The 57125-nt window shown below is 64.9% G+C and carries 50 protein-coding genes (2 of these 50 cut by a window edge); 20 read left to right on the forward strand and 30 right to left on the reverse strand.

Annotated elements, in window-relative coordinates; translation table 11 throughout:
- Nucleotides 1-716, forward strand: partial view of a hybrid sensor histidine kinase/response regulator gene (locus G8O24_RS15595; RefSeq protein ID WP_188100681.1) — the 3' portion only. The gene continues 2656 nt to the left of window position 1, outside the view; only the last 716 of its 3372 coding nucleotides appear in the window; its start codon lies beyond the left edge, outside the window; its stop codon occupies nt 714-716.
- On the forward strand, nt 700-1626 hold the full coding sequence (locus G8O24_RS15600) for a response regulator (RefSeq protein WP_376708069.1): 927 nt from the start codon (nt 700-702) through the stop codon (nt 1624-1626). Before G8O24_RS15595 ends, G8O24_RS15600 begins: the two co-directional genes overlap by 17 nt.
- A 178-nt stretch (nt 1627-1804) precedes the next feature.
- Here the strand turns inward: G8O24_RS15600 and G8O24_RS15605 are convergent, their stop codons facing one another.
- Nucleotides 1805-3307 (reverse strand): flavin-containing monooxygenase, encoded by a 1503-nt coding sequence (locus tag G8O24_RS15605; RefSeq protein ID WP_188100682.1) that lies wholly within the window; start codon nt 3305-3307, stop codon nt 1805-1807.
- 127 nt (nt 3308-3434) lie between these two features.
- Nucleotides 3435-4193, reverse strand: a complete 759-nt coding sequence (locus tag G8O24_RS15610) for a S1 family peptidase (protein ID WP_188100684.1) — start codon at nt 4191-4193, stop codon at nt 3435-3437.
- A gap of 86 nt (nt 4194-4279) precedes the next feature.
- Here G8O24_RS15610 and G8O24_RS15615 point away from each other — a divergent pair, with 86 nt between their 5' ends.
- Nucleotides 4280-4915 (forward strand): HAD-IA family hydrolase, encoded by a 636-nt coding sequence (locus tag G8O24_RS15615; protein ID WP_188100685.1) that lies wholly within the window; start codon nt 4280-4282, stop codon nt 4913-4915.
- Between the two features lie 110 nt (nt 4916-5025).
- Here G8O24_RS15615 and mtnA read toward each other — a convergent pair whose 3' ends face one another.
- The 3 genes from mtnA to G8O24_RS15630 all read right to left on the reverse strand — a co-directional run bounded on the left by mtnA (nt 5026) and on the right by G8O24_RS15630 (nt 7571).
- Nucleotides 5026-6135 (reverse strand): S-methyl-5-thioribose-1-phosphate isomerase, encoded by a 1110-nt coding sequence (mtnA, locus tag G8O24_RS15620; protein ID WP_188100687.1) that lies wholly within the window; start codon nt 6133-6135, stop codon nt 5026-5028.
- Nucleotides 6136-6165: 30 nt separating this feature from the next.
- Complete coding sequence (locus G8O24_RS15625) at nt 6166-7041, reverse strand: S-methyl-5'-thioadenosine phosphorylase (RefSeq protein WP_188100688.1); 876 nt, start codon at nt 7039-7041, stop codon at nt 6166-6168.
- Nucleotides 7042-7298: 257 nt separating this feature from the next.
- The gene (locus G8O24_RS15630; RefSeq protein ID WP_188100689.1) at nt 7299-7571 is read right to left on the reverse strand and encodes a phosphopantetheine-binding protein; all 273 of its coding nucleotides are present in this window, start codon (nt 7569-7571) and stop codon (nt 7299-7301) included.
- Between the two features lie 358 nt (nt 7572-7929).
- Here G8O24_RS15630 and G8O24_RS15635 point away from each other — a divergent pair, with 358 nt between their 5' ends.
- The 4 genes from G8O24_RS15635 (at nt 7930) to G8O24_RS15650 (ending at nt 14138) form a co-directional block, all read left to right on the forward strand.
- Complete coding sequence (locus tag G8O24_RS15635) at nt 7930-9147, forward strand: acyl-CoA dehydrogenase family protein (RefSeq protein ID WP_188100690.1); 1218 nt, start codon at nt 7930-7932, stop codon at nt 9145-9147.
- 55 nt (nt 9148-9202) lie between these two features.
- Nucleotides 9203-10183, forward strand: coding sequence for an amino acid--[acyl-carrier-protein] ligase (locus tag G8O24_RS15640; RefSeq protein WP_188100692.1), 981 nt, complete (start codon nt 9203-9205; stop codon nt 10181-10183).
- A gap of 36 nt (nt 10184-10219) precedes the next feature.
- Nucleotides 10220-11095 carry a GNAT family N-acetyltransferase gene (locus G8O24_RS15645; RefSeq protein ID WP_188100693.1) on the forward strand — a complete coding sequence of 292 codons (876 nt, stop codon included), beginning with the start codon at nt 10220-10222 and terminating at the stop codon, nt 11093-11095.
- A 178-nt stretch (nt 11096-11273) separates the two neighbouring features.
- On the forward strand, nt 11274-14138 hold the full coding sequence (locus G8O24_RS15650; RefSeq protein WP_244645868.1) for a PAS-domain containing protein: 2865 nt from the start codon (nt 11274-11276) through the stop codon (nt 14136-14138).
- 181 nt (nt 14139-14319) lie between these two features.
- On the opposite strand, the gene G8O24_RS15655 is transcribed toward G8O24_RS15650, so the two are convergent.
- Entirely contained in the window at nt 14320-16014 is a 1695-nt protein-coding gene (locus G8O24_RS15655; protein ID WP_188100696.1) for a bifunctional diguanylate cyclase/phosphodiesterase, read from the reverse strand.
- 219 nt (nt 16015-16233) lie between these two features.
- Here G8O24_RS15655 and G8O24_RS15660 point away from each other — a divergent pair, with 219 nt between their 5' ends.
- On the forward strand, nt 16234-16494 hold the full coding sequence (locus G8O24_RS15660) for a hypothetical protein (RefSeq protein WP_188100793.1): 261 nt from the start codon (nt 16234-16236) through the stop codon (nt 16492-16494).
- A 205-nt stretch (nt 16495-16699) separates the two neighbouring features.
- Here the strand turns inward: G8O24_RS15660 and G8O24_RS15665 are convergent, their stop codons facing one another.
- The 3 genes from G8O24_RS15665 to mtgA all read right to left on the reverse strand — a co-directional run bounded on the left by G8O24_RS15665 (nt 16700) and on the right by mtgA (nt 18514).
- On the reverse strand, nt 16700-17341 hold the full coding sequence (locus tag G8O24_RS15665; RefSeq protein ID WP_188100698.1) for a hypothetical protein: 642 nt from the start codon (nt 17339-17341) through the stop codon (nt 16700-16702).
- Between the two features lie 143 nt (nt 17342-17484).
- Entirely contained in the window at nt 17485-17667 is a 183-nt protein-coding gene (gene rpmF, locus G8O24_RS15670; RefSeq protein WP_007598106.1) for a 50S ribosomal protein L32, read from the reverse strand.
- 172 nt (nt 17668-17839) lie between these two features.
- A complete protein-coding gene (mtgA, locus tag G8O24_RS15675; protein ID WP_188100700.1) occupies nt 17840-18514 on the reverse strand; it encodes a monofunctional biosynthetic peptidoglycan transglycosylase in 675 nt (224 codons plus the stop codon).
- Between the two features lie 160 nt (nt 18515-18674).
- Between mtgA and G8O24_RS15680 the strand changes: the two genes are divergently transcribed.
- Together G8O24_RS15680 and G8O24_RS15685 are read left to right on the forward strand one after the other, a co-directional pair.
- The gene (locus tag G8O24_RS15680; protein ID WP_188100701.1) at nt 18675-19598 is read left to right on the forward strand and encodes a polyprenyl synthetase family protein; all 924 of its coding nucleotides are present in this window, start codon (nt 18675-18677) and stop codon (nt 19596-19598) included.
- Between the two features lie 172 nt (nt 19599-19770).
- Nucleotides 19771-20448, forward strand: coding sequence for a DUF1345 domain-containing protein (locus G8O24_RS15685; RefSeq protein WP_188100703.1), 678 nt, complete (start codon nt 19771-19773; stop codon nt 20446-20448).
- Between the two features lie 19 nt (nt 20449-20467).
- Here G8O24_RS15685 and G8O24_RS15690 read toward each other — a convergent pair whose 3' ends face one another.
- Both G8O24_RS15690 and G8O24_RS15695 read right to left on the reverse strand, forming a co-directional pair.
- Nucleotides 20468-22297 (reverse strand): caspase family protein, encoded by a 1830-nt coding sequence (locus tag G8O24_RS15690; RefSeq protein WP_188100705.1) that lies wholly within the window; start codon nt 22295-22297, stop codon nt 20468-20470.
- A gap of 182 nt (nt 22298-22479) precedes the next feature.
- Complete coding sequence (locus G8O24_RS15695; protein ID WP_188100706.1) at nt 22480-22908, reverse strand: GFA family protein; 429 nt, start codon at nt 22906-22908, stop codon at nt 22480-22482.
- A 96-nt stretch (nt 22909-23004) separates the two neighbouring features.
- On the opposite strand from G8O24_RS15695, the gene G8O24_RS15700 reads away from it, so the two are divergent.
- The 3 genes from G8O24_RS15700 (at nt 23005) to G8O24_RS15710 (ending at nt 26083) form a co-directional block, all read left to right on the forward strand.
- The gene (locus tag G8O24_RS15700; protein WP_188100708.1) at nt 23005-23379 is read left to right on the forward strand and encodes a nuclear transport factor 2 family protein; all 375 of its coding nucleotides are present in this window, start codon (nt 23005-23007) and stop codon (nt 23377-23379) included.
- A 190-nt stretch (nt 23380-23569) separates the two neighbouring features.
- A complete protein-coding gene (gene bla, locus G8O24_RS15705; RefSeq protein ID WP_188100709.1) occupies nt 23570-24427 on the forward strand; it encodes a class A beta-lactamase in 858 nt (285 codons plus the stop codon).
- 45 nt (nt 24428-24472) lie between these two features.
- Nucleotides 24473-26083, forward strand: coding sequence for a Na+/H+ antiporter (locus G8O24_RS15710; protein WP_191093211.1), 1611 nt, complete (start codon nt 24473-24475; stop codon nt 26081-26083).
- 22 nt (nt 26084-26105) lie between these two features.
- On the opposite strand, the gene G8O24_RS15715 is transcribed toward G8O24_RS15710, so the two are convergent.
- The 6 genes from G8O24_RS15715 to G8O24_RS15740 form a co-directional block, all read right to left on the reverse strand.
- Nucleotides 26106-26915: an N-acetylmuramoyl-L-alanine amidase gene (locus G8O24_RS15715; protein WP_376708070.1), complete on the reverse strand. Its 810-nt coding sequence runs from the start codon at nt 26913-26915 to the stop codon at nt 26106-26108.
- 3 nt (nt 26916-26918) lie between these two features.
- The gene (locus tag G8O24_RS15720) at nt 26919-28256 is read right to left on the reverse strand and encodes a Rieske 2Fe-2S domain-containing protein (RefSeq protein ID WP_188100711.1); all 1338 of its coding nucleotides are present in this window, start codon (nt 28254-28256) and stop codon (nt 26919-26921) included.
- A gap of 71 nt (nt 28257-28327) precedes the next feature.
- A complete protein-coding gene (locus G8O24_RS15725) occupies nt 28328-29224 on the reverse strand; it encodes a TauD/TfdA dioxygenase family protein (protein WP_188100713.1) in 897 nt (298 codons plus the stop codon).
- A 149-nt stretch (nt 29225-29373) separates the two neighbouring features.
- Nucleotides 29374-30657 carry a flavodoxin-dependent (E)-4-hydroxy-3-methylbut-2-enyl-diphosphate synthase gene (gene ispG / locus G8O24_RS15730; protein ID WP_188100715.1) on the reverse strand — a complete coding sequence of 428 codons (1284 nt, stop codon included), beginning with the start codon at nt 30655-30657 and terminating at the stop codon, nt 29374-29376.
- Nucleotides 30658-30669: 12 nt separating this feature from the next.
- Nucleotides 30670-31623 (reverse strand): DMT family transporter, encoded by a 954-nt coding sequence (locus tag G8O24_RS15735; RefSeq protein WP_188100798.1) that lies wholly within the window; start codon nt 31621-31623, stop codon nt 30670-30672.
- Nucleotides 31624-31658: 35 nt separating this feature from the next.
- Nucleotides 31659-32153: a Fur family transcriptional regulator gene (locus G8O24_RS15740; protein WP_188100717.1), complete on the reverse strand. Its 495-nt coding sequence runs from the start codon at nt 32151-32153 to the stop codon at nt 31659-31661.
- A gap of 157 nt (nt 32154-32310) precedes the next feature.
- On the opposite strand from G8O24_RS15740, the gene G8O24_RS15745 reads away from it, so the two are divergent.
- The 3 genes from G8O24_RS15745 to G8O24_RS15755 are packed head-to-tail and all read left to right on the forward strand — an operon-like array spanning nt 32311 to nt 35525.
- Nucleotides 32311-32796 (forward strand): MarR family winged helix-turn-helix transcriptional regulator, encoded by a 486-nt coding sequence (locus tag G8O24_RS15745; RefSeq protein ID WP_188100719.1) that lies wholly within the window; start codon nt 32311-32313, stop codon nt 32794-32796.
- Entirely contained in the window at nt 32789-33964 is a 1176-nt protein-coding gene (locus tag G8O24_RS15750) for an HlyD family secretion protein (RefSeq protein ID WP_188100721.1), read from the forward strand. The genes G8O24_RS15745 and G8O24_RS15750 overlap by 8 nt, the downstream gene beginning before the upstream one ends.
- Before the next feature lie 4 nt (nt 33965-33968).
- Complete coding sequence (locus tag G8O24_RS15755) at nt 33969-35525, forward strand: MDR family MFS transporter (protein WP_188100722.1); 1557 nt, start codon at nt 33969-33971, stop codon at nt 35523-35525.
- A 98-nt stretch (nt 35526-35623) separates the two neighbouring features.
- Here G8O24_RS15755 and G8O24_RS15760 read toward each other — a convergent pair whose 3' ends face one another.
- The 6 genes from G8O24_RS15760 to pcaF form a co-directional block, all read right to left on the reverse strand.
- Nucleotides 35624-36685 (reverse strand): phosphotransferase family protein, encoded by a 1062-nt coding sequence (locus tag G8O24_RS15760; protein WP_188100724.1) that lies wholly within the window; start codon nt 36683-36685, stop codon nt 35624-35626.
- A gap of 82 nt (nt 36686-36767) precedes the next feature.
- Nucleotides 36768-38765: a methyl-accepting chemotaxis protein gene (locus G8O24_RS15765; RefSeq protein ID WP_188100726.1), complete on the reverse strand. Its 1998-nt coding sequence runs from the start codon at nt 38763-38765 to the stop codon at nt 36768-36770.
- 210 nt (nt 38766-38975) lie between these two features.
- Entirely contained in the window at nt 38976-39578 is a 603-nt protein-coding gene (gene pcaG, locus G8O24_RS15770) for a protocatechuate 3,4-dioxygenase subunit alpha (protein ID WP_188100728.1), read from the reverse strand.
- Nucleotide 39579: 1 nt separating this feature from the next.
- Nucleotides 39580-40281 carry a protocatechuate 3,4-dioxygenase subunit beta gene (pcaH, locus tag G8O24_RS15775; RefSeq protein WP_188100730.1) on the reverse strand — a complete coding sequence of 234 codons (702 nt, stop codon included), beginning with the start codon at nt 40279-40281 and terminating at the stop codon, nt 39580-39582.
- A 123-nt stretch (nt 40282-40404) separates the two neighbouring features.
- Nucleotides 40405-41298, reverse strand: a complete 894-nt coding sequence (locus tag G8O24_RS15780) for a dioxygenase family protein (protein ID WP_188100732.1) — start codon at nt 41296-41298, stop codon at nt 40405-40407.
- Between the two features lie 130 nt (nt 41299-41428).
- Nucleotides 41429-42637, reverse strand: coding sequence for a 3-oxoadipyl-CoA thiolase (pcaF, locus tag G8O24_RS15785; protein ID WP_188100734.1), 1209 nt, complete (start codon nt 42635-42637; stop codon nt 41429-41431).
- Between the two features lie 215 nt (nt 42638-42852).
- On the opposite strand from pcaF, the gene mutS reads away from it, so the two are divergent.
- Nucleotides 42853-45591 carry a DNA mismatch repair protein MutS gene (mutS, locus tag G8O24_RS15790; RefSeq protein ID WP_188100735.1) on the forward strand — a complete coding sequence of 913 codons (2739 nt, stop codon included), beginning with the start codon at nt 42853-42855 and terminating at the stop codon, nt 45589-45591.
- A 121-nt stretch (nt 45592-45712) separates the two neighbouring features.
- Here the strand turns inward: mutS and G8O24_RS15795 are convergent, their stop codons facing one another.
- The 6 genes from G8O24_RS15795 to G8O24_RS15820 all read right to left on the reverse strand — a co-directional run bounded on the left by G8O24_RS15795 (nt 45713) and on the right by G8O24_RS15820 (nt 52187).
- A complete protein-coding gene (locus tag G8O24_RS15795) occupies nt 45713-47389 on the reverse strand; it encodes a methyl-accepting chemotaxis protein (RefSeq protein ID WP_188100737.1) in 1677 nt (558 codons plus the stop codon).
- 381 nt (nt 47390-47770) lie between these two features.
- Entirely contained in the window at nt 47771-48580 is an 810-nt protein-coding gene (locus tag G8O24_RS15800; protein ID WP_188100740.1) for a hypothetical protein, read from the reverse strand.
- A gap of 171 nt (nt 48581-48751) precedes the next feature.
- Complete coding sequence (locus G8O24_RS15805; protein ID WP_188100742.1) at nt 48752-49261, reverse strand: OsmC family protein; 510 nt, start codon at nt 49259-49261, stop codon at nt 48752-48754.
- A 54-nt stretch (nt 49262-49315) separates the two neighbouring features.
- A complete protein-coding gene (locus tag G8O24_RS15810; RefSeq protein ID WP_188100744.1) occupies nt 49316-50101 on the reverse strand; it encodes an ABC transporter ATP-binding protein in 786 nt (261 codons plus the stop codon).
- Between the two features lie 17 nt (nt 50102-50118).
- Complete coding sequence (locus tag G8O24_RS15815; protein WP_188100746.1) at nt 50119-50964, reverse strand: ABC transporter permease; 846 nt, start codon at nt 50962-50964, stop codon at nt 50119-50121.
- A gap of 251 nt (nt 50965-51215) precedes the next feature.
- On the reverse strand, nt 51216-52187 hold the full coding sequence (locus tag G8O24_RS15820) for an aliphatic sulfonate ABC transporter substrate-binding protein (protein ID WP_188100748.1): 972 nt from the start codon (nt 52185-52187) through the stop codon (nt 51216-51218).
- Between the two features lie 187 nt (nt 52188-52374).
- Here G8O24_RS15820 and G8O24_RS15825 point away from each other — a divergent pair, with 187 nt between their 5' ends.
- Nucleotides 52375-55164, forward strand: a complete 2790-nt coding sequence (locus G8O24_RS15825; protein ID WP_188100750.1) for a [protein-PII] uridylyltransferase — start codon at nt 52375-52377, stop codon at nt 55162-55164.
- 4 nt (nt 55165-55168) lie between these two features.
- Here G8O24_RS15825 and G8O24_RS15830 read toward each other — a convergent pair whose 3' ends face one another.
- Nucleotides 55169-55699 (reverse strand): methylated-DNA--[protein]-cysteine S-methyltransferase, encoded by a 531-nt coding sequence (locus G8O24_RS15830; protein WP_188100752.1) that lies wholly within the window; start codon nt 55697-55699, stop codon nt 55169-55171.
- A 97-nt stretch (nt 55700-55796) separates the two neighbouring features.
- Between G8O24_RS15830 and G8O24_RS15835 the strand changes: the two genes are divergently transcribed.
- Together G8O24_RS15835 and G8O24_RS15840 are read left to right on the forward strand one after the other, a co-directional pair.
- On the forward strand, nt 55797-56153 hold the full coding sequence (locus tag G8O24_RS15835) for a DUF1304 domain-containing protein (RefSeq protein WP_188100800.1): 357 nt from the start codon (nt 55797-55799) through the stop codon (nt 56151-56153).
- Nucleotides 56154-56295: 142 nt separating this feature from the next.
- Nucleotides 56296-57125, forward strand: partial view of an ABC transporter substrate-binding protein gene (locus G8O24_RS15840; RefSeq protein WP_188100754.1) — the 5' portion only. The gene runs 397 nt beyond the window's last position; the window shows 830 of its 1227 coding nt (coding positions 1-830); the start codon lies at nt 56296-56298; its stop codon lies beyond the right edge, outside the window.

Below are 57125 nucleotides of genomic sequence, written 5' to 3' on the forward strand. Positions count from 1 at the left end.
GCACGTTCAAGGTGAAGATGCTGCTGTCGGAGGTGACCAATCCAAGGCGCATCGCGCCGGTGGAGGCCCCGATCTCCGGCTACCACGGCGCACGCAAGACCATCCTCGTCACCGACGACGACCCTGTTCATCGCGACCTCCTGCGCGAGGTGCTGACGCCGCTCGGTTTCATCCTGCTCAGCGCCCCCGACGGTCCGGGCTGCCTGGCGCTGGCGCAGCATTGCCAGCCCGATCTGTTCCTGCTCGACATCTCGATGCCGGGCATGGACGGCTGGGCCGTGGCGGAACAGCTGCGCGCCGATGGCCATCACCAGGCCCGCATCCTGATGGTGTCGGCGAGCGCGCTTGAGGCGCATGGCGCACCGCTGGCGCAGCCTTTCCATGATGGCTATCTGATGAAGCCGATCGATATTCCGCGGCTGCTTGAGACCATCAGGCAGCTGCTCAAGATCGAATGGCAATACGGCTCCGAGGAGACGGTCGTGCCGCTGTGGCGGCCGGAGAGCGGCTCGCGGCCCCCGGTCAGGCACATCGAGGCGCTGATCGGGCTCGGCCAGATCGGCTACGTCAAAGCCATCCAGCTCAAGCTGGACGAGATCGGCAGCGAGCATCCGGAGCATGCCGACTTCGTCGCCGAAATGCGATCACTGGTCGATCGCTTCGATCTCGACCAATACATGACAACATTGAAAACACTGCATGCTTATGAGCATTGAGCCGAAAAAGCGCGACGTCGCGCTCGTGGTCGACGACTCGCCGGAGACGCTGAGGCTGCTGACCGACGCGCTCGACGGCGCCGGGATGACGGTGATGGTGGCGCTGGACGGCGCGGCCGCGATGCGCATCGTCGACCAGATCACGCCCGATATCGTGCTGCTCGACGCGGTGATGCCGGGCATGGACGGGTTCGAGACCTGCCGGCGGCTCAAGCGCGACGCGGGCCTTGCCAATATCCCCGTCATCTTCATGACGGGCCTTGCCGAAACCGAGCACATCGTCCGCGGGCTGGAAGCCGGCGGCGTCGACTACGTGACCAAGCCGATCGTGATCGAGGAGATGCTGGCGCGCATCCGCGTCCATCTCGGCAATGCCAGGCTGACCCAGAGCGCGCGCACCGCGCTCGACGTCTCCGGCCGTTTTCTGTTCGCGGTCAACCGCCAGGGCCATATCCTCTGGGCGACGCCGCAGGCGCAAAAGCTGCTGACCGATCATCATGGCGCGCAGGCCGACGATTTCGTCCTGCCGCCGTCTCTGCTGCAATGGCTGGAGCAGGTGAAGAGCAAGGGCAGCGCCAAGTCGCAAGCCGTCTCCCTGCCCGACAATCCGCAATTGCGGCTCTATTACATGGGCGAGACCGCGCCGAACGAATTCCTTTTACGCCTTTCCAAGGAAGCCGGCACGGCGCTGCCGCCAGAATTCACCAGCGAGCTCGGCCTCACCACCCGCGAAGGCGAGGTGCTGGCGTGGCTCAGCAAAGGCAAGACCAACCGCGACATCGCCCAGATCCTCGGCCTCAGCCCGCGCACCGTCGACAAGCATCTGGAGCAGATTTACGCCAAGCTCGGCGTGGAGAACCGCACCGCGGCGGCCGCGATCGCGACGAACGCGACGCGGAGGAATTCGTAAGCGCTGTTAGGCATGAGTTGAACGCTGACGCCTGAACAACCGGTGTCGTCCCGGCGAAGGCCGGGCCCCATACCGCGTGATGTCTCGTTTTTAGCGATAGCAGTACCGGGCTACGTATCTTCGCCAAACTCGCGGTGGAGTGTGGAGCGAACGCTATCCCTCCACACATCCCGCCCCCTCACCCATACACGAACGCCTTGTCATCCAGATCCGTCTTCGGGATCTCGTCCTTTTCGGTCCAATAGTCCTGGCTGTGCTGCCATTCGGGCTTGTCGCCGCGCTTGGGCAGCAAATTCATGTTGCGCATGATATAGCCGGGGTTGAAGTTCTCCGGATCGATCCAGGGCAGGATCGGCATGTTGTGGTCTTCGGGCCGCAGCTTGACCTCGACCTTCTTCGCGCCCTTCGTCTTCATGTGGCCGAGCAGGCGGCAGACGAAATCGGCGACGAGATCGACGCGCAGCGTCCAGCTGGCCCGGAAATAGCCGAATACCCAGACCATGTTCGGTACGCCCGTGAACATCATGCCGCGATAAGTGACGGTATCGCCGAAGGCGAGCGGCTTGCCGTCGATCTCGAAGGCGATGTCCCCGAGCGCCGAGAGGTTGAAGCCGGTCGCGGTAACGATGACGTCAGCTTCGAGCAGACTGCCTGACTTGAGCTGGATGCCGTTCTCGACGAAGCACTCGATCTCGTCGGTCACGACCGATGCCTTGCCGCTGGCGATGCCCTTGAACAGATCGGCATCGGGCACGAAGGCGATGCGCTGCCGCCACGGGCGATAGCTCGGCGTGAAATGCTTCTCGACATCGTAGTCCGGACCGAGCACGGCGCTGATCTGGCCGATCAGCTCCTTCTTCACCTGCTCGGGCTTGGCCAGGCAGAGCTTCGTGAACGCGTCCTGTTCGAACAGGATTTTCCGCCGAACGATCTCGTGGATCCAGGCCTCGTCAACCTGGAGCCGACGCAATTCCTCCGCGATCTCGATGGCATTGCGCCCGAGGCGGAAATAGGTCGGCGAGCGCTGCAGCATGGTGACATGCGCGCAGTCGTCCGCGATATTGGGCACCAGCGTCGCAGCAGTCGCGCCCGAGCCGATTACCACGACCTTCTTGTCCTTGAGGTCGATGTCGTCGGGCCACGTCTGCGGATGGACGATGCGCCCCTTGAAGCGGTCCATGCCCTTCCATTCCGGCGTGTAGCCTTCGGAATGACGATAGTAACCCTGGCACATCCAGAGGAAGTTTGCGGTGAAGGTCCTGGCCTCGCCGGTATCGGTCGTCACCGCCTCGATGGTCCAGAGATTCTGCTCGCTCGACCAGCTCGCCGACACGATCTTGTGCCCATAGCGAATGTGGCGGGCGATATCGTTGTCGTCGATCACCTCTTTCATGTAGGCGAGGATCTCATCGGCGGTCGCGATCGGCGGCCCGACCCAGGGCTTGAAGCTGTAGCCGAAGGTGTGGAGATCGCTGTCCGAACGGATGCCGGGATAGCGATGCGTACTCCAGGTGCCGCCGAACGTCGCCTGTGTTTCCAGGATGACGTAACTCGTCCCCGGCAGCTGCTTTTCGATGTGATAGGCGCTGCCGATGCCGGAAATACCGGCGCCGACGATCAACACGTCAAAATGCTCCGAAGCCTGCTTGGCGGTGGCGTGAGTGCGAACAGCGACATTCATTGTTGCTTCTATGCCTTGCTTGTTTTTGTGGCCGTCCTTGACCGGACGGCGCGTTTCCTCCGCGAGAGGCATATGGTCACCCATCGCGCTTCCGCTTTAAAATGACATAGATCAATTCGCGATCAAACTACAACGCTGCGCCCCAGCTCCGCGCGGTCTGCAGGATCCAGTCGCGATAGAGCGTCAGCGGCGTGACCCCGGTCAACCCGCCGCAGCCGGCCGCGCCATTTGGCCCCGTCGACCAGCTGATGACGCCGACAAGCACGGCGCCACCAGGCTTGTCCTCGAATACGGGACCGCCGGAATCGCCGGTGCAGGCGCCGATTCCATCGCGAACGCCGTTGGTTACGGGATCGACAAGCCGGATCTGGAACGTGCCGGGCTGGCCCGTGGCAACGAGGCCGGCCACCCGCGTCGCGCCGCCGCTCTTGCCGTCGCCGCGCACGGTGACGCCGATACCGGCGATGGTGAAGCGGCTGCCGACCTGAATCGGGATGTTCGGCATACCAACCGGCACCGTCGATTTTCCCTTGAGTGGAATTTCCAGTTGGAGCAGGGCCACGTCGGCCGTGGCGCGATGCGCCTGCATCGCCTGCATGTTGAAACCCGGATGGACCGCCACGGTGCGCACGTTCAGCAATTGCGGCTGACCATCAGCACCGCGATCGACGATCTTGTAGTCGGCGCCGGGCTGCACGCAGTGAGCGACCGTCAGTACGACCTGCGGGGCGATCAGACTGCCGGTGCAGAAATTGCCGCGCGAGCCGACGATGGTGACGACCGCGCGCGCGACGCCCTCCGTCTGCGGCGTGCCACCGCCGACGATGGCATGAGCGGGTGTCGTGAGCAGCAGCGCAGCGACAGTGAGAGTGGCAAGCTTCATCATGGAACACGCTTCCATCGTCGGCAGGACTGGTCCTTGCCGATAGCGCATGCTAGCCGTCTTGGAAAGCAATTGACGAGGGCAGGACATTGGCGATCGAGGCTGTGATCTTTGATTTTGGCGGCGTGCTGACGAGCTCGCCGTTCGAGGCCTTCGCACGGTTCGAGACAGAGCGCGGCCTGCCCGCCGACATCATCCGGCGCACCAACGCCGCAAATCATCTCGAAAATGCCTGGGCCAAGTTCGAGCGTGCCGAGGTCGACATCGAGACATTCGATCATTTGTTCGCCGAGGAATCACGTGCGCTCGGCGCCGAGGTGCGCGGCCGCGAGGTGCTGCCGCTGCTGCAGGGCGATCTGCGCCCCGAGATGGTCGAAGCTCTGAAGCGCATCAAGGCGCAATTCAAGACCGGCTGCATCACCAACAATCTACCCGCCAATGCCATCGGCAGCCTGACCGGGCGTTCGCTCTATATTGCGGAGGTCATGGTGCTGTTCGACCATGTCATCGAATCCGCCAAGATCGGACTGCGCAAGCCAGATCCGCGCATCTACCAGATGATGGTCGAGACGCTGAAGGTCGATCCGAACAGATGCGTTTATCTCGACGACCTCGGCGTCAATCTGAAACCCGCGCGCGAGATGGGCATGACCACGATCAAGGTCACGAGCGGCGCGCAGGCGATCGCGGAGCTGGAGGCGGCAACAGGGCTGAAGCTGGGGTAGGCAGTTCGTCGTTGCGAGGCGCGAAACCGTAGGGTGGGCAAAGCGAAAGCGTGCCCACCACAAGCAGATGGTGGGCACGGCGCTTCCGCGCCTTTGCCCACCCTACGGAGCTACTCCGCCGCAGCGGCGATCCGCTCCGGAAACGCCGCTGCCAGCGCGGCTCGATCCGGCTTCAGCACGCCGCGTTCAGTGATGAGACCCGTGACCAGACGCGCTGGCGTCACGTCGAAGGCATAGTTCGCAACCGGCGAACCCTCAGGCACGATGCGCACGGTCTCCAAGCGGCCATCCGCCGTACGGCCGGTCATCTCGGTCACCTCCGTGCCGCTGCGCTGCTCGATCGGAATATCCCGGATGCCGTCATCGACCGCGAAATCGATCGTCGGCGACGGCAGCGCGACGTAGAACGGCACGCCGTTGTCATGCGCGGCGAGCGCCTTCAGATAGGTGCCGATCTTGTTGCAAACGTCGCCATTAGCGGCGACGCGGTCGGTACCGACAATGGCGAGGTCGACCATGCCGTGCTGCATCAGATGCCCGCCGGTGTTGTCGGGGATCACGGTGTGCGGCACGCCGTGATGGCCGAGCTCCCAGGCGGTGAGCGAAGCGCCCTGATTTCGCGGGCGGGTTTCGTCGACCCAGACATGGATCTTGATGCCGCGCTCATGCGCGAGATAGATCGGCGCGGTCGCCGTGCCCCAATCGACGGTCGCGAGCCAGCCGGCATTGCAGTGAGTCAATATGTTGATGGTCTCGCCCGGCTTCTTCTTGGCCATGATCGCCTCGATCAAGGCAAAACCATTCGCAGCAATGCCGCGATTGATCTCGACGTCCTGCTCGACGATCTCATCGGCGCGGGCGTAAGCCGCTTCCGCTCGCTCCACCGGATCAATTGGCGCGAGAGCTGCACGCATCTCGTCCAGCGCCCATTTCAGATTGATCGCGGTCGGCCGCGCCACGACAAGCCGATCGTAAGCGCGCTTCAGGCCGGCGTCCGAAGGGTCCTCGCGCATCGCAAGCGCCATGCCGTAAGCTGCCGTCGCGCCGATCAGCGGCGCGCCGCGCACCAGCATGTCTCGGATCGCCACCACGGCGTCCTCGCACGAGACCAGCTTCGCGACGACGAATTCATGCGGCAGCCGGCGCTGGTCGATCGCGCCGACCGTCCAGCCGTCGCGCTCGCGCCAGATGCTGCGGAAATGCTTGCCGTCGACCTTCATGCCGTTCTGCCTTTTCGTTCTTCCCGCGTTTCACCCGCGCAGGATGCGCCCGGCCACCGCGTCAAGCTTCTTCAGAAGCTCGGGATCGCGCGCTTCCGGCGCGGTGATCAACGCGGTATCGAGCGCGCGGTCCGAACCGATCGGACACGGCTCATGTTCACGCGGAAACTCCTGCGCCAGCCGCGCCACCAGCGCTTTCGCCTTGTCGGCGTTTGACGTCAGGACGCGGATGATGTCCTGTACGGTGACGGCGTCGTGATCAGGATGCCAGCAATCGAAATCCGTCACCATCGCGACGGTCGCGTAGCAGATTTCGGCCTCGCGAGCGAGTTTGGCCTCGGGCATGTTGGTCATGCCGATCACCGAATAGCCCAGCGCCTTGTAGGTCATGCTCTCCGCATAAGTGGAGAATTGCGGCCCTTCCATGCATACATAGGTGCCACCGCGCGCGACCGCGATGCCCTCGGCTTCGGCTGCCGCTGCCAGGTGAATCCGCAGCCGCGGCGAGACTGGATGCGCCATCGAGACATGCGCGACGCAGCCTTTGCCGAAGAAGGAGCTCTCGCGCTCGTGGGTGCGGTCGACAAACTGATCGACGAGAACGAAGGTGCCGGGCGGCATCTCCTCCTTGAAGGAACCGCAGGCCGAGAGCGAGATCAGATCAGTGACGCCGGCGCGCTTCAGGACGTCGATATTGGCGCGATAGTTGATGTCGGAAGGCGACAGCCGGTGGCCCTTGTCGTGCCGCGGCAGAAACACGATCGGCAGGCCCGCGATGGCGCCGCGCCGCACCGGCGCCGACGGCTCGCCCCAGGGGCTCTTGATCACCTCTTCGTGCGCGCCCTCAAGGCCCGGCAGGTCGTAGATGCCGGAGCCACCGATGATGCCCAATACCGCCCGCGTCATGCCTGCTCCACCCTGTCCGCTACGTACGACATGGTTAAGCTATGCCAGTTTTGCGGCGGATTTGGAACGGGGGTGGATGGGCCGGAGCTGTGAGGGGCGCAGAAGCGCTGCGTACCCTCAATGTCGTCCCGGCGAAGGCCGGGACCCATAAACACAGGGAGTCGTTTGGCGCCGACTGGTCGTTCGGTATTGCTACCATCCACGATCGATGGATCACGCGGTATGGGTCCCGGCCTACGCCGGGACGACAGCGGAGATTAAGCCGCGGCCGCCAGCTTCAGCTGGGTCGCGACCATGCGTTCCAGCGTCTCGACGGACTGGAAATTCTCCGGCGTGATCTCGGACTGCGGAATCGTGAAATCGAACTCGGCTTCGACGCCCAGCATCAGATTGACCATGTCCATCGAGGTCAAGCCGGCGTCAACAAGCTTCGTCGACGGCGTGATATCGGCGGTGAGCGAGTTCTGCTCGAGGATGCCCTTCACCAGCTTGATGATGCGGTTAAGCACGTCAGTGTCGAAGGCCTGCATGGTTAAATTCCCATATGTCTCTAGAAGGTCGGACCAGTCGCCCGGTACGATGGTCGCGACGGGCCGATCTCACAATGGGCGTCACCATTACTTCGCGTTTCTTAGTAAACGATGACTCAGATTGTCTGGAATCCGCCCTTCTACCAGATCCCTAACGTGATCGCCGAAATTCCGGCGGTGCAAAAAACCGGACCTTAACTGTCCATTCGGAATTGGGCTTCGTTTACCCTCTATTTCATCGACGAATTTGAATTAAATCCGTAGCCTCGTCTCACAAGCAAAGATGGTCGGAGGATTGCTGATGCGGCGTCGCGAATGATGCCGGCGATCCTGAACGACAAAATGGAGGCGGACGAGTATGAACGTGCGTGAAGCAGTCCTCACTGTCGACGAAACTCAGACCAGCCTGCTCGAGCAGGGCCCCTCCCTCGTCGAGCGCGCCGCCCGGACCGCAGCCGTGGCCGCAACCGATGCCGACGGCGTCGATCGCGACGCCCGCTTTCCTCACAAGGCTTTCGATACCGCGCGGGAGCAGAAGCTGCTCGGCGTCATGATCCCGGTCGAGTTCGGCGGCTTCGGCGCCTCGATCTACGATGTCACCGATATCTGCTACACGCTGGGGCGCGCTTGCGCCTCGACTGCGATGATCTACGCGATGCACCAGACCAAGGTCGCCTGCGTCGTCAGGCACGGCCACGGCATTCCCTGGATGGAAACCATGATGCGCCGGGTCGCCCGCGACCAGTGGCTGCTCGCCTCCTCCACCACAGAAGGTCAGAACGGCGGCAACATCCGCGCCAGCGCGGCCGCGGTCGACCATGCCGGCGACACCATCTCGCTGGTGCGCGACGCCACCGTGATCTCCTACGGCGCCGAGGCCGACGGTCTCGTCACCATCGCCCGCCGCGCCACCGATGCAGCCGCATCGGACCAGGTGCTGCTGGCGCTCGCCAAGGACGATTATTCGCTGAAGCAGACGCAGGGCTGGGAAACGCTCGGCATGCGCGGCACCTGCTCGACCGGCTTCGAGCTGAAGGTCGATTGTCCCGCCGACCGCGTCTTCCCGGAAGCCTATGACAAGATCCACGCTCAGACCATGACTCCGTTCGCGCATCTGTGCTGGTCTTCGGCCTGGGCTGGCATTGCCGCCGCCGCTGTGACACGTGCGCAAGCCTTCGTCCGCAAGGCGGCTCGCGCCTCCGGCGGCCAGATGCCGCCGGCCGCCGCGCACTTCACTGCCGCGAAAATGTCGCTCGCAAAACTTCGCGCGCTGATAGCGGCCAATACCGAGGCTTTCGCTCGCGCCGAGCATGACGAGCGCGCGCTCGGCTCGCTCGACTTCCAGTCTTCGATCACACTCTTGAAGGTGCAGGCCTCCGAGCTTGCGGTCGAGACCGTGATGCATGCGATGCGTACCGCGGGCCTTTCCGGCTACCGCAACGACGGCGAGTTCACCATGGGTCGGCATCTGCGCGATGTGCTGTCGTCGCCGATCATGATCAACAACGATCGCATCCTCGCTAACGCCGCCACCTCGACGCTGATGAGCGGTGTGCCGGCAAGCCTTCGCGACTGACGGCTCGGCGACTGAACCAACAAGAACAATTTCTCAGATAGCAGGACATCGAACCATGAACATTGCCGTCCTCCCCGACTCGCCCGAGACTGCGCCTGGCATCGTCGACCCGCTCGATCATCTTGCCGACAAGCTGTTCCACCGCATGGGCGCCGATGGCGTCTATGCCCGCACCGCGCTCTATGAGGGCGTCGTCGAGAAGCTCGCCGCGTTGATCACCGGCCACCGCGAGGCCGGCACCGAGGTGATGCGCTTCCCGCCGGTGATGAGCCGCGCCCAGCTGGAGAAGTCCGGCTATCTCAAGAGCTTTCCGAACCTGCTCGGCTGCGTCTGCGGCCTGCATGGCACCGAGCGCGAGATCAACGCCGCGGTGAGCCGTTTCGATGCCGGCGGCGACTGGACCACCTCACTCTCGCCGGCCGACCTCGTGCTGTCGCCCGCCGCCTGCTACCCCGTGTATCCGATCGCGGCGAGCCGCGGAGCTTTACCGAAGGGCGGCCTGCGCTTCGACGTCGCGGCCGACTGCTTCCGTCGCGAGCCGTCAAAGCATCTCGATCGGCTGCAATCGTTCCGGATGCGCGAATATGTCTGCATCGGCACACCCGATGACGTCGCCGATTTCCGCGAGCGCTGGATGGTGCGCGCGCAGAAGATCGCGACCGATCTCGGCCTGACCTTCCGCGTCGACTATGCGAGCGATCCCTTCTTCGGTCGCGTCGGCCAGATGAAGGCGGTGAGCCAGAAACAGCAGCAACTCAAGTTCGAGCTCCTGATCCCGCTGCGTTCGGAAGAGCAGCCGACCGCCTGCATGAGCTTCAATTACCATCGCGAACATTTTGGCACGACCTGGGGCATCCAGGACGCCAATGGCGAGCCCGCGCACACCGGCTGCGTCGCTTTCGGCATGGACCGCCTGGCGGTCGCAATGTTCCACACCCACGGCACCGATCTCTCGGCCTGGCCCGCCAAGGTGCGGGAGATCATGGGCATGCAGTCGCAAGTCGCGGCGGACGCCCACGGTGAAGGCTGGCGCTGAGATAAGAGGCCGACCATTTCCACGGGCAAGACGAGCGTGATCCACACCAAGGTCCGATGCCGCGAGATCACCGAGTCCGATGTCGAAGCCATCGCGGACTTGCTGACGCGCGGCTTCGTCGGCCGCTCGCGCAACTATTGGATCCAGGGCCTGCGCCGGCAGGCGTTCCGGCCGGTGCCGGAGGGCTATCCGCGCTTTGGCTACATGCTCGACAACGATGGCGAGCCCGTCGGCGTGCTGCTGCTGATCTACACCACGCGCAAGGACGGCGAGGAGACGGCCATCCAGTGCAATCTGTCGAGCTGGTATGTCGAGCCGGCCTACCGCAACTACGCACCGCTGCTGACCAAGATAGCGCAGCGGCACAAGCACGTGACCTATCTCAACATCAGCCCGGCGGTGTGGACCTGGCCGATCATCGAGACGCAGGGCTTTCGCGCCTATTGCCGCGGCCTGTTCTTCTCGGTGCCGGCATTGTCGCGCGCCCCGCGCTGGAGCAAGATCGAGGTCATCCCTCCGCACGCCAAGCAGATCGACGGCCTCTCGGAGGCCGAGACCGAGCTGCTGACGCGGCATGCGCGCTATAACTGCCTCAGCCTGGTCTGCCGCACGCCGAAGGGCGTCTTTCCCTTCATCCTGCAGCCGGTGCGGATCCGCCGCGGCTTCATCGCACCGCCGGCGATGCAGCTGATCTACTGCCGCAGCGCCACCGAATACACCGCCTGTGCCGGCCGCATCGGCCGGCTGCTGTTGCGGCTCGGCAAGATCTCGGTGATCATCGATTCCAACGAGCCGATCCCCGGCCTTGTCGGTATTTATACTGAGCGGCGCGGCCGCAAATATTTCAAGGGCCCGCATCGCCCGCGGCTGGCCGATCTCACCGACACGGAACTCGTGCTGTATGGGCCGTAGCAGCGGCGCTCGCGCGAGCGATCGATCATTGCGTGTTCGAAGGCCCGTATTCTCTGCGTCGGTAGTCACCCTCCGTAAACTACGGCGCTTAAGGGAATTTTCCCGCCTCTTCGCTACCCTCGCCGGCTGAAATACGCTGCGTCAGGTCTATTGCCGCCGAGATCCCGCTGATCCCATGATGTCGAACCGCGACAACGAGCTCGGTGCACGCCGCGAGCAAGGCCAGCAGGCCCTGCTGTCGCTGAGCCAGCTCGCGCTCGACCGCATGGAGCAGGGCGTTTGCGTCTACGACGCCGATAACCGGATCGTGCTGGTCAACACGCGCTATCTGACGCTGTTCAATTTATCGAGCGACATCGTCAGGCTCGGAACGCGCTATCGTGACGTGCTCGCCCATAGCGTGGAACGCGGAAACATCCCGGCGAGCGAGCTCGACGCGCTCTATGCTTCGCGGATCGCCTTGATTACGGCCGGCAAGCCGTTCCAGACCCGGCAGACGCTCGCGAGCGGCCTCGTCATCACGCTCGAACTGAAACCGCTTCCCGACGGCGGCTGGATGACGATCTGCGACGACGTCAGCCGCCTCGCCCGCCTCGAGGCCGAGCTGCAATTGCAGACCGAGCGCAGCCAGCACGCGGTTGCACACATGTCGCACGGCCTCATCATGTATGACGCCACCAGCCATATCGTCGTCTGCAACGAGCGCTTCTTGCAACTCTACGATCTCGACCCCGACGTCGTGAAGCCGGGTATCACCCACGACGCGACCATCGATCACTGGCTGTCGCGCGGCAACCGGGCGGAGATGTCCGCAGGCGAGTTCCGCGATATCAGGATGAACGACGTCCGGACGAGAAGCCCGAAGACCGTTCTCGTGACCTGCCATGACGGCCGAAAGGTCCTGGCCATATCCCGGTTCATGCCCGACGGCGGCTGGGTCACCGTGCACGAGGACGTCACCGACCGGCTGCAGCACGAGGAAGCGCTGAAGCAGAAGAACCTCATGCTCGACGCTGCGCTCGAGAACATGGCGCATGGCCTCGCCTTCTACGACAGCGACATGCGCCTGCGCATCTGCAATTCCACCTATCAGAAGATCTACCGGCTGTCGCCGGAGGAGAGCAAACCGGGCACGCATCTGTTCGAGCTGATCGAGCGGTCGATGGCGAACGGCGCCTTCTCCTCCGAATACAGCCCGCAGCAGATCCTGGAGGCCGCCCGCGCCCGGATCGCCAACCGCGACTCCTCGCCGATGCGGCGGAGCATGACCAACAACACGGTGATCTCCGTGCGCTATTGCGCGCTGACGGATGGCGGCTTCGTCGCCACCTACGAAGACATCACCGAGCGTGAACGCGCGGTCGAGGAGCTGAGCGAGCAGTACCGCCGCTTCGACGCGGCGCTGAACAACATGAGCCAGGGCCTGTGCATGCTCGATGCGAGCCTGCGCGTGATCGTCTGCAACCGCCGCTACATCGAGATGTACGGCCTGTCGCCCGAGATCGTGAAGCCCGGCGTCTCGATGCGCGAGATCATGGAGCACAGCTGCGATCTCGGCATTCATCCGAACACGACCGCCGCAAAGCTCTATGCCGACTATGTCGAGCGGCTGCGCGAGGGCGAGCACACGCTGCATCGCCATTTGAGCGACGGCCGCATCATCAAGCTCAACCACAAGCGGATGGAGCATGGCGGCTGGGTCGTCACCTATGAAGACGTCACCGAGCGTCACAAGGCCCAGGCGCGCGTCGCGCACATGGCCCAGCACGACTCCCTTACGGATCTGCCCAACCGCACGCTGTTCCGCGAGAAGATGGGCGAAGGGTTGAACCAGGTCGCGATCGCCGGCGGCGACATGGCCGTGCTGTGCTTCGACCTCGACAATTTCAAGACCGTCAACGACAGGCTCGGACACGCCGCCGGCGACCGGCTGCTGCGGTGGGTCGCGGCGCGGCTGAAGGAGAATGTCGGCGAGCACGATACCGTCGCACGCCTCGGCGGCGACGAGTTCGCGGTGCTCCAGCGGGGACCGCAACCGCAATCGGCGGAAAGGCTGGCGCGGCGCCTGGTCGAGATCATCGGCCATCCGCCGCCGCTGGAGAGCCAGTCGATCCATGTCGGCGTCTCGGTCGGCATCGCGATCGCGCCCGATCACGGCCTCGATGCCGACGAGCTGATGAAATGCGCCGACCTCGCGCTGTACCAGGCCAAGGCCAAGGGGCGCGGCGCCTATCAGCTGTTCGAGCCCGAGATGGAAGCAGCGGCGCGCAGCCGGCACGCGCTCGAGCACGATCTGCGCGGCGCGCTGGAGGCGAGCCAGTTCCATCTGGTGTTCCAGCCGCAGGTGCGGCTCGACACCACCGAGCTGACCGGCTTCGAGGCGCTGCTGCGCTGGAAGCATCCCTCGCGCGGCTTCGTCTCGCCGGCCGAATTCATTCCCATCGCCGAGGAGAACGGGCTGATCGTTCCGATCGGCGAATGGGTGCTGCGCAGGGCCTGCGCCACGGCGGCCTCGTGGCCCGATGTCACGGTCGCGGTGAACCTGTCGCCGGTGCAGTTCCGCTCGCGCGGACTGGTGGCGATGGTGACGAGCGCGCTGGCGGAAGCCGGCCTGCCGCCGCAGCGGCTCGAACTCGAGGTGACCGAGACGGCGCTGCTCGACGACAGCGAGGCCACGATCGGGATCCTGCATCAGCTCCGCGCCCTCGGCGTGCGCGTCAGTCTCGATGATTTCGGCGTCGGTTACTCGTCGCTGAGCTATTTGCGCAAATTTCCGTTCGACCGCATCAAGATCGACCGCTCTTTCGTCGGCACGCTGGGCGAAAGCCCGGAGAGCGTCGCCATCGTCCGCACCATTGCCAGCCTCGGCTCCGTGCTCGGTGTCGAGACCACGGCGGAAGGCGTCGAGACGGCGGAGCAACTCGACTTCGTGCGCGAATGCGGCTGCACCGCCGTGCAGGGATATTATTTCGGCAAGCCGTGTCCGGCGGCCGAGGTCGGACGCACGATCGAGACGCTGAACGCGGTCCGCCGCGTGGCGTGAGCCTGGTCTCGTCTCATCGCGTTCGAAAACAACCCCATGCACAGTAGAACGGGGCGTTGATTTCACAGGAAAAATTTGTCGCAAGTAGGGTGGATTAGCCGAAGGCGTAATCCACCACTTCTCTCTCTACACGGATAGCAGGTGGTGGGTTACGCCTTCGGCTAACCCACCCTACGGCAGCTCAGCTTGCCGCGGGCAGCGCGCTGTCCGGCGGCGCGCCCCACGGGCGGTCGGCTGAGGCGAGGCCGATCAGGCGGCCCTGGATGTAGTCGCAGCCCCAATCGCGCAGCATGGTGGCGGCCTCCTCGTCCTGCACCCATTCGGCCACCGTCTTGATGTCGAGGCGGCGGGCGAGGTCGATCAGCGTCTGCACGAAGGCGCGGTCGTCGGCGGACCGGGTGATGTTCTGCACGAAGGCGCCATCGATCTTGACGATATCCACGCCGAGCTTGCGCAAATTGCGGAACGAGGTGTAGCCGGCGCCGAAATCGTCGATGGCGATGTGGCTGCCGAAATTCTTGAGGCGGCTGACGAAGGCGCGAACGTCGTCGATGTCCTGGATCGCGACGGTCTCGGTGATCTCCACGATCAGCCGCTCGGCGACCCCGGGATGGGCGCGCATCAGCGATTCGATTCCGGCCCACCAGTCCGGATCCATCGTCGTGTCCGGCGAGATGTTGAGGCTGAGCCGAACGTCGGGCGCCGCCGCAAGCTCGGCAACCACCAGCTCGAGCACGCGATGATCGACCAGCCTGATCAGGCCGAGCCGTTCGGCGACCGGCACGATGTCGGGCGCAAGCAGCACCTGGCCGTCGCCCTGGTCCATCCGCACCAGGCATTCGTGGAACGCGCCCTCGCGGGTGGCGGACGAAACCACCGGCTCGTAGGCGAGCTTAATCCGGCGCTCGTTCAGTGCGGTGACGATCTCGTCGGTGACACGGATGTTGACGCGGCGCTGGGCGTCGCGCTCGGCGTTCGGACGCCAGGCGGCGAACGCGCCGGCGCGGCGGCGCTTGGCGGCATCCAGCGTCTCGTGGGCGCGGTTGATCGCCTCGTCCGTGCTGCGGGCATAGCGCGGCAGGCTGACCGCGCCGATCGAGATGGTGACGGACACCGGCCCCGACTTGGTCGGCACCACCTCATCGCGGACGCCGGCAAGGAAGCGCTCGGCGGCGACGTTCATGTCGTCGACGGTGCAGTTCTTCAGGATCAGGCCGAATTTGTTGCCCGAAAAGCGTCCGAGCACGTCGCCGCCCCGCAACCGGGCGCGAATGCGCTTGGCGACGTCGAGGATCACGGCATCGGCAACGTCGAAGCCGAAGGCGTCGTTGACGCGCGCGAGATGGTCGATGCCGACCAGCATGAAGGCCGCCGTCGAGCGGAAGCGGCTGGTCTCCTCGATCGCCTCGGCCAGCGCCGCGATCAGATGGGAGCGATTGAGTTCGCCGGTGAGCGGGTCGAGCCGGGCAAGCCTGGTCAGCTCCTCGTCGCGGGCGTGCCGCTCATTGTTGATGCGGACGGAGCCGATCGCGCGCACGGGCCGACCGTCGGCGCCGGCGAACCAGCGGCCGGTCTCCTCGATCCAGATCACCGGATCGGACGCGCTCATGCGCACGCCATATTCGACCCGGTACGGCGTGCCGTCGGCGCCGTGCACGGCCGACGTCTGCGCCAGCGCGGCACTGCGCAAGCCTTGCGCGGGCTCGATCAGCTTGGCGAACTCGGCGCCGGTCGCCAGCCGCTCGGCGGGGATACCGGGGAAGACTGCGCCGGCCTGGTCACCCCAGACGATGGCGTCGCTGGCGAGATCCCAGACGAACACGGCCTGGCCGAGGGCGGCCAGGATTTCGGAGGCTTGCGGCAATGTTGAAGTCAAAAGCGCCTCGTTTCGGGACAGCAGGGAGTCCTGAGCCGGCACAGGATACGGCCAGATTCGCCTCCGACCCTAGGCAAAGTTCATAAACAATTTGGAAACCACGTTCGCGAGGGCTGCGGAACGGAATAGGCTCGGCCGGCATGGGCCTTGCGAGACCATCGCATGGACCGGCGCCAGCGTCCCAAAACGCGCCAGGTCAATCGGGTCAGCGGTGTTGTGATGGTCAATGTGGATCAGATGGACGAGTCGATGCGGGAAGCCGGGACCGCGCTGGTCCCGCTCACGCCGGTCTTGCAGTTGGTTCGCAAGGTGCCGGTGACGCGCCCCGATCCGAGCTTCGTCACCCAGCTGATCGCCAATGCCGAGCATCTGCCGCAGACAAGCCGGCTGCGCCGCGGCTCGTCCGAGGACGCCCACATCGCCTATGGCAGCAAGCGCCCGCTGCCCAGCGTCAGCTCACGCACGCGGCAGGTGGCGTAGCGCCGCTTTCAGGGCAATTGTCGCCTCGCGCTCGCTCCGCCTCTCCCGCTTGCGGGAGAGGCCGACACGCTCGCAGAGCGTGGCGGGTGAGGGTTCTTTCCTCTTGGGGATTGTCCCATTGCGGTGACACCCTCTCCCCAACCCTCTCCCGCAAGCGGGAGAGGGAGCACACCGTCAATGCGGCGACAGGAATGGCGTATCTCGTTCACCGCGGCTCTTCAGGCGAGGACGGCGTGCCGTTGCCCGGCTGCAAATGCGGCGAGGGAATTTCCGGCGACGGCAGGGTGCCCTGCACAGGCTTCGGCGCGGGGTGATCCATCAGCACCGATTCGGCAACCGATTGCGCCGAGGGCGGGGGCGGCTCGGGCTGCGGTGCGGGCTCCGGATATTTCGGCTCGAACGTGGTCGCGGGCGGCGCCGTCTCGGCCTGGCGTTTCGCCTTGCGCGGCACCGCCACCGTCTCCGCGGCGACATAGGCAATGCGGCGGCGCGCGCGTTGGGCGATGCCGCCGAGGAAATCAGCCATCGCGAGCAGCACCAGCAGGAAGTAAGTGGAGTTGCCGAATTTGGGCCACATGACGAATTCGGCCGCGGCCGCGCCGAAGATGATCAGCGACAGCAGATGATCCATCAGGAACTTCGCGCCGGGCCGCGCGCCCTTGACCACCTCCAGCAGCAGCAGCACGACGCCAAGCGCCAGCAAGAGATCCGAGAGCGTGACCGGCCAGGGCTCGCCCGTGATCATCGGCACCCTGAACAGCACGTCCGAGAACGACACCGTCGGCATCAGGAAGGCGATGATGTTGTACACCGCGAGCGGAATCAGAAGCAGCGGGAAACCGACCATCGGCAAAGCGCCTTCTCGATCAAGATGTCCGGGCAGGACAAGGCGGCGGCGAAGCATTGGCTCCGCCGCCGTCACTGTCATATCTCATGGGTTGGCCGAAATCAGGCGGGCGCCATCAACCCGCCCAAAGAAAAGTCCCGAGCTCAGGACTCTTTCTTCTTCAGGACCTGACGGCCCTTGTACATGCCGGTCTTGAGGTCGAGATGATGCGGACGGCGGAGCTCGCCGGAGTCCTTGTCTTCCACATAGGTCGGCTTCTTGATGGCGTCTGCCGAGCGGCGCATGCCACGGCGCGACGGCGAGGTTTTTCTTCTCGGAACGGCCATTTCAGTATCCTCTAGGGATTGGTGTTCATCCGGGCAACGTCCGCAACGGGACGGCTCAGCACCCGCAATACGGGGCGAGCTGAATGCCGATCAAGGCCGGGCTTATAGAGGAAGGCTGGCCGTAAAGCTAGGGTTCTGGGACGGAAAATGCGCCCGAAAAAGGGCCCGAAAATCAGCGATTTTCCCGCCAGCAGGTCAAAAGCGAGGTGGCCTGGCCCCGCGCCACATAGGTCCCGGCCAGCCGACGGACGCCCGGCCCCGGGGTCCTGGCGCTGCGTTTGACCGGATTCGGCAGGACCGAGGCCAGAAGGGCCGCTTCCCGGGGAGAGAGATCGGCCGCCGACTTGCCGAAGGCGTAGGCACTGCCCGCCTCGACGCCAAACTGGCCCTGCGGGCCGAACTCGGCGATGTTGAGGTAAATCTCCAGAATCCGCGGCTTGGGCAGAACGAGATCGATCCACAGCGCCAGCGGGAATTCCAGCGCCTTGCGGACGAAATCGCGCCCCTGCCAGAGGAACAGGTTCTTTGCCACCTGCTGGGTGATGGTGGAGGCACCGCGGAACGACGTGCCGTCCTCCTGGGCGTCGTTGATGGCCTCGCGCAAGGCGCCCCAGTCGATGCCGTGATGCTTGCAGAAATGGGCGTCCTCGGCCGCCACCACCGAGCGCGGCAAATAGGGCGACATCTCGGCCAGATCGATCCATTGGCGATGCATCGGCGCGCCCGTCAGCGAACGCCAGGCCATCAATGTCGAAACCGGATGGCCGGTGCGGTAGAACGGCGCGACCACATAGGGCGAGAGAGCCACGACCGCGAGCACGACAAGCAGGATTTTGACGATGCGCAAATCGACCTTTCCGGCACGAAATGAACGTGGCCGCTCATCCCGCCATTAAGTCTGTGATAATTCGGGCCTTTTCCAGCACTTTTTAGGCCTTTCAAACGATTGACTGGGGCAGGCGCATAAAGGATTGTCCCGCCGAATTTTAGTTCTGGAGCCTTTCTTGATGACCGGCACGTCCCCGTCCGATTTCGCCAAGCGTCTGGACAAGACCGCTGATGACACCGAGGCCTTGCTCGCTCGCCTGCTGTCGGACGACATCCTGCACGACGAGATCGCCCGCCCCAAGCGGCTGATGGACGCAATGCGCTATTCGAGCCTGAACGGCGGCAAGCGCCTGCGGCCGTTCCTGGTGGTCGAGAGTGCGGCCGTGTTCGGCGTTCCCCGCGACGCTGCGCTGCTCGTCGGCGCCGCGCTCGAATGCATCCACTGCTATTCACTGATCCATGACGATCTGCCGGCGATGGACAATTCGGACCTGCGCCGTGGCCGTCCCACGCTGCACAAGCAGACCGATGACGCCACCGCGATCCTCGCCGGCGACGGCCTCTTGACGATCGCCTTCGACATCATCACCCGCGACGAGGTCCATCGCGACGCCAATGTGCGCCTCCTGCTGACGCGCGCGCTGGCGCGCTGCGCCGGCATCGGCGGCATGGTCGGCGGCCAGATCCTCGATCTCGCCGGCGAAGGCCGCTTCGGTGGTAACGAGCCGATCGACGTCGCCCGTATTCAGCAGATGAAGACCGGCGCGCTGCTGCGCTTCGGCTGCATCGCCGGCGCGCTGCTCGGCCAAGCCTCGCAAAAGGAATATCAGGCGCTCGACGATTACGGCCGCGCACTCGGCGAAGCTTTCCAGATCGCCGACGACCTGCTCGACGTCGAAGGCGATGCGGCCGCCCTCGGCAAGCCGGCAGGCGCCGATGCCGTGCTCGGCAAGACCACCTTCGTCACCCAGCTCGGCATCGAAGGCGCCAAGCAGCGCGTGCGCGACCTGCTCGCACGCGCCGACAGCGCCGTGTCGATCTTCGGCGACCGCGCCGCCGTGCTGCAAGCCGCCGCGCGCTTCGTGGCCGAGCGGAAGAATTGAGGTTGGGTTTTCACCTCTCCCGCTTGCGGGAGAGGTCGCGCCGAAGGCGCGGGTGAGGGCTTTCTCCTCTTGGGGGTTCTCGCTTGTGGAGATACCCTCTCCCCAACCCTCCCCCGCAAGCGGGGGAGGGAGCGCACCTGTGATGCCGCTCGGACCTCTCCGGAAAATCTGCATGGAAAAAGAAGATCCCGTCCTCGCCCGCTTCCGCCAGAGGTCGCGGCCGATGCGGCTGATCTATGCGCGGCCGCGGACCTTCATCTCGCTCGCCGTCGGCATCCTTGTCTGCCTGCTGATCCCCGGTTCGTTCCGGCTGGTGACGCGGCTGTTGTTCGGCTGGGATGCGCTGATCGCGGTCTATCTCGTGCTGGTCTACAGCATGATGCTCAACAACGACCACCAGCACATCCGCCGCAGCGCCGCGATGCAGGACGACGGCCGCTTCGTGATCCTGCTGGTGACCGCGACCGGCGCCTTCGCCAGCATCGCGGCGATCGTCTCGGAACTCGGCGCCCATCGCGGTGCCGCGGAGTTGACCATTGCGATTACCACGATCGCGCTGTCCTGGGCCGCCGTGCACACGACCTTCGCTCTGCACTACGCTCATGATTATTACCGCCCCCCGGCCGGCGGATTGCAGTTTCCTCAGGGCAACGAGGAAGACCACGCCGACTATTGGGACTTCGTCTATTTCTCGTTCGTGATCGGCATGACCGCGCAGGTCTCCGACGTCGGCATCACCGACAAGACCATCCGCCGCACCGCCACCGCGCACGGCATCGTGTCGTTCATCTACAACACGGCGCTGCTGGCGCTGACCGTGAACATCGCAGCGAGCGCGATCGCGACTTAAGTCCCTCTCCGGTGTCGTCCTAGTAACAGACCTCGGCGTTGGCATCGTTGCCGGGGCCGCCACCGCCGCGATATTCCAGATGGCAGCCGCGGTTCACCGGGCGGCAGCCGCTGCTGTTGCAGAACATCTGCCCACTACCCGAGGCGCGGCCGGCGCCGGCTGCGATACCGGCTGCAGCACCGCCGATGCCCGCAACACCCGCCGCGCCGATCTGCGGACGCTGCCGGGCCGGACGGCTTTCGCTGTCGTCGCGCCGCGAGGTCGCGGGCTTCGAGGGCGCAGGCTTTGCGGCGCGCTTCTTCTCGCATTCATTGTCGTCGTTGAGCACAAAGCCGTCGCCGCAGACGATCCTGGTGCACTTGTCGCCGTCGGCCTTGAAGCCGTGGTCGCAGACCAGCGGACAGACGCGCGACTGCTTCGACTTGACGGCGTCGAGCGCATCCGTGCTCGCCACCTTCACGTCGAGCTTGGTGCCGGCATAGCGGTTGAACTGCGACAGCGACCGTTGCGAGGACGTGTTCCAGACGCCGTCAGGCTGGCCGGCGAAACAGCCGACGCGGCCGAGTTCGGTCTGCACCGAGCGGCTGAGATCGGCCGGCGTCGTCGTGGGCGTCAACGAGGCGACATTGGTGCCGGCGGGGCCGGCGGTGCTGGCGGGCGCGGCGGCCGGCGTCGCAGCGGCGAGATTGACGCGCTGCTGCTCGGCAGCGGCGGCCTGCTGTTGCGCCTGCTCCTTGGCTTTCTGCGCGGCAAGCTGGGCCTGCTCGGCCGCCTTTGCATCGGCCGCGGCCTTGGCCTGCGCGTCTCTCTGGGCGCCAAGCGCGGCAAGACGATCGCGTTCGGCCTCGGCCTGCTTCGCCTTCTCGATCGCCGCCGCATGAACCTGCTCGGCCTGGATCTTGTCGAGCTGCAGCTTGGCAAGGTTCGCATAGAAGCCATCGGGATGCTGGGCCAGGAAGGCTTCCCATGCCGGCTTGTTGCCGACCTGAAGCGCGAGCTCATAGTCGCGGCGCATGTCGGCCTGCGGATTGATCGCAGGCGCGGGCGCCATCGCGGCGGTCGCGGGGGCAGCCTTGACCGGCACCAGCGGCACGTCCTCGCCGCCGAGCGAGCCGTAGACGAAGGGCTCCTGCTTGTTCCCGGTCGACCTCAGCACCTCGTCGCGGATGAAGCCGAAGGCGCGGCGGACGTCGAGCCCCGGCGTCGTCAGATGCTTCGAGAGCGCGATGGTGAACGGGCTGTTGGCACCGTCGCCGTCCTGCGCCGTGAAGCCGGCCTTGGCCGAATAGGCGATCAGCGTGTTGGTGCTGGTCGGCTCGACCTGGGCCAGGCCGCGGCCGATGCCGCGCGAGGCAAGCGTGCGCTTCATGGTCCTGCCGAACGGATTGTCGCGGCAGGCATCGAGGATCACCAGGCGAAGCTGCTTGGCCGGTTCGACCGCGACCAGCACGCGGTCGAGCGAGAGCGCCTCGTCATAGACGTCGGTGTCGCGCTCCAGCCTGGCATCGACAGGAATCAGATAATTGGAGCCTTCGACCTCGATACCGTGGCCGGCATAGTAGACCACGGCAATGTCGGCGTCGCGGGTCGCGTCGGCGAAATCGCGCAGCACGCGTCGCGTATCGAGCGCGGTCAGGTCATGGCGGGAATCGACCACATCGAAGCCGGCATCCTTCAGCGTCTTCGCCATCACCGCGCCGTCGTTGACGGGATTGGCGAGCGAGGGCGCGTGCTGATAGGCCGAATTGGCGAGCACCAGCGCAACACGCTTTCCGGCGAAGGCAGGCTCGGCGCCCGACATCAGCGCGAGGGCGAGAAGCAATGGGTAAAGTCTGAAAAAATTGCGCATGACAAGACTTCCAGGAGTTTGGGGGCAGTTCACACCCTCGGGGCCAGCCTTAGCAAGATCCGCCGCCAGCGCTTGTGATGGAGGTCACGAAGAACGCGGCGGCGACCGGCCGAGGAACCCCTTTTGTTAGTCGCGCCAGTGCGTTGGCGGTTCGCCGCCAAACGCGCGCCAGTGGGTTTTCCCTAGCCATCTCCGACATGCCCCCGATATTGCGGCAGATCGTCCGTGATCTCGTGCCACGGCGCCTTGGAGCCGACGAAAATATGGGCCGTCGGGCGGATCGAGGGGGCGTCGACCAGGGTTCCCATGGCGACATGGGCCCATTTTCCGTCGCGGACCCGGGAATAGAGCAGCGAGCCGCAGCGGGCGCAGTGCGCGTCATGGGTGGTGTCGTCCCCGTAGATCATCCCCAGCTCCGCGCCCCTGACGAGATGCAGCTTGCTGTATTCGATGCCGGCGAACGGCTTGAACGCGGAACCGGTGGTGCGGCGGCAGTTCGAGCAATGGCAGTTCAGCGCGTAAGAGAAGGCGTCCGCCACCTCGTAGCCAACGGCGCGGCAACAGCATTCGCCGGCAAGGATGCGAGTCTTCTGATGTTGCGAACCCGTCATGATGGCGTCCCCGCGCAAATGGCAGAAGACACCCATAGCGCAATTCGATGTGTACGACTAAATTCGCGTCCAGCCATCATTCAAAGGGATGACCCCATGAGCCAGAACCGGTCGAGCGTCGAAGCCGTCGTGCAAACCTATTTTGACGGCCTTTACGAGGGCGACGCCGACAAGCTCGGCGAGGTCTTCCACCCCTCGGCCGATCTGCGTTCGGTCGAAAAGGGCGAGCTGAAGATCCTGACCGTGCCGGACTGGCTCGCCTGGGTGCGCAAGCGTCCCTCCGCCAAGGCGGAAGGCAAGCCGCGCGAGGATTTCATCGTCACCATCGACCGTTCGGACGACAAGACCGCCTTCATCAAGGTCAGATGCCAACTGCCACCGCGTTTCTTCACTGATTATCTGGTGGCGATGAAGCTCGCCGACGGCTGGCAGATCGTGTCGAAATCGTACAGGTACGACCTGAGGGAGTGAGGCTGCCTGAAATCAGGCGCAGTTGCCGCTCACCGGTCGTCATTGCGAGCCCAACTCTCGCCACACGTCATTGCGAGGAGCTCTTGCGACGAAGCAATCCCGCCTGCCCCTGTGGAGGGATTCTGGATTGCTTCGCTTCGCTCGCAATGACGGCGCGGATAGCGCATCCTCTTCTCCCCAAAGGTCCCCCATGCTGCTCGATCGCCGTTCCCTGCTCGCCTCGCTCGCCTGGATGGCCGCTGCTCCCGCGCTCGCGGCGGAGGCTCCGGCCGAACTCGAATCCTACGAGCGCGAGAGCGGCGGAAAGATCGGGGTCTATGCGGAGAATCTGGCGACCGGCAAGACACTCGCCTGGCGCTCCGACGAGCGCTTTGTGATGTGCTCGACCTTCAAGGCCTCGCTCGCGGCGTGCGTGCTGGCGCGGGTCGATCGCGGCGAGGAGAAGCTGGCGGCGATGATCGCCTACGGCAAGGCCGATCTGCTCGACTACGCACCGGTGGCGAAACAGAACCTGTCGGCCGGCGCGATGTCGGTCGCGGACATGTGCAAGGCGATCGTCGAGCTCAGCGACAACACCTGCGCCAATCTTCTGCTGGCGCGGGTCGGTGGCCCAGCCGCCCTCACGGCGTTCTGGCGCTCGATCGGCGACACCATTTCGCGGCTCGACCACAACGAGCCCGAACTCAACCGCTCGCCGCCCGGCGATGTCAGGGACACCACGACGCCAACGGCGATGGCCGGCAATCTGAAGCGCCTGGTCACGGGCGAGGTGCTGTCGCCGGCCTCGAAGGCCCAGCTCACCGAATGGATGGTCGGCTGCAAGACCGGTGCGAACCGGCTGCGCGGCGGCCTGCCGGCGAGCTGGACAATCGGCGACAAGACCGGCAATAACGGCAAGGACGCATCGGGCGATATCGCGGTCGCCTGGCCCAAACCCGATGCGCCGATCCTGATCGCGGCCTATGCCCAGGGCGGCTCGCCGAATCCGGCGCAGCTCGAGGCGGTGTTCGCGCGGATCGGGCGGATGGTGGCCGAGCGACTGGCCTAAAGCGCCCGCATTGACCTCTTGGCCGCTTCCGGGCCAAGAGAGGTCATGATCGCCGCGAAATTTCAGACCTTTCTCATCCTGCTGGCCGTGCTGGCGGGCACGGCCCTGGCCGCACGCCGCTTCAACATCGCCCCGGCCATCCTGCTGATGCTCTCAGGCGTCGGCCTCGCTTTCGTGCCGGGCATGCCGCCGGTGGAACTGCCGCCGGAACTGGTGCTGCTGATGGTGCTGCCGCCGCTGATCTACTCGGCGAGCGTCGCGATGAGCTGGCGCGAGTTCAGGAACAATTTGCGCCCGATCGTGCTGCTCGCCGTCGGCGCGGTGATCTTCACCGCGGCGATGGTCGCGACCGCGACCCATTACGTGATCGGCCTGCCCTGGAGCATCGGCTTCCTGTTGGGCGCGATCGTCGCGCCGCCCGACGTGGTCGCGCCGCTCGCGATCGCGCGGCGGCTGAACATGCCGCGACGGCTCGTCGTCATCCTCGAGGGCGAGGGTCTCGCCAACGATGCCACCGCGCTGATCCTCTACCGCTTCGCGCTCGCCGCGATCGTGGTCGGGCACTTCTCGCTGCCGCTGGCGGCCGGCGAATTTTCCCTCATCGTCGCCGGCGAGATTGCCTTCGGCATCGGCGTCGGCTGGCTGTCGCTGCGCTTCCGCAAATGGTCCAGGGATCCGCAGGTCGAGCTGACGCTGTCGCTGATCACGCCCTACGTGTCCTATTGGCTGCCGGAGCATGTCGGCGGCTCCGGCGTGATCGCCACCGTCGCCTGCGGCCTCTATGTGAGCTGGAACGGGCCGCTGCTGATTTCGGCGTCGACCCGCCTGCAGGGCATCTTCTTCTGGGATCTCATCATCTACCTGATCGAGGGCCTGCTGTTCCTGCTCACCGGCTTCCAGATGCGCGCGCTCTATGAGAAGTCGAAAGCGTTTCCGCTCGACGACATCATGATCGCGACCGCGGTGGTCATGGCCGTCATCGTGCTGGCGCGCTTTGCCTGGCTCTATCCCGCCACCTATCTGCCGCGGATGCTGAGCAAGTCGCTGCGCGCGCGCGATCCGTCGCCGCCCTGGCAATGGCCGTTCGCGCTCGCCTTTACCGGCGTGCGCGGCGCGGTGTCGCTGGCGGCCGCGCTGGCGCTGCCGTTCGCGCTGCCCGATGGCGAGGCCTTCCCGTATCGCGACCTGATCCTGTTCGTCGCCTTCGGCGTCATCTTCATCACCCTGATCGGCGTCGGCCTGACGCTGCCGGCGGTGGTGCGCTGGCTCGGCATCGCGCAGGCCGGACGCAGCGAGCACGTCGCCGAGCACGAGGCCGAGATCGCGGCCCGGCGCCAGGCGCTCGACGCCGCACTGAAATCGCTGGATGCGTTCTCCGAGGAGAAAGAGGTGTCGGACGAGGTGATGCGGCTGCTCCGCGCCCGTCACGAGATCCGCGTCAACCAGCTTCCTGACTCGCTCGATCCCGCCCACCACGACGTCTCCGCCGCCGGCACCGCGCTGACACGGGAGCTGATCGAGGCCGAGCGCAAATTCATCCATGACCTGCTGCGCGACGGCCAGATCACCGACGAGACGCGGCGGCGGATCGAACGCGATCTCGATCTCGAGGAAGCAAGTCTGGCGAACCGCGAGTATCGCGGAGTGCCGCTATAGCGTCGCGGCGCCGGCAGCAGCGCTATCGCTTCTCGCAATAGGTCCGCATCGCCGTCGATACGGCACCGGCAATCAGCTCCTGCCGCTCCGGCGAGTTCATGGCCATCTCCTCATCGCGATTGATGATGGATCCGGCCTCCAGCAGGACCGCGGCGCTGTTCGTCCGCGACAGCACGACGAGGCTGTCATAGCGATAGACGCCGACGTCCTTGTCCAGCAACTGGTGCCGGTAGCGGCCCATCAGCGGCAGGGTGTACTGGCTGGCATAGTGCAGACCGCCGGCTTTCAGCTCCTTGCCCAGCAGCCGGGCAAAAGACAGGCTGGCGGCGAAGTGCGGATTGCGCTCCGACACGAACAGCGAATGGCCGCTGAAGCGATCGCTGAACCAGCTCTTCGCGCCATCGAATTCCCATTGCTCGAGCAGCTGGTCCGGGACCGAATCATGGTGGATCGACAGGAAGAGATCCGCACGCGCGCCATTGGCGGTGGCGACGCGTTTGAGCAGGCTCGCTTTCGCCTTGCCGTCGGTCACGAGCACGCGGGTCGCGGCAAATCCTGACGCTTTCAGCCGCTCGCCGACGAGCTTGGCCAAATGCAGGTTGAAGCCGAATTCCGGATCGTTGCGCGCGCTGGTCGCGCCGAGCGCCTCGGAGGTGTGCCCGACATCGACGATGATGCGGAACTTGCCCGGCTCGCATCTTTCCGCGGCCGATGGCTTGACGCTCGCCTTCGCTGCCTTCGCCATGACGGCGTGGCGCGCTTCAAGACGCGGCGGCGATAGCACCGCCAGCGCTGCGGCGACGATCGCGACGATGCGCCAGGGCCGCGGCAAGGGCTACTCCGCAGCCGCGACTTTGGGACGGCCGACAAAGCCCGCGACGTCGCCAAAGCGCTCCAGCATCACCGCGGGAAGATCCTTGGCCTTGCTGGTGACGCAGGCGCCGGAACGCACGGCGTAGCGATCCTGATGCGCGGCCTGCGGCGGCGGTTCGCCTTCTTGCAGCGCGCGCGCCAGCTCCATCACGACTTTGCGGAAATGCATGATGCCGAGATCGGTCGGGCCGAGATGCTCGCGGGTGCGATCGGCGATCGGGCCCTGGCTGTCCTGCAAGGCGGCGTCCTGCTCGGACACGCCCTTGATGCCGGTGTAGCTTCTGGTCTTCTGCAGCTTGCGATCGATCAGATAGTCGTTGCCCTTGTGACGCAGCGGCACGTAACGGGCGTCGACCTCGGCGATCACGCCATTGCCGCGGTCATAGGCCTCGCGCTCTGCTTGCGTCAGCGGCCGCTCCGGATTCCAGGCATAGGTGTAGATCCAGCAGGAGGTGTCGGTGACGGGCACGAAAGTCTGGCCAAAGATGTTCTCGCCCGGCATCGCGCTCGGCGCGTAGGCGTGGAACGGCATCAGGAATTGCGCGATGCGCCAGTAGATGGCGTCGCCGCCGGTGAGCCGGCCGCCGGCAATGGTCAGCCCGGCCTCGTGCGACTGCACCTTGATCACGGGCCGCGGGTCCTCGGCGATCCAGCGCATATGGTCGCTGTTCATGCGCGCAATCGGGTTCACGAAATGCTTCTTGATGTCCAGGATCTCGTTCTCCTCCTTGTCGAAGGAGAGATGGGCAAAGGTGAAATGCGCGGTGTCGATCGAGCCCTCCAGCGCCTGCACCCAGTTGCAGTCCTGCCATTTCTTGCTGACATAGCGGTGCGAGGCCGGCAGCAGCGCCATTTCGAGATCAGGCAGCTCGGGCATCGCCTCCGCCGGCCCCATATAGGCCCAGATCATCTCGCCCCATTCGCGCGCCGGATAGGATTTGATGCGGATGAGATCCTTGGCGTTGAGATCGGGATAGGAGGTCGGCATGTCGACGCACGCGCCGTCGGTGTCGAACTTCCAGCCGTGATAGACGCAGCGGATGCCGCATTCCTCGTTGCGTCCGAGCCAGAGATTGGCGCCGCGATGCGGGCAATATTGGTCGATGACGCCGACCACACCGCGCGTGTCGCGGAAGGCGAGCAGCTCTTCGCCGAGCACGGTGATCTTCTTGGGCTCGCCGTCGGGTTCCGGCAGCTCTTCCGACAGCAGCACGGGAATCCAGAAGCGGCGCAACAATTCGCCCATGCCGGTCCCGGCACCGGCCTCGGTCAGGAACTTGTTGTCCTCGGCGCGGAGCATGGCTGATCCTCCCGAATATTTTTAAGGAAGATTGGCGCCGGAGCGCGAGGACGTCAACGCAGGAACGGCACTCACACCGGCCTCTCCCCCTTCACCGTGACGCGCGTGCCGGAGCGCGTGTGCGGCCAGTAGTCCCACATGGCGCGGTGCTGGGTGCAGCGGTTGTCCCAGAACGCGATGGCGTTCTCGGTCCAGCGGAAGCGGCACTGGAACAGCGGGTTCTCGGCGTGCTGGTAGAGATAGGCAAGCATCGCATCGCTCTCGTCGCGCGGGATGCCGTTGATGTGGCGGGTGAAGCCCCTGTTGACGTAGAGCGCCTTCCTGCCCGTGACCGGATGCGTGCGCACCACCGGATGCTCGGCGTGCGGATAGCTCGGCCTGTCGGCGATGCCATAATTCGCATAAAGCCCGCGATAGATCGGCTCGCCGTCGTGCAGCGCGGTGAGGCCATCGAGATAGGCTTTCATCCGGTCCGAGAGCGCCTCATAGGCCGCGTACATGTTGGCGAACAGCGTGTCGCCGCCGCGCGGCGGGCACTGCTTGATGTAGAGGATCGAACCCATCGGCGGCTCGAGATCGCAGGACACGTCGGAATGCCAGCCCTCGCCATTGGCGCGCGGCGAATTCTTGTCGGCATAGATCTTCATCAAGGCCGGATCTTCGTCCTCGTGGGGAGCTGCGGGATGGACATGCAATTCGCCGAACTTGCGGCCGAAGGCGAGGTGCTGCTTCGGCGTGATGTGCTGGTCGCGGAAGAAGATGACGAGATTTTCGGCGAGCGCGCGGTGGATCTCGTCCATCTGCTGGTTGGAGCTGATATCGCCCTCCACCAGCGCGCCGATGTCGACGCCGGAGATTTCCGCGCCGATGATGGGGGTGAGCTTTTCGACCGCGATGGTCTCGTAGGGCGCGCCGTCGTCAGCGGTGTGGCGATAGCGCGGGCCTTGCTTGCCGGCGAGTGAGCTCATGGCGTGTCTTCCGATCGTTGTTGAGTGGAAGACATCGTAGCGTGCGGGGGTGGATGTGCAATCTGCACCGCAACCACAGCCGTCGTCCCGGACAAGCGCAAGCGCAGATCCGGGACGACAGCAGTGTGTAGCGCACTAGTGGAGTGAGATCACTCCGCCGCCGTCTCCGGCACCTTGGCGCCCTGGCCGTAGCGCTGGTCGATGTAGTCGATCACCAGCGCCTTGAAGTCGGCCGAGATGGTCGGGCCGCGCAGGGTGCGGAACTTCTTGCCGTCGACGAAGACGGGCGCGGCCGGCGCTTCGCCGGTGCCGGGCAGCGAGATGCCGATATTGGCATGCTTGGATTCGCCGGGGCCGTTGACGATGCAACCCATCACCGCGACGTTGAGCTCCTCGACGCCGGGATATTTCGTTTTCCAGTTCGGCATCTCGTCGCGGATGAAATCCTGGATCGAGCGCGCCAGCTCCTGGAACGTGGTCGAGGTGGTGCGGCCGCAGCCCGGGCAGGCCGCAACCAGCGGCACGAAGGTGCGGAAGCCCATGGTCTGCAGCAGCTCCTGGCCGACCTGTACCTCGCGGGTGCGGTCGCCGCCGGGCTCCGGCGTCAGCGAGATGCGGATGGTGTCACCGATGCCCTGCTGCAGGAGGATGCCGAGCGCGGCGGACGAGGCCACGATGCCCTTCGTGCCCATGCCGGCCTCGGTGAGGCCGAGATGGATGGCGTAGTCGGAGCGCGAGGCGAGATCCTGATAGACCGCGATCAGATCCTGCACCGCCGAGACTTTTGCCGAGAGGATGATGCGATCCTTGGGCATGCCGAGTTCTTCGGCGCGCGCGGCCGAGAGCAGCGCCGATTGCACCATCGCCTCGCGCGTCACCGCGCGCACGTCGCGCGGATTGGCGGAGGCGGCGTTCTCGTCCATCAGCTTGGTCAAGAGCTCCTGGTCGAGCGAGCCCCAATTGGCGCCGATGCGCACCGGCTTGTTGTTCTTGTTGGCGATCTCGATGATGTCGGCGAACTGGGTGTCGCGCTTGTCCTTGAAGCCGACATTGCCGGGATTGATGCGGTATTTCGCCAGCGCCTCGGCGCAGGCCGGATAGGCCGCGAGCAGCTTGTGGCCGATATAATGGAAGTCGCCGATCAGCGGCGTGGTGATGCCGCGCTTGGCGAGGCCGTCGCGAATGTGCGGGACGGCGGCCGCGGCCTCCTCGCGGTCCACGGTGATGCGGACCATTTCGGAGCCGGCGCGCGCGAGCGCTGCGACCTGGGCGATGGTGCCGTCGATGTCGGCGGTGTCGGTGTTGGTCATCGACTGCACGACGATCGGCGCGCCGCCGCCGACGGCGACGTTGCCCACCTTCACCTGGGTGGTCTTGTGCCGGGGCGCGGGGCCCGCGAGGTCGGATTGAAGCGGGTTTTCGAGCTTGTTCATGGGGTCCAAATATCAGGTTTTGGTGACGTTCAGCAATGCATCAGCTGGCGCCGCAGCGGATTGGCTGGGACGGTTAACCAGAAAAAGCCCAGCAATTACAAGGACGGCTGCCGCCCCGAAGGCCAGGCTCAGGTGATCGTGCATGATGAAATAGCTACCCACCACGCCAAACAAAGGGGTGATGAAGGTAAAAGCCGACAATTTGCTGGCCGAATAGGTCTTCACCAGCGCGAACCAAAGCGTGAACGTGGTTCCCACCACCCAGATCGCCTGGAAGGCCATCAGACTGAGCGACAGCGGCGATGGGGTGTGGGTGATGGTTTCGCCGGACAGGAGAGCGGCCGCGCCGAGGATCGGGATCGACGTCGCGACCTGGTAGCCGAGCGCCTTCTCCGGCGCGGCGAAGCGCAGCCGCGTGCCCTTGGCGACCAGCGTGGTCGCGGCCCACAGCGCCGCCCCGCCGACGATCATGAGGTCACCGAGCAGGACGTGCGAATCGACATTGGGCTGCGGTACGCCGATCGCGAGCGCGACGCCGGCAAAGCTGATCGCCAATCCCAGCCATTGCGACCCGCCCAGTCGCTCGCCGAGCATCTGATAGGAACCGAGCGCGACGAAGAACGGCGCTGTGTAGAGGAACACCACCGCGCGAGAGGCCGAGGTGAGACGCAGACCCTGGAAAATCAGCACGAATTCGATGCCGAACATCAGCCCGGCGATCAGGCCGGGCTTCCACGTGCCGTCGCGCGTGAAGAACTTGACGCCGCGCAAGGAGCCGATGATGAACAACACTGGCAGCGCACCCATCGAGCGGATCATCGCCTGCAGCATCGGCGGGACATCCGGCAGCACCAGCTTGATCGCGATCTGGTTGAAGGCCCAGGTCAGGCACAGCATGAGCATGAGGGCAATCGCGCCGGCACTGAGAGGACGACCAGCGGATGGGTTGGCTTGAGGCGAGGACATGTCTTCCCGGAATCCGGCTTTGTGCCGTTGTTGCTTCAAGAATTCTTCTGACAATGGGTGCAGAGGCCCGTGATCTCCACCACGGACAGCTTCGGTGCGAAGCCTGAGCTGCGCGCCGCGGCGTTGAGTTCCCTGGCGAAGGACGCCGACGGGATCTCGCCGACGAGACCGCAGCGCTCGCAGATCAGGAACGCCACCGCCGAGGTCGAATCGTGGTCATGGGCGGCGCAGGCAAGATAGGCATTGCGGCTTTCGATGCGGTGCACAAGGCCGTTCGCCATCAGGAAGTCGAGCGCACGGTACACCGTGATCGGCGCCGGCCGCGGCATCGCTTTCGCCAGCTCGTCGATCACCTCATAGGCGCCGAGGGGGCGATGACTGGAGAGCAGCGCACCCAGCACCTGGCGGCGGATCGGCGTGAATTTCTGCGTCCGCTGCTCGCAAACGGCCTCCGCATGCGCCAGCGCGTCCGCGGTGCAGCGGCCGTGATCGTGGTCAGGCGTCGGAAAGGCCGGCTTTGCGAGGGTCATTCGGCCTGCCTTCTAGCATTTCGGCCGGGGAACCCAAAGCAGGACCGGGCCCGCGGCGGTCAGCCATGCTTTTGCGCCGGGACAGCACCGCGTTAACCCGCCATGAAGTGATCATAAGCTTGCTTATTATATCCAAAGCTTATTGGAGACCAAGCTCATGACCCGCGGGTCGTCTGTCGACCAGAATTTCCTGTTCACGCTCGGCGAGCTTTACCGGCTCTTGCGCGTCTATGCCGACAAGGAGGCCTCGCGCTTCGGCATCACCCGCGCACAATGGGCCGTGCTCGCCAAGGTCGAGCGCAGCGAGGGCATGAAGCAGTCGGAACTCGCCGAGTTGCTGGAGATGCAGCCGATTACGCTGACCCGGCTGATCGACAAGCTCTGCGACAACGATTGGATCGAGCGCCGCAGCGACGCTTCCGACCGCCGCGTCAAGCGCCTCTATCTGAAGAAGTCCGGGCGGCAATTGCTCGGCAAGATGAGCGGCCTCAAATCCGAGCTGACCGCCAATGCGCTCGACGGCATCACCCCCGCGGACGCCCACCGTCTCCTCACCCAACTGGAAACAATCAAGGAAAACGTGCGCAGCGCGATCCAGACATCAGGCGCGGAGCAAGCACGCAAGGAGCAGCGCTATGGCTGATCAGGTTCTCAAGTTCCAGCCCGAGCAGAAGCTCGACAGCGGCAAGCCAACCAAGAAAGCCGGCACCGACCCGCGCCGCCGCATCACTGCCGGCCTGCGCCGCTATCGCCGCTTCCTGCTGATGGTGGTGCTGCCGGTCGTCGCCGTCATCGCCGGCCTCACCTTCTACCTCAATGGCGGCCGCTATGTCGGCACCGACGATGCCTATGTCGGCGCGCAGAAGGTGCTGGTGACGCCCGATATCTCCGGCAAGATCGACAAGGTCGTGGTGAGGGAGGGGCAGCTCGTCGGCCAAGGCGACGTGCTGTTCGAGATCGACCCCGTGCCGTACCGCCTCGCGGTGGACGAGGCCAAGGCGCAGCTGACGCAGGCGCAGACGACCTACGACAATCTGCGCGCCAACATCAAGATCTACGGCGACATGCTGGATCTCGCCCAAAAGGGCGTGGACCTGAAGCAGCGCGACGTCGAGCGCAAGCAGGCGCTCGTCAAGAACAGCTTTGGCTCGCAGCTCGACCTCGACAACGCCTCGAACGCGCTGGTGACGTCAGGCTCGATCGCGCAATATATGAGGCAGCAGATCTCGACCGCCAAGACCCAGCTGCTCGGCGATCCCGACCTGCCGCTGGAGAAATTCCCGCCTTACGTCCAGGCCAAGGCCAAGCTCGAGAACGCCGAACGCAACCTCGACCACACGGTGGTGCGCGCCTCGATGGGCGGCGTTGCAACGCAGGTCGAGCAGATCCAGCTCGGCCGCTATGTCGCCGCCGGAGCGGCGGTGTTCACCATCATCGACGTCGCCCATCCCTGGGTCGATGCCAATCCGAAGGAAAGCGACCTCACCTACGTCACCGAAGGACAGCCCGTCACGCTCGAGGTCGACGCGTTCCCCAACCACGTCTTCAAGGGCAAGATCGGCTCGCTCTCGCCCGGCACCGGTGCGCAATTCGCCATCCTGCCGCCGCAGAACGCCACCGGCAACTTCGTCAAGGTGGTGCAGCGCGTGCCGATCAGGATCTATTTCGACGAGAGCGACAAATACGTGAAGAAGCTGAAGGCCGGCATGAGCGTCTATGCCACCATCGATACCGGCCATCAGCGCTCGCTCGCCGGCCTGTTTGGTCTGTCGGCAACGGCCGGCCACGACAAAGATCAGGACAAGGACTGAACCGATGGCAGAGTCCAATCCTGCCCTGATGGTCCCCGGCCTGCGCCGGAACATGGTGACGATCTGCGCCATGACGGCGACCATCATGCAGGCGCTGGACACCACGATCGCCAATGTCGCCCTGCCCTACATGCAGGGCACGCTGTCGGCCTCGCAGGACCAGATCAACTGGGTGCTGACCTCCTACATCGTCGCCGCCGCGATCATGACCGCGCCGGTCGGCTGGATCTCCAACCGCTACGGCCGCAAACGCATCTTCATCATCTGCGCCGCCGGTTTCACCTTCGCCTCCGTGCTGTGCGGGCTCGCGCAGGACATCAACCAGATGGTGCTGTTCCGCCTGCTGCAGGGCGTGTTCGGCGCCGCGCTGGTGCCGCTGTCGCAGTCGGTCATGCTCGACTACTACACGCTGCAGGAACGCGCCAAGGCGATGTCGATCTGGGGCATGGGCGTGATGATGGGGCCGATCATGGGTCCGTCGCTCGGCGCCTGGCTGACCGAGACCTATTCCTGGCACTGGGTGTTCTTCGTCAATCTGCCGTTCGGTGCGATTACCGTTTTCGGGCTGATGGTGTTCATGGACGAGACCAGGAAGGACCTCAGCCTCAAATTCGATTGGTTCGGCTTCGGCGCGCTGGCGATCGCGATCGGCGCGCTCCAGCTTGCACTGGACCGCGGCGAGCAGCTCGACTGGTTCGAGTCGGTCGAGATCGTGACCGAGTTCGTCATTTCGGGCGTCGCGTTCTATTACTTCTTCGCCCATTCCTTCACGACGTCAAAACCCTTCATCCAGTTCGCGCTGTTCCGGGATCGCAACTTCCTCACCGGCTGCATCTTCATGACGGTGATGGGCCTCGTGCTGTATTCGACCATGGCGCTGGCCTCGCCGTACCTGCAAAATGTCATCGGCTATCCCATCATGACCGCCGGCGGCCTGCTCGCCAGCCGCGGCTTCGGCACCTTCTTCGCCATGATGATGGTCGGCCGCATCATGAAGTATATCGAGGCGCGCACGCTGATCATCGCAGGCCTGACGCTGACCGCGGCCTCGCTGTTCCAGATGACCGGCTGGACCGACCAGACCCAGGTGCCGGAGATCGTCATCGTCAGCGTGATCCAGGGCTTTGGTTTCGGCCTCGTCTTCGTGCCGCTCTCGACGGTGTCGTTCCTGACGCTGCCGAACCATTTGCGCACCGACGGCACCTCGATGCTGACGCTGCTCCGCAACGTCGCGAGCTCGGTCGGCATCTCCATCGTGATCGCCCAGCTGACGCAGGGCACGCGCAAGACCTATGCAATCCTCTCCGAGCACATCAACCCGTTCAACCACGCACTGCAGATGCCCGACGTCCGCGGCCTGCTCGACCTCTCCACCGACGCCGGCCGCGCCATGGCCGACCGCATGGTCAGCGTGCAGGCGCAGATCATCGCTTTCGCGCACGATTATCAGCTGGTGATGTTCTTCATTCTCTGCACCATCCCGCTGGCGCTGATGATCGGCTCGACCAAGGCCTCGCTGCGCAAGCAGGCCGCGGGGCCGGAGCATGCGGTGATGGAGTAGCCACTACTGCTTACCACAAACTCCACCGTCGTCCCGGCGAAGGCCGGGACGACACTGAAAATGTCGAGAGGCCGGCGCACCTCATCCCCACCGTGTAGCTACAGCAACTCCTCGCAGCCCAGATCCTCGACCGCCATCATCACCCGCTCCAGATTGTTCCACCAGATGCCCGGCGGGAGGTCGATCGCCCATTGCCAGACCGGCTTGGTGATGTGCCAGAGCACCGACCAGCGATAATCCTGGTCGAGCGCGCCGCGGGTGTAGCCTGTCACGCCGTGTGCGAGCAGCGTCTCGTAATAGCGATTGAGCAGCGCGCGCTCGAGCGCCTGCCGGCGCTCCGGATACCATTGGATCGCCATCATGTAGGCCAGATCGTGGGTGGGCACATTGATCCCCCACAGGTCGAAATCGAACATGCGCACGGTGTCGGCGACATCGGCGCGCGGCAGCAGGAAATTCCAGGTGTGCGCGTCGCCATGGACGATGCTGAGGTGGCGCCGCGAAAGATAGCGCTGCGACAGCCTGGCCGATTGTTCGATGAGACGACGATACAGGATCCGTCGCTCCTCGCTGAGGCGATCGCCGAGCGCGTCGGCGAAGCGATCGTAATGACCGGCGAAGGTCTCCATGCGCGCTGCGCTATCCTCGGCGCTCGCCCAGGTGCCGACGGTCACGCCGAGATCGGGGTGATTCCACCATACCGCATGCAGGCCCGCCAACGTCGTGACGATGGCCATCGACTGATCTCGCGACGGCGGCAGCGTCGGCACTGTCGCGAGTTCATGGCTGTCGGTGAGGTCTTCGAGCAGGAGATGCCATCTGCCGCTCTCCGCGTCGAACTGTCCGTCGAAGCAGCGGGCTACGAGTCCCGGCGGCATGTTCGGCGCGAGCTGCGTGTAAAAGGCGACTTCGTGCTCACCGCGATCCGCCGGCGTCCCGGCAAAGGCAGCATGCGCCATCTTCAGGATCAGCGTCTGCGGTGAACCGGAGGACACCCCGACATAGCGCAAGCCGAGACGGATGATCTGCGAGACGATCGTGTCGCGCTGGTGCAGCACCTTCACCTCGCGCACCGCGCCTGCGTCCAGCGCGCCGGCCTTGCGCAGCGCGGCCGTGAGGTAGCCAGGCTCGGCGACCACAGGAAGTTGCGGAATTGTCATGACCACGATGCCCCCCGTGCCGCGCAATACTGCACGATCGCAACCGCGGACACCAGCGGCAGATGCACCGAAGGGGCGGTCCCTAGGCCGCCGCCGCTTCGGTTTCGAAATTCCGGGCGATGTAGCGCGCGAGCTCGGCCCTTTGCGCATCGCCGAGGACAAAGGCGACATGGGCGGCTTCGCCATCATGGGTCCGCACGGTGAAGGGAAGTTGCGGTGCGAACCCCTTGATGTGGAGTACGCCAGTCGCGTTGACGTCGAGCTGGGGCGCGCAGCGGATCCAGGCACCGCCTTCCGAAAGATCAACCAGCGTGGCCGCGTGCGCAGCCTGCCGGCTGTCGGTCACCGTCGCTTCCAGGTCCGTGGGATAGCGTTTGCTGAGGCGGCGATCGACCTCCGCCGCTGAACTGCGTACCGTGCGAACCAACAGCGATTGCAGCGACGACAGGTTCGAAGACACGCCGGCAATCGCGTCTCTCATATCGGCCGCGCGGGCATTGACGGAATCGGCGTCCTGGCTGACGCGGGCGATCTTGGCGGATACCTGCTTGGCCGCGGATGCCGATTCCTGGATCGACCGCGCGATCTCCCGCGTTGCGGCGTCCTGCTGCTCCATCGCCGCGGCCACCGACGTCGCAACGCCGTCGATTTCGGTGATCTGACCACCCATCTCCTCAACCGCATCCACAGCGGCTTGCGTCGAGGCTTGAATCTCCGCAATCAGCCGCGCGATTTCTTCGGTCGATTTCGCAGTCTGGTTGGACAAGGATTTGACTTCAGCCGCCACCACCGCGAAGCCACGACCGGCCTCGCCCGCACGGGCGGCCTCGATCGTTGCGTTCAAGGCAAGCAAGTTGGTCTGGCCGGCGATCCCTCCGATCAGATCGGAGACTTCGGCAATCTTCTTGACCGACCCTGACAGCGCCTGGATGGTCGTCCGCGCCTGCTCGCGCCCGGCCACGGCCGATGCGGTGACCTGGCTTGCGCGGGCCAATTGCCCCGAAATCTCGCGTATGGATGCCGTCAGCTGCTCTGCGGCGGCCGAGACCGTATCCGCGCTGGCAAGGGCCTGCTCGGAAGCCGCGGCAACGCCTTGTGATTCCACCGACAGATTTCGCGCGATATCCGACAGATCGGTGGCGGCACGCTCAACGCCCTGGGTCGCGTCGGTGGCGGTCTCGACCGATGCGCCGGTTTCCCGCTCGACGGTGGCAGCCATGTTCATCAGGGCATTGCGCTTTGCGATGGTGGCCTGCTCTTCGTTGCGAATCTGCTCGTCGCGCAGCTTCAGATTCTCGAGCGCGCTCTGCTTGAACACGGCGAGCGCACCGGCCATCGAGCCCACCTCGTCGCGGCGGCTGGCATAGGGCACTTCCGCAGACAGGTCTCCAGTCGCAAGTTTTTGCATCGCATCAGTCATCCGGACGATCGGACGAACGACCCCGAATGAAACGAAGGCAATACCGCCGATGATCAGCGTCAGCACGACGGCCGACACACCCCACACGACGTAGGAGATGGAGGCGTCGCGGACCGACGCAAGCTTCTCCATGTCGGCGTTCTGCTTGTTAGCCCCTTCGACGATACTGTCGATGATGGCGCGATGAGCCGTGTAGACATCCTTCAACTGCGCATAGGCACGCTCAGCCGACGCCGCATCTTTGCTTGTGAGGGCCGGCATGAGCTGATCGAATACAAAATTCCAGAACTTTTGGACCTCGACATCCGATTTGGAAACCAGCGCCGTCTTCAGATCTGCCGGCAGGCTCGATGCACTCCAGAATGCCTTGCGATCTTCATAGTCTTTCCGCAGCTGCACCAGGCGCTCGCCGTGCGCGGCAAGCTGATCCGGCTGCCGCATGGCCAAAGTGGCTTCCAGATAGGCCTCCAGCACATAGGCCGGAGGCGGCAGGATATCGGCGACGAGATCATTGCCGAGCTTGATGTCGGAATACAGCGGGCCTCCGACCTTCAGCTCGCGCAGCGCATAGACGCTGGTCGCCAGCACCGCCGAGAAGCCGATCACGAGCAGAAGACCGAACGCGATGATGGCCGAGGAAATCGACAGACGCATTTTCATGGAGGAAGCCCGCAATACGTACGCTCCCCATTGCTAGTGCCATTAAGTCAACGGACACTGAATGGAGCTGTCGAAATCCGGCAGCAACGACCTCCGTAAGAGACCGGAGGAGGAAGAATAATTCCGCATGCTTCATGCTTGATAGCATCAAAACATATGCCCGGGACAAGCCCGGGCATTGGCAGCGGAAGAAACAATCGAGCCGTTGCTTCACACGTCGAAGAACACGGTCTCGTTGTCGCCCTGCAGGCGCAGGTCGAGCTTGTAGACGGCCTTGCCGGCCTCACGCACCGCGGTCAGCGTGGCGCGGCGGTCGGCCGGCACCAGGCTCAGCACGGGATCGGCGCCGTTGCCGGCCTCGTCGCTGAAATAGATGCGGGTGTAGAGATGCCGCAGCATGCCGCGCGCGAACACCGCCAGAACGAGATGCGGCGCCTGCGGCTTGCCATCGGGATCGGGCACCACGCCCGGCTTGATGGTGTCGAAGGAATAATTGCCGTCCTTGTCGGTGCCGCAGCGGGCGAAGCCGCGGAAGCTCGCATTCGGCAGCGCGCGCTTGTCCTGCGGATCGGCGTAGCGCCCCTGCGCATCCGCCTGCCAGATCTCCAGCATGGCGTCGGGCACGACGGCCCCGTCGCCGTCGAGCACCCGGCCCTCGATACGGACGCGGTCGCCCGAAACGTCGGGCGTCAGCGTCGAGTTGGTGAAGGCGTCGTTCCAGGCGTAGTCGCCCGTCGGCGTCAGGCCGTATTTGAAGAACGGGCCGACCGTCTGCGACGGCGTGATCCCATCGGGCTTCACAGAATCCTGCACGTTAGTGGTTCTCCATGGGGGTCGCGTTCTTGCCGCGCAGCACGATGTCGAAGCGATAGCACAGCGCCCATTCGGGCTTGGTGTTCTCCAGGTCGAACGAGGAGACCATGCGCATCCGTGCCTTCTCGTCCGGCACCGAGTTGAAGATCGGATCGAACGGGAACAGCGGGTCGCCCGGAAAATACATCTGCGTCACCAGGCGCGAGACGAAGGAATGGCCGAACACCGACAGATGGATGTGGGCAGGGCGCCAGGCATTGTGGTGATTGCCCCAGGGGTAGGCGCCCGGCTTGATGCTGACGAAGCGGTAATAACCTGATGCATCGCTTAACGTGCGGCCCGCGCCGGTGAAATTGGGATCGAGCGGCGCCGGATGCTGGTCGCGGACATGGACGTAGCGGCCGCAGGCATTGGCCTGCCAGATCTCGACCAGCGTGTTGGCGACGCCGCGGCCGTCCTCGTCGCGGACGTGGCCATGGACGATGATGCGCTCGCCGAGCGGCTCGCCCTTGTGCTGGGTGGTGAGATCGTTGTCGCCCTCGCGCACGGTCTCGTGGCCGTAGACCGGGCCGGTCAATTCCGACAGCGTATGGCGCATCGGGATCAGGGGCTGGTTCGGCGCGCGCTTGATCGAGCTCTTGTACGCGGGCGACAGCGGCAGCGGATGCGCCTTGTTGCTGCCAGTCGGATAGATGAAGGTCATCGGCGAACTCCTCCCCGGCCATTTTCGGGCAGCCGGACACCATTTGCGCCAATCATTATAGGATATAACTAAATTGGGGAAGCGGGTTTAGCGCCGTTTCGCCCCGGGAACGGACCGGCAGCCCTACTTGATCGGCGCACGCGGCAGCACGGCCTCCCCGGCTTCGAGCCGGTAGGTGTGGTCGAGCGAATACCAGGGGGTCGAGACGTCACGCGCGGTCGGATGCGGCGCCTCGTGGCGCACGAACTTGCCGATCAGCGCCTGTGTCACGCCGAACTGCACGTCGCTGTCGATATGGGGATCGTTGGGATCGTAGACTTGCGAGATCAACACCTTGAAGCCGGGCTTGAAGATCAGTGCGTGCAGATGCGCGGGACGATAGGGGTGCCGGCTCTGCGCCTTCAGGAGGCGGCCGACCACGCCATCGGTCGGAATGGGATAGCCCGTCATCATCACCGAGCGAAAGGCGAAGCGCCCATCGGAATCCGTCGTGAACTTGCCGCGCAGGTTCATGTCGGCCTGCTCGGGGTCCTGGTTCTCGTAGAGACCAACCGGCGAGGCGTGCCAGACATCGACCTCCGCGCCGACGACGGGCTGGCCGTCCTTGTCGACGACGCGACCGCTGACGAACAGAGGCGTGCCCGGAGTCTCCGAGCGCACGATCGATCCGCCATTCTCGACCCGGGGCGAATTCAACCGCCAGAACGGCCCGAGCAAGGATTGATCGGTCTCCGTATTGCCCTGATCGCCATTGTTGAGCAGGCAGACCAGCGACGAAACGCCGAGCGAGCCCGCCATCAGCACGACTTCGTTGTGCGTGTCGGTGGTCAGCTTGCCGAGCTCGGCAATGATGGCGGTCGCGTCGCGGAATTCCTTCTCGGTCAGCCTGACGTCGCGGACGAAGCCGTGCAGATGCTTGACCAGCGAGACCATGATCTGCCGCATCCGCGGATCGGACGTCCGCTCCATCACCGAGAGGGCGGCGGCCGTGACGTCCTGCTCGCGCTTGATGATCATGGCGCTACCCTCTCACCTGGCGTCATGGCCGGGCTTGTCCCGGCCATCCACGAACTTTCTTCTCGTGGAGCCAAGAACGTGGATGCCCGGGACAAGCCCGGGCATGACGAACGCGTGGATTGAGAGAAACTTAGTTCACCTTCTCGATCGCCACGGCAACGCCCTGGCCGACGCCGACGCACATGGTGGCGAGGGCGAGCTTGCCGCCGCGCTTCTCCATGCCGTGCACGGCGGTGAGCGCGAGGCGCGCGCCGCTCATGCCGAGGGGATGGCCGAGCGCGATGGCGCCGCCATGCGGATTGACGTAATCGGCATCGTCGGCGACGCCGAGCTGGCGCATGCATGCGATGCCCTGCGAGGCGAAGGCTTCGTTGAGCTCGATCAGATCGAAATCGCCGATCTTCTTGCCCAGGCGCTCCATCAGCTTGCGGGTTGCGGGCACGGGGCCGATGCCCATGATGCGCGGCGGCACGCCGGCCGAAGCGAGGCCGAGGATGCGCGCGCGGGGCGTCAGGCCGTGCTTCCTTACGGCAGCTTCGGACGCGAGGATCATCGCGGCGGCGCCGTCATTGACGCCGGAGGCGTTGCCGGCCGTGACGGTGCCCGGATTGCGCACGATCGGCTTCAGTTTGGCGAGGCCCTCCAGCGTGGTTTCGGGACGCGGATGCTCGTCCTTGTCGACCGTGATGGGCCCGGCCTTGCCGCCGGGAATGGTGATCGGGGTGATCTCCTCGGCGAAATAGCCTGATGCGATTGCCTTGCCGGCGCGCTGCTGCGAGCGGATGGCGAAGGCATCCTGGTCGGCACGCGAGACCTGGAACTCCTCGGCGACGTTCTCGCCGGTCTCCGGCATCGCGTCGACGCCGTACTGGGCCTTCAAGAGCGGATTGATGAAGCGCCAGCCGATGGTGGTGTCGAAGATCTCGGCCGAGCGCGAGAAGGCTTCCTGCGCCTTGCCCATCACGAACGGCGCGCGGGTCATGGATTCGACGCCGCCGGCGATCGCGAGCTCGATCTCGCCGGAGCGGATGGCGCGGCCCGCCGCACCGACCGCGTCGAGGCCGGAGGCGCAGAGCCGGTTCAGGGTCTGGCCGGGAACCGAATCCGGCAGCCCCGCCAGCAGCAGCGCCATGCGCGCGACGTTGCGGTTGTCCTCGCCGGCCTGGTTGGCGCAGCCGAAGAACACTTCGTCCACCTGCGCCCAGTCGAGATTGGGGTGCTTGGCCATCAGCGCCTTGATCGGGGCCGCGGCGAGGTCGTCGGCGCGCACCTTGGCGAGCGAGCCGCCGAAACGGCCGATCGGGGTCCGCACGGCATCGCAGATAAAGACGTCACGCATCGTTGTTCTCCCTGAATGCCGCGATCCGGCGAAAATTCTTCAATGTCGGCGGAGTTTTAGGAGGGCGCCCGCGGCAGGTCAATTGACGGTTTCACGCGTGTTCCGAGGGTGTCCACGCCGGCAGCGCATGTCGCGGTGCGGACAACGTGGAAAACCTCCCGTCTCCGGCCAAAGCGATAGGAGCGGGGGGCGAAATTTTGTAGGTTGCGCCGCCCATGACGATGCAACAGCCGATATCAGTCCCGCCCCCCGACGAAGCAGCCGCGCCGCCGGCGGAAGCCGCCGCGCGCGTCACGCCGATGATGGAACAGTATCTGGAGATCAAGGCGGCGCATCAGGGCCTGCTGCTGTTCTACCGGATGGGCGATTTCTACGAGCTGTTCTTCGAGGACGCCGAGATCGCCTCGAAAACGCTCGGCATCGTCTTGACCAAGCGCGGCAAGCATCAGGGCAACGACATCCCGATGTGCGGCGTGCCGGTCGAGCGCTCCGAGGATTATCTGCACCGCCTGATCAGCGCCGGCCACCGGGTCGCGGTGTGCGAGCAGACCGAGGATCCTGCGGCGGCGAAAGCGCGCGGCAACAAGAGCGTGGTGCGCCGCGGCGTGGTGCGGCTGGTCACGCCGGGCACACTGACGGAAGACACGCTGCTCGATGCGCGCGCCAACAATTATCTGCTCGCGATCGCGCGGGCCCGTTCGTCGGCCGGCGGCGACCGCTTCGGGCTCGCCTGGATCGACATCTCGACCGCCGAATTCACGGTGACGGAAGTTTCAGGAGGTGAGCTCGCCGCGACGCTGGCGCGCATCAACCCGAACGAAGCCATCGTCACCGACGCACTGTATAGCGATAACGAGCTCGGACAGACCTTGCGCGAGCTGCCGGCAGTGACGCCGCTGACGCGCGACGTCTTCGACGGCGCCACCGCCGAGAAGCGGCTGTGCGACTATTTTGCAGTCGCGACCATGGATGGCCTCACGCAGCTGACGCGGCTGGAAGCCACCGCCGCGGCCGCCGCCGTCACCTATGTCGACCGCACCCAGGTCGGCAAGCACCCGCCGCTGTCGCCGCCGACGCGCGAGGCTTCCGGCGCCACCATGGCAATCGATCCGGCCACCCGCGCCAATCTCGAACTGACGCGGACGCTCGCCGGCGAGCGCCGCGGTTCGCTGCTCGATGCCATCGACTGCACGGTGACCTCGGCCGGCTCGCGCCTGCTGGCGCAGCGGCTCGCCGCGCCCTTGACCGATGCGCCAGCGATCGCGCGACGGTTAGACGCGGTCAGCGCCTTCGTCGCTGATGCCGCGACGCGCGAGGACATCCGCAGCATTCTGCGCGGCGCGCCCGACATGTCGCGGGCCCTCGCCCGCCTCTCGGTCGGCCGCGGCGGACCGCGCGACCTCGCAGGCCTGCGCGATGGCATCATCGCCGCCGACCAGGTGCTGGCGCGGCTGTCCGAGCTCGACCAGCCGCCGCAGGAGATCGCGGTCATCATGGCGGCGCTCAAGCGTCCCTCGCGCGAGCTCGCAGCCGAATTTGCCAGCGCGCTCGACGAGCAGCTGCCCCTGATCAAGCGCGACGGCGGCTTCGTGCGACAGGGCTACGAGCCCGCGCTCGACGAAGCGCGCAACCTGCGCGATGCCTCGCGTCTGGTCGTGGCGTCGATGCAGGCGCGCTATGCCGACGACACCGGCGTCAAGGCGCTCAAGATCCGGCACAACAACGTGCTCGGCTATTTCGTCGAGGTGACGGCGCAGCACGGCGACAAGCTGATGTCGGCGCCGCTGAATGCGACCTTCATCCACCGCCAGACATTGGCGGGCCAGGTCCGGTTCACGACATCGGAGCTGGGCGAAATCGAAGCCAAGATCGCCAATGCCGGCGATCGCGCGCTCGGCCTCGAGCTCGAGATCTTCGAACGTCTCTGCGCCAAGGCCCTCGCGATCAGCGACGATTTGCGCGCTGCGGCGCAAGGCTTTGCGCTGCTCGACGTCGCGACGTCGCTGGCAAAGCTCGCGGTCGACGAGAATTACGTTCGGCCCGAGGTCGACGGCTCGCTCGCCTTCGCGATCGAGGCCGGCCGCCATCCCGTGGTGGAGCAGGCCCTGAAGCGCAATGGCGAGCCGTTCATCGCCAATGCCTGCGATCTGTCGCCGGCACCTGCACAAAAGTCCGGCCAGCTCTGGCTGCTCACCGGTCCGAACATGGCGGGTAAATCAACCTTCCTGCGCCAGAACGCGCTGATCGCTCTTCTCGCTCAAATCGGAAGTTTCGTGCCGGCGACGCGCGCCCGGATCGGCATCATCGACCGCCTGTTCTCGCGCGTCGGCGCCGCCGACGATCTCGCGCGCGGCCGCTCCACCTTCATGGTGGAGATGGTCGAGACCGCGGCGATCCTGAACCAGGCCGGCGAGCGCGCCCTCGTGATCTTAGATGAGATCGGCCGTGGCACCGCGACCTTCGACGGCCTCTCGATCGCCTGGGCCGCGATCGAGCATCTGCACGAAAGCAACCGCTGCCGCACCCTGTTCGCCACCCACTATCACGAACTGACCGCGCTCTCGGCAAAACTGCCGCGCATGTTCAACGCCACGGTGCGGGTAAAGGAATGGCAGGGCAATGTCGTGTTCCTGCACGAGGTGCTGCCCGGCTCGGCCGACCGCTCCTACGGCATCCAGGTCGCCAAGCTCGCCGGCCTGCCGCCGGCCGTGATCACCCGCGCCAAATCGGTGCTGGCGAAGCTGGAAGCGCAGGACCGCGGCCAGACCGCGCGTGCGCTGGCCGACGATCTGCCGCTGTTCGCCGTTCCCTCCCGCGCCGCCGCGGAAGCCGCGCCGCCGAGCGAGGCCGAACTGCTGATGGAGGCGGTGAAGGCGCTGCATCCGGACGAGATGTCGCCGCGCGAGGCACTGGATGCGCTGTACGCGTTGAAGGCAAAACTGCCGAAGCAATAAGATGCTGTAGGGTGGGCAAGGCGCAACGCGCCGTGCCCACCATCTCTCTCGATCGCAAAAAAGGCGTGGGCACGCTTCGCTTTGCCCACCCTACGATTTCTACGATTCCTGCGCGCTTGGCTTACGCCCTTGCCGCGATCGCGGCCGCTTCCGCGGCGGCACGCTGCATGCTGGTCGACATCTCGTTGGTGACGGTGCTCTGCTCCTCGACGGCGGCGGCGGTCGAGGTGACGTATTCGCTGACGTTGTGGATCGCCTGCTTGATCGAGCCGAGCGCGCTGACGACATCGCCGGAAATGCCGTTGAGGCTGCCGATCTCCTGGCCGATCTTGTCGGTGGCCTGCTTGGCCTGGTTGGCGAGGCTCTTCACTTCGGATGCCACCACAGCAAATCCGCGGCCAGCCTCGCCGGCGCGGGCAGATTCAATGGTGGCGTTCAGCGCGAGCAGATTGATCTGCCCGGTGATGTTGTTGATCATCTCGACGATGCCGCTCATCGCCTGCGCGGCCTCGGTGAGGCGCTGGGCCTGGGCATCGGCGGCGGCCACCTGATCCACGGCGCTCATCGCGGTCTCGCGCGACTTGGTCATGGCCTCGGAGATCTCCCGCACCGAGGCGTTGAGCTCCTCGGAGCCTGCGGCGACCGACTCCATCATGCCGCGGACGCGCTCGTTGCCCATGCGGACCAGCACCTGCCTGGTGGTGTCGGTGGCATATTTCACGACCTTGAACGGCTTGCCGTTGAGATCGAGGATCGGATTGTAGGAGGCCTGGATGTAGACTTCCTTGCCGCCCTTGCCGATCCGCTTGTATTCGGCCGCCTGGTACTGGCCGCGATTGAGCGCGGCCCAGAACTCGCGATAGGCGGCGCCGTCGCGCTCGCCGGGCTCGACGAACATGCTGTGATGCCGGCCCTTGATTTCGGCCAGCGAGTAGCCGAGCGCGTGGAGGAAATTGTCGTTCGCAGTGATGATGGTGCCGTCCATGTTGAACTCGATCACGGCCTGCGCCTTGTCGATCGCCGCGATCTGACCGGCGAGATCGGCGGTCTTCAGCTTCTCCGCGGTGACGTCGGTCGCGAACTTGACGACGCCATAGGGCTTGCCGCTCTCGTCGAGCAGCGGATTGTAGGAGGCGAGAATCCACACCTCCCTGCCGCCCTTGCCGATCCGCTTGAATTCGCCGGCCTGGTAATCACCACGGTTGAGCGCGGCCCAGAATTCGCGATAGGCGGGGCCGTTGCGGACGGCCTCGGCCACGAACATGCTGTGATGCTTGCCCTGGATCTCGGCGAGCGAGTAGCCGAGCGCCTTGCAGAAATTCTCGTTGGCCGTGACGATGGTACCGTCGAGCTTGAACTCGATGACGGCCTGGGCGCGGCTGATGGCGGCGATCTTCGAAGCGTCCGTCATGCTCCGGATCTTCTTCGCGGTGATTTCGGTCGCAATCTTGGCGACCATCACCGTCTTGCCGTTGCCGTCGCGCACCGGATTGTAGGATGCTTCGATCCAGACCTCGTGGCCGTCCTTCGCGATCCGCTTGAACTCGCGCGCCTGATACTCGCCACGGTTCAGAGCGGCCCAGAACGCCTTGTACTCGGCGCTGTCGCGCTGGTCGGCCGGCACGAACATCGAGTGATGCTTGCCCTGGATCTCGTCGAGCCGATAGCCGAGGGCGTCGAGAAAGTTCTTGTTGGCCGTGATGATCGTGCCATCCAGATTGAATTCGATCATGGCCTGCGAGCGGCCGATGGCATCGAGCCGCGACTGGGCGTCAATCTGGGACTTGCGACCGAACATCGAAGAATCTCCATCTCGAAATTTAGGTGGACAGCTTTTGGGGGACATCACCTTCGCGGCGACCCCGCCATACTCAAATCGACAATTCCCGCGAGTCCCTGCACTCGGATGCAGCTCGGACGAGTTCGCGCTGGCAACAGCGGACGCAGGTACGCGCGGCTATTCGTAGGCGAAAAGCGCGAAGAAAGTTCTAATAGAATTAGCGGGAAACAGCACGGGGAACGGCCACCAGCGCAACGAAGGCTTGCATCCCTGAAAACCGCACGCCGTACTGGCTGAATGATGCTTCTCATTCAATGACTTGGCAGACTGCCGCGGATCTGCCGGCCTGACACGGCAAGTTGGTCTTTCCGCGACTCCCAATCGCGCAGGTCCGTAGTCTCACTGCTTGTGCCGCGCCTTTCGCATCGCACGCCGACCAATCGCCCACAGCGTCAGGTTCCACGCAATGCAGGTTCCAAGCGCAAGGCATAGACCGAGTGCCGAGCCGAATTGCACCACCGCGACGTGCATGACGGCAATCGCCATTCCGAAACCGAGCAGACCCCAGTCAGAGTTGGCGAGCACGGCGGCGGTGGGAGGCCCGCCGATGCGCGGATGCAGGATCACCATCATGCTGGAGAACACCACCGGATAGAGCGCGATGATGCCGCTGATGCGCGGCCCGACCCAGCCCGATGTCGAGACGACGATGGCGACGAGAGTCGCAACCAGCACGGCCCGCATCGGAATGTCGTACCAGCGGCGCGTCACCAGCGGCATCTTGACGTGGCGATAGCCCGCGAGCAGCGGAATACAGATACCGAACGCAATGAAGTTCACGGCGAGCCCGGCGGCCAGGGTCCAGTCGAACAGGCGGATGACCGAAGCCATCGCAAGCCAGATCGCGACTGCGGCGCCGAAACTCACGGCGAGATCATGCCGCTGCGCCAGCACGACATAGGTGAGCGCCATGAAGATCGTTGCGGCGTTGACCGGAAGGCTCGACAGCGCGCCTTGCGCGATGAAGGCCGCGTCATGGTCGATGGCGAGGAAGACATAGGAAGGGCCGGCGGAAACCGGCAGCGTCGCCACCAGCGCGCCGATCACCGGCCCCGACCGCTCGGTAATGACGGAAGCCGACACGACGAAGGCCGCGGCAATCGCCATGCGCAGAAGAAGGAAAAGGATGAAGTGGAGGTCGAGGGGCATTGAACGCGGGATGTTATTGTTGAGAACCGTTTTCCGCGGGCTCGTTCACCCCTCCCGGAGGGAGAGGCCGTTTTGCGCAGCAAATCGGGTGAGGGCGTCAGGTCCCATGAAAGAGCAGGGCCCCTCACCCGCGCTTTCAGCGCGACCTCTCCCCTTGGGAGAGGTAAGCAGTCACATCCGCTGCATCGACACCGAAACTTTCGGGCCGTTCTTGATGGTCTGGTAGACCACGCAATAGCGCTCGGTGAGCTTGAGCAGGAGATCGAGCTTGTCCTGCGGCGCATCGGTGTCGACCTCGAAGCGCAGGCGGATCTCGGCAAAGCCGACCGGAGTCTCCTTGTCGACGCCGAGCGTGCCGCGGAAATCGAGATCGCCCTCGGCATAGACATTGCCGGTTTTGAGCGGCACTTCGATCGCGGTCGCCACCGATTTCAGCGTGACGCCGGCGCAGGCGACCAGCGCCTCGAGCAGCATGTCGCCGGAGCAGAGTTCGAGGCCGGAGCCGCCAGTGGCGGGATGGAGACCGGCGACGGCGAGCACACGGCCGGTCTCGACCTTGCAGGCGATGCCGTCGCTGTCGGTGGATCCCTTGGCCTTCAGCGTGATCAGCGCGGCCTTGGGATCGGTCTTGTAGCGCTCCTTGATCGGGGCCTGCATCTGGCGCAGTTGTGCGGCGTCCATCTCGTTCTCTCCCGGGAAATTTGCTCCTCGATGTACCGGCTTGCCGGGAAATTGTCACCACCACATGGCCTGACCGGGACCCTGGGTTGCGTCACGGTCGGGCACCCTGCGGTCGAGCGAACGGTCGAGTGATGCCAGCACACTTCGCTTGAAAGTCTCGAACAACGGCGAATTGCGGTCGCGCGGCCGACCGAGATTGATCTCGATCTGGTCGAACAGCCGGCCCGGCCGCGGCCGCATCACCAGCACGCGGTCGGCCAGCACCACCGCCTCGTCGACGTCATGGGTGACGAGGATCAAGGTTGGCCGCGTGTCCGCCCAGAGGTCGAGCAGATGATCCTGCAGGTCACGGCGGGTGAAGGCGTCGAGCGCCGAGAACGGCTCGTCGAGCAAGAGCACTTCGGGCTGCGGCACCAGTGCGCGGGCGATCGCGACGCGCTGCGCCTGTCCGCCGGAGAGTTCGCGCGGCCAGGCCTGCGCCTTGTCGGCGAGCCCGACGCGGTCGAGCGCGCGGGCCACCTTCGCGCGGCGTTCGGCCGCCGGCAGTTCGGCGAGGCCGAAACCGATATTGTCGGCGACGCTGAGCCAGGGCAGCAGGCGCGGCTCCTGGAAGATGATGCCGATCTTGGCATGCGGCGAGGCGATCGCCTCGCCGTCGAGCGTCACCGTGCCGGAACTGGCGCGATCGAGGCCGGCGATGGCACGGAGCAATGTCGATTTGCCGCAGCCAGACCCGCCAATGATGGCGATGATCTCGCCCTGCCTGATCTCGGCGGAGAAGCGCGTCAGCGCCTCGACACCGTTCGGGTAGGTCTTGCTGACCCGGTCGAGTGCCAGCATCGCCTCAAGCTCCCTTATCAAGTTTCTTTGGCCCGGCCGAAGGCGTCCTGCCAGCGCAGGAACGGCGCAGCCGCGAGCTCGATCAGCCAGTCCGTGAGCTTGCCGAGGATGGCGAAGATCACGATGGCGGCGAGGATCTGCGCGGGCTTGCCGAGCTGCTGACCGTCGAGCAGGAGATAACCGAGGCCTTCGGAAGCGCCGATCAGTTCGGCGGCGACGACGAACATCCAGCCGAGGCCGAGGCCGACGCGCAAGGACACGACATAGGCCGGCAGCACCGCGGGCAGCAGGATGCGGCGGATCATCGCGAAGCCGGAGAGGCGGAAGGTGCGGCCGACCTCGACGATCTTGCGATCGACCGAGAGGATCGCGCCCATCACGCCGAGATAGACCGGGAAGAACACGCCAACCGCGATCAGCGCGATCTTCGAGGTCTCGAAGATGCCGAGCCAGAGGATGAACAGCGGCACCCAGGCCAGCGACGGAATCGCGCGCAGCGCCTGCACGGTCGGATCGAGCAGCCGCCGCGCCAGCGACCAATAGCCGGAGATGGCACCCAACAGCGTGCCCGCCACCACGCCGAAGCCAAAGCCAAGCCCGACGCGCCACAGCGTCGCGGAGATATGGCGGACCAGCTCGCCGGAGCGGGCGAGCTCGGTGATGGTGGCGAAGACGCGCGAGGGCGGCGGCACCAGGCGCCCGTTGGACCAGCCGGACCAGACCACCAGCTCCCAGCCGAGCGCGAGCGTCAGCGGCAGCAGCAGCCCCAGCGCCGGCCGCGCATAGCGTGACAGCCGCGAGGGCGCGACGGCGTTTTCGGCCGGTTCCGAGGATTGCTGCAGGACTGGCGCGTCGGAGATCATGGCCGGTAGGAAGCGCGTCTGGTCAGGGAATGCAACGGTGTTGCCATGTTCTCAGCCGTCGTCCCGGACAAGCGCGCCTGAAGCGCGCGCCGATCCGGGACCCATAGCCACAGGAAAATGTGGTTGCGGGAACTCGGAGTGACCGCATTTGCCTCAAACCACTCCCCGGGAGTATGGGTCCCAGGTCTGCGCTGACGCTTGCCCGGGACGACAATGGGGTTTGCCGCGCGCCTGCCTCCGCCTAGCCAACCTCAATTCGTCGGCAGCGGAACCTGGTCATCGATCAGCGCATCCAGCGTCGCCTTCACGTCGACCTTGGCGTCGACGACGCCGGCCTGCTGCAGGGCGAGGCCGGCCGCGAGGATCGACTCGCGCTGGGGTGCGCCGATGCGGCTATGGGTGAGCTCGGTGCGTTCCTTGAGCTGCTTGTCGACGACGGCCTCGGGCAGCTTCGTCACGGCGATGAACGTCTTTTTGAGATCATCGTAGTTCGCCAGCGAATATTTCCGCGCCTCTTCGTACACCGCGAGCACGCGGCGGGCAGCGTCCGGATAGTCCTTCAGGAACTGCTCGCGCACATTGAGGAGGCCCCAGGTGTTGGCGTCGGCCTTGCGGTAGAACAGCTTTGCGCCCTCCTCGACCTCGGCCTGCGCCATCATGGGATCGAGACCGGCCCAGGCATCGACGTCGCCGCGGATCAAGGCGGTCTTACCGTCGGCGTGCTGCAGCAACACCGGCGTAATGTCCTTCTCGGTCAGGCCGGCGCCCAGCAGTGCACGCACCAGGAAGATGTGCGGATCGGTGCCGCGCGTCACCGCGACGCGCTTGCCCTTGAGGTCAGCAACGCTGGCGATCTTGGAGTCCTTGCCAGTCACCAGCGCCGTCCATTCGGGGCGCGAATAGACATAGATCGACTTGATCGGATTGCCGTTGATGCGCGCGACCAGCGCCGCCGAGCCCGCGGTCGAGCCGAAATCGATCGAGCCGGCATTGAGGAATTCGAGCGCCTTGTTGGAGCCGGCCGACTGTACCCAGGTGACGGTGATGCCATCCTTGGCGAACTCCTTCTCCAGCAGCCCCTTCTGCTTGAGCACCAGCGACACCGGATTGTAGGTCGCCCAGTCGATGCGAATTTCCTTGAGCGGATCGGCGGCCCGCGCCGCAGGGGCGACGGCGAGCGCGACCGCTCCCGCCAGCAAAATACGTCGTGAAAACTTGATCATGCCCGGCCTCCTCCAAAACTTCACGGTTTTTCAATGAGTTATATCCGGAAATCAACCAGAAAAACCGCCCTCGAAAGCGCGCCGGCCGAGAACAGATTTGCCCGAAGCCGCGGCTTTCCAGCATGGAACGACTATTGGCCGAGAATGGCTGATGACAGCGCTCGTCACGTCTTATATCCGGTGAGAGATGGACAGCGTCGCAACTGAGCAAAGGCCCGAGGTAGACGATCGCTTCGACACCGCGCGGATCACCGCCGCGGTCGATGCGCTTGCGGATAAGCATCAGGGCCGCGAGGACACCTTCCGCACCGCCGTGGCGCAACTGCTCAAGGCCGAGCTGCTCGCCGCGCGCGCCGCGGCGCAGAAGATCCTGCTGAAGGACCGCCATGGCCGCCGCTGCGCCGAGCGGCTGTGCCATGTGCAGGACGAGATCATCCGCATCCTCTATTCGGCCGCGACGCGGCATCTCTATCGCTCGCCGATCCCGAGCGGCGCCGAGCGCATGGCGGTGGTGGCGACCGGCGGCTATGGCCGCGGCCTGATGGCGCCGGAATCGGACATCGATCTGTTGTTCATCCTGCCTTACAAGCAGACCGCCTGGGGTGAGCAGGTCGCCGAAGCCATCCTCTATTGCCTGTGGGACATGGGCCTGAAGGTCGGGCACGCCACGCGCTCGGTCGACGAATCGATCCGCCAGGCGCGCGGCGACATGACCATCCGCACCGCGATTCTGGAGACGCGCTTCCTCACGGGCGACCAGCCGCTCTATGACGAGCTGGTCGAGCGCTTCGACAAGGAGGTGGTACAGGGCACCGCCTCCGAATTCGTCACCGCAAAGCTCGCCGAGCGCGAAGAACGTCACCGCCGCGGCGGCCAGTCGCGCTACCTGGTCGAGCCCAACGTCAAGGACGGCAAGGGGGCGCTGCGCGACCTGCATACGCTGTTCTGGATCGCCAAATACGTCTACCGCGTTCGCGACACCGACGAGCTGGTCGAGCGCGGCGTGTTCGACGCGCAGGAATACCGCAGCTTCCGCCGTTGCGCCGACTTCCTGTGGTCGGTGCGCTGCAATCTGCATTTCTATTCCGGCCGCGCCGAGGAGCGCCTGTCCTTCGATCTCCAGCGCGAAATCGCTGTCAGGCTCGGCTACACCTCGCATCCCGGCATGCAGGACGTCGAGCGCTTCATGAAGCACTACTTCCTGGTCGCCAAGGAAGTCGGCAACCTCACCGCCATCCTGTGCGCCAAGCTCGAGGACCAGCAGGCCAAGCCGGCGCCGGTGCTGAGCCGGGTGATGGCGCGGCTGCGCCCGACCCAGATGAGGCGGCGCGTGCCCGATAGCGACGATTTCATCGTCGACAACAACCGCATCAACGTCGCCGCGCCCGATATCTTCAAGCATGATCCGGTCAATCTGATCCGGATCTTCCGCCTGGCGCAGAAGAACAACCTCGCCTTCCACCCGGACGCGATGCGCGACGTCACGCGCTCGCTCGGCCTGATCAACGCGCAGATGCGCGAGAATCCCGAAGCCAACCGGCTGTTCATGGAGATCCTGACCTCCGACAACGCCGAGATCGTGCTGCGGCGGATGAACGAGACCGGCGTGCTCGGCCATTTCATCCGCGCCTTCGGCAAGATCGTCTCGATGATGCAATTCAACATGTATCATCACTACACCGTGGACGAGCACCTGATCCGCTGCGTCGGCTTCCTCCAGGACATCGAGCGCGGCGGCATCGAGGAGTTCGCGCTCGCCAGCGATCTGATGCGCAAGATCCGGCCCGAGCACCGCGCGGTGATCTACATCACGACGCTGCTGCACGACATCGCCAAGGGACGGCCCGAGGACCATTCGATCGCCGGCGCCAAGGTGGCGCGCCGCCTCTGCCCGCGGCTCGGCTTCAGCGCGGCCGACACCGAGCTGATCGCCTGGCTGATCGAAGAGCATCTGACGATGTCGACGGTCGCGCAGTCGCGCGATCTCTCCGACCGCAAGACCATCGAGAATTTCGCCGCCGTGGTGCAGTCGGTCGAGCAGATGAAGCTGCTCACCATTCTCACCACGGCCGATATCCGCGGCGTCGGTCCGGGCGTGTGGAATGGCTGGAAGGCGCAGCTCTTGCGCTCGCTCTATTATGAAACCGAACCGGTGCTGACCGGCGGCTTCTCGGAGGTCGACCGCGGCAAGCGCCTCACCGCCGCCTACGCCGAATTCCGGCACGCCTTCGCCGAATGGCCGGCCGACGAGCTCGACGCCTATATTGCCCGGCACTATCCGGCCTATTGGCTCAAGGTCGAGCTGCCGCGCAAGATCCGTCACGCGCGTTTCGTGCGGTCCAGCGAACAGGCCGGGCACAAGCTCGCAATCAACGTCGGCTTCGATGAAGTGCGCGGCGTGACCGAGCTCACCATCTTCGCCGCCGACCATCCCTGGCTGCTGTCGATCATCGCGGGCGCCTGCGCCTCGGCCGGCGCCAACATCGTCGACGCTCAGATCTACACCACGACCGACGGTCGCGCGCTGGACACGATCTCGATCTCGCGGGAATACGACCGCGACGAGGACGAGGGCCGGCGCGCCACACGCATCGGCGAGATGATCGAGGACGTGCTGGAAGGCAAGCTGCGCCTTCCGGAAGTGGTGGCGCGGCGCACGGTGCGCAGCAAGGCGCGCCCCTTCGTGATCGAGCCGGAAGTGACCATCAACAACCAGTGGTCGGACCGCTACACCGTGATCGAAGTCTCTGGCCTCGACCGCCCCGGCCTGCTCTACGAGCTGACGACGGCGATCTCCAAGCTCAATCTCAACATCGCCTCGGCCCATGTCGCGACCTTCGGCGAGCGCGCCCGCGACGTGTTCTACGTCACCGACCTGCTCGGCGCGCAAATCAACGCGCCGACGCGCCAGGCTGCGATCAAGAGCGCGCTGACCCATGTCATGGCCGGCGACAAGGCGGTGCAGCCGGCGGCGTGAGGATTTAGATCTCCACCCCTTCGTGTCTGAGCAGCCACCTCTTCCGCTCCAGCCCGCCGCCATATTTCACCAGCGAGCCGTTGGCGCCGATCAGGCGATGGCACGGCAGCACCACGCTGATCGGGTTGGAGCCATTGGCATGGCCGACGGCTCTGATCGCCTTGGGCATCTCGATCCTGGCGGCGAGCGCACCGTAGCTCATCGTGGTGCCCGCGGGGATTTTCGCCAGCGCGGTCCAGACCTTCTGCTGGAACGGCGTGCCGGCGATGCGCCATTCGATCGTGAGAAGCTGGTCGAGATCGCCCTCGAAATAGGCCGACAGCGCGGTCTTCATCAGCGTCGGGGCGGGCCGGTCGACCAGATCCACGGCGCCATGATGCAGACGCAAGAGCTCGCGCATGCGGTGATCATAGTCGTCCCAGTCCAGCGCGCACAGCGCACCATCGGCATCGGTGACCAGCAGCACGGTCCCGATCGGCGTCGCCAGCCGATCGAGGCCGAAGCGTTCAGGGGCTTTTGCTGATCGAGCGGGCATTGCGGCACCATCACGTCGAAACACGCTTCGCACTTGCCATGCCGGGCATGCTAACGTCCACCCGAAAGCTGACGCTTTGGGGGAGCTCAACTTGATTCTGATCGCCAATGTCCTGGTGGCGCTGGTCGCCGCGCTGCACGGCTACTTCCTGATTCTGGAGATGTTCCTGTGGGACAAGCCACTTGGCTTGAAGACATTCCGCAATTCGCCTGACAAGGCCGAGGTTACAAAGGTGCTTGCCGCCAATCAGGGCCTCTACAATGGCTTCCTTGTTGCGGGCCTGGTCTGGGGTTTGCTGCATGGCAACCCGGCCTTCGGGTTTCAGATCAAGGTTTTCTTCTTGCTCTGCGTGATCGTGGCCGGCGCCTATGGCGCGACGACCGTCAGCACCCGCATCCTGATCGTGCAGGCGCTGCCGGCCGTGATCGCGCTGGTCGCCCTGTTCCTGACCTGAGACCTTGGTCTGACACGCTACTGTGCCGCGATCCTTGCGCGGCGGCGGGCGTTCCTCCACAATCTTCGACAGCGATGGCGACCGTTGCAATCAACGGAAGAAGACCATCGACCGAAAATTCCGTCTGGAGGAACAACCCAAGATGACCAATCGCAGAGCCTTCCTAGCTGCCACGGCGGTGCTCGCCTTCGCATTCTCCGCCAATCAGGCCCTCGCACAGAAGAAATACGACACCGGCGCAAGCGACACCGAGATCAAGATCGGCCAGACCGTGCCGTTCTCGGGCGCCTATTCGGTCTATGCCAATATCGGCAAGACCCAGGCCGCCTACTTCAAGATGATCAACGACCAGGGCGGCATCAACGGCCGCAAGATCAACCTGATCCAGTATGACGACGCCTACTCGCCGCCCAAGACGGTCGAGCAGGTGCGCAAGCTCGTCGAAGGCGATGAAGTCCTTTTCACATTCCAGCTGATCGGCACCGCCGCCAACGCGGCCGTGCAGAAATATCTCAACGGCAAGAAGGTGCCGCAACTGCTGGCTTCGACCGGCGCCGCGCGATTCAACGATCCGCAGAACTACCCCTGGACCATCGCCTACAATCCCAATTACATCTCCGAAGGGCGCATCTACGCCAAATACATTCTCAAGGAGCATCCGAACGCCAAGATCGGCGTACTCTACCAGAACGACGACATGGGCCGCGATTATCTCGCAGGCCTCAAGAGCGGCCTCGGCGACAAGGCCGCCAGCATGATCGTCGGCGAGGTCTCCTACGAGGTCACCGATCCCACCGTGGACTCGCAGGTGGTCAAGCTGAAGTCGCTGGGGGCCGATCTTTTCTACGATGCCTCGACACCGAAATTCGCGGCCCAGGCCATCAAGAAGGTGGCCGAACTGGGCTGGACGCCGGTGCATATCGTCGACATCAACGCGAGTCCAATTTCGGCGACGCTGAAGCCGGCCGGCCT

It is taken from the genome of Bradyrhizobium campsiandrae, assembly GCF_014529705.1.
GTDB lineage: Bacteria > Pseudomonadota > Alphaproteobacteria > Rhizobiales > Xanthobacteraceae > Bradyrhizobium > Bradyrhizobium campsiandrae.

Excerpts from the sequence above, each read along its gene's own strand:
- G8O24_RS15625 (WP_188100688.1), bottom strand. The coding sequence starts at position 7,041 with ATGACGCGGGCGGTATTGGGCATCATCGGTGGCTCCGGCATCTACGAC.
- G8O24_RS15695 (WP_188100706.1), bottom strand. The coding sequence starts at position 22,908 with ATGACGGGTTCGCAACATCAGAAGACTCGCATCCTTGCCGGCGAATGC.
- G8O24_RS15755 (WP_188100722.1), top strand. The coding sequence starts at position 33,969 with ATGGCAGAGTCCAATCCTGCCCTGATGGTCCCCGGCCTGCGCCGGAAC.
- G8O24_RS15810 (WP_188100744.1), bottom strand. The coding sequence starts at position 50,101 with ATGCTGGCACTCGACCGGGTCAGCAAGACCTACCCGAACGGTGTCGAG.
- G8O24_RS15610 (WP_188100684.1), bottom strand. The coding sequence starts at position 4,193 with ATGATGAAGCTTGCCACTCTCACTGTCGCTGCGCTGCTGCTCACGACA.
- G8O24_RS15680 (WP_188100701.1), top strand. The coding sequence starts at position 18,675 with ATGACCGGCACGTCCCCGTCCGATTTCGCCAAGCGTCTGGACAAGACC.
- G8O24_RS15795 (WP_188100737.1), bottom strand. The coding sequence starts at position 47,389 with ATGTTCGGTCGCAAGTCCCAGATTGACGCCCAGTCGCGGCTCGATGCC.
- G8O24_RS15700 (WP_188100708.1), top strand. The coding sequence starts at position 23,005 with ATGAGCCAGAACCGGTCGAGCGTCGAAGCCGTCGTGCAAACCTATTTT.
- G8O24_RS15690 (WP_188100705.1), bottom strand. The coding sequence starts at position 22,297 with ATGCGCAATTTTTTCAGACTTTACCCATTGCTTCTCGCCCTCGCGCTG.
- G8O24_RS15750 (WP_188100721.1), top strand. The coding sequence starts at position 32,789 with ATGGCTGATCAGGTTCTCAAGTTCCAGCCCGAGCAGAAGCTCGACAGC.
- G8O24_RS15805 (WP_188100742.1), bottom strand. The coding sequence starts at position 49,261 with ATGGACGCCGCACAACTGCGCCAGATGCAGGCCCCGATCAAGGAGCGC.
- G8O24_RS15685 (WP_188100703.1), top strand. The coding sequence starts at position 19,771 with ATGGAAAAAGAAGATCCCGTCCTCGCCCGCTTCCGCCAGAGGTCGCGG.
- mtnA (WP_188100687.1), bottom strand. The coding sequence starts at position 6,135 with ATGAAGGTCGACGGCAAGCATTTCCGCAGCATCTGGCGCGAGCGCGAC.
- G8O24_RS15635 (WP_188100690.1), top strand. The coding sequence starts at position 7,930 with ATGAACGTGCGTGAAGCAGTCCTCACTGTCGACGAAACTCAGACCAGC.
- rpmF (WP_007598106.1), bottom strand. The coding sequence starts at position 17,667 with ATGGCCGTTCCGAGAAGAAAAACCTCGCCGTCGCGCCGTGGCATGCGC.
- G8O24_RS15605 (WP_188100682.1), bottom strand. The coding sequence starts at position 3,307 with ATGAATGTCGCTGTTCGCACTCACGCCACCGCCAAGCAGGCTTCGGAG.
- G8O24_RS15650 (WP_244645868.1), top strand. The coding sequence starts at position 11,274 with ATGTCGAACCGCGACAACGAGCTCGGTGCACGCCGCGAGCAAGGCCAG.
- G8O24_RS15765 (WP_188100726.1), bottom strand. The coding sequence starts at position 38,765 with ATGAAAATGCGTCTGTCGATTTCCTCGGCCATCATCGCGTTCGGTCTT.
- pcaH (WP_188100730.1), bottom strand. The coding sequence starts at position 40,281 with ATGACCTTCATCTATCCGACTGGCAGCAACAAGGCGCATCCGCTGCCG.
- G8O24_RS15660 (WP_188100793.1), top strand. The coding sequence starts at position 16,234 with ATGGTCAATGTGGATCAGATGGACGAGTCGATGCGGGAAGCCGGGACC.
- G8O24_RS15760 (WP_188100724.1), bottom strand. The coding sequence starts at position 36,685 with ATGACAATTCCGCAACTTCCTGTGGTCGCCGAGCCTGGCTACCTCACG.
- ispG (WP_188100715.1), bottom strand. The coding sequence starts at position 30,657 with ATGAACAAGCTCGAAAACCCGCTTCAATCCGACCTCGCGGGCCCCGCG.
- G8O24_RS15745 (WP_188100719.1), top strand. The coding sequence starts at position 32,311 with ATGACCCGCGGGTCGTCTGTCGACCAGAATTTCCTGTTCACGCTCGGC.
- G8O24_RS15720 (WP_188100711.1), bottom strand. The coding sequence starts at position 28,256 with ATGCTCCGCGCCGAGGACAACAAGTTCCTGACCGAGGCCGGTGCCGGG.
- G8O24_RS15820 (WP_188100748.1), bottom strand. The coding sequence starts at position 52,187 with ATGATCAAGTTTTCACGACGTATTTTGCTGGCGGGAGCGGTCGCGCTC.
- G8O24_RS15710 (WP_191093211.1), top strand. The coding sequence starts at position 24,473 with ATGATCGCCGCGAAATTTCAGACCTTTCTCATCCTGCTGGCCGTGCTG.
- bla (WP_188100709.1), top strand. The coding sequence starts at position 23,570 with ATGCTGCTCGATCGCCGTTCCCTGCTCGCCTCGCTCGCCTGGATGGCC.
- G8O24_RS15740 (WP_188100717.1), bottom strand. The coding sequence starts at position 32,153 with ATGACCCTCGCAAAGCCGGCCTTTCCGACGCCTGACCACGATCACGGC.
- G8O24_RS15825 (WP_188100750.1), top strand. The coding sequence starts at position 52,375 with ATGGACAGCGTCGCAACTGAGCAAAGGCCCGAGGTAGACGATCGCTTC.
- G8O24_RS15630 (WP_188100689.1), bottom strand. The coding sequence starts at position 7,571 with ATGCAGGCCTTCGACACTGACGTGCTTAACCGCATCATCAAGCTGGTG.
- G8O24_RS15780 (WP_188100732.1), bottom strand. The coding sequence starts at position 41,298 with ATGATCATCAAGCGCGAGCAGGACGTCACGGCCGCCGCCCTCTCGGTG.
- pcaF (WP_188100734.1), bottom strand. The coding sequence starts at position 42,637 with ATGCGTGACGTCTTTATCTGCGATGCCGTGCGGACCCCGATCGGCCGT.
- G8O24_RS15725 (WP_188100713.1), bottom strand. The coding sequence starts at position 29,224 with ATGAGCTCACTCGCCGGCAAGCAAGGCCCGCGCTATCGCCACACCGCT.
- G8O24_RS15800 (WP_188100740.1), bottom strand. The coding sequence starts at position 48,580 with ATGCCCCTCGACCTCCACTTCATCCTTTTCCTTCTTCTGCGCATGGCG.
- G8O24_RS15600 (WP_376708069.1), top strand. The coding sequence starts at position 700 with ATGCTTATGAGCATTGAGCCGAAAAAGCGCGACGTCGCGCTCGTGGTC.
- G8O24_RS15640 (WP_188100692.1), top strand. The coding sequence starts at position 9,203 with ATGAACATTGCCGTCCTCCCCGACTCGCCCGAGACTGCGCCTGGCATC.
- G8O24_RS15815 (WP_188100746.1), bottom strand. The coding sequence starts at position 50,964 with ATGATCTCCGACGCGCCAGTCCTGCAGCAATCCTCGGAACCGGCCGAA.
- mutS (WP_188100735.1), top strand. The coding sequence starts at position 42,853 with ATGACGATGCAACAGCCGATATCAGTCCCGCCCCCCGACGAAGCAGCC.
- G8O24_RS15735 (WP_188100798.1), bottom strand. The coding sequence starts at position 31,623 with ATGTCCTCGCCTCAAGCCAACCCATCCGCTGGTCGTCCTCTCAGTGCC.
- G8O24_RS15665 (WP_188100698.1), bottom strand. The coding sequence starts at position 17,341 with ATGGTCGGTTTCCCGCTGCTTCTGATTCCGCTCGCGGTGTACAACATC.
- G8O24_RS15830 (WP_188100752.1), bottom strand. The coding sequence starts at position 55,699 with ATGCCCGCTCGATCAGCAAAAGCCCCTGAACGCTTCGGCCTCGATCGG.